48 protein-coding genes, 1 tRNA gene and 4 pseudogenes (2 of these 53 only partly in view) are annotated in these 57,671 nt (G+C 54.7%); 28 read left to right on the top strand and 25 right to left on the bottom strand.

Annotated elements, in window-relative coordinates:
• Both rbsD and GQ39_RS15145 read left to right on the top strand, forming a co-directional pair.
• A protein-coding gene (gene rbsD, locus GQ39_RS15150; protein ID WP_047531171.1) for a D-ribose pyranase crosses the window boundary here: on the top strand, positions 1-97 show its 3' portion. It extends 308 nt beyond the left edge of the window; only the last 97 of its 405 coding nucleotides appear in the window; its start codon lies beyond the left edge, outside the window; it ends in the stop codon at positions 95-97.
• A 43-nt stretch (positions 98-140) separates the two neighbouring features.
• Positions 141-1,169, top strand: a complete 1,029-nt coding sequence (locus GQ39_RS15145) for a nucleoside hydrolase (protein WP_047531170.1) — start codon at positions 141-143, stop codon at positions 1,167-1,169.
• Between the two features lie 3 nt (positions 1,170-1,172).
• Here GQ39_RS15145 and GQ39_RS15140 read toward each other — a convergent pair whose 3' ends face one another.
• Positions 1,173-1,382, bottom strand: a complete 210-nt coding sequence (locus tag GQ39_RS15140) for a hypothetical protein (RefSeq protein WP_047531169.1) — start codon at positions 1,380-1,382, stop codon at positions 1,173-1,175.
• Between the two features lie 132 nt (positions 1,383-1,514).
• Between GQ39_RS15140 and GQ39_RS15135 the strand changes: the two genes are divergently transcribed.
• Together GQ39_RS15135 and GQ39_RS15130 are read left to right on the top strand one after the other, a co-directional pair.
• A complete protein-coding gene (locus GQ39_RS15135; protein WP_047531168.1) occupies positions 1,515-1,820 on the top strand; it encodes a hypothetical protein in 306 nt (101 codons plus the stop codon).
• A 163-nt stretch (positions 1,821-1,983) separates the two neighbouring features.
• Entirely contained in the window at positions 1,984-2,304 is a 321-nt protein-coding gene (locus tag GQ39_RS15130) for an I78 family peptidase inhibitor (RefSeq protein WP_047531166.1), read from the top strand.
• A 69-nt stretch (positions 2,305-2,373) separates the two neighbouring features.
• On the opposite strand, the gene GQ39_RS15125 is transcribed toward GQ39_RS15130, so the two are convergent.
• Together GQ39_RS15125 and GQ39_RS15120 are read right to left on the bottom strand one after the other, a co-directional pair.
• Entirely contained in the window at positions 2,374-2,586 is a 213-nt protein-coding gene (locus GQ39_RS15125; RefSeq protein WP_003179963.1) for a cold-shock protein, read from the bottom strand.
• A gap of 292 nt (positions 2,587-2,878) precedes the next feature.
• Positions 2,879-3,181 carry a hypothetical protein gene (locus GQ39_RS15120; RefSeq protein WP_047531162.1) on the bottom strand — a complete coding sequence of 101 codons (303 nt, stop codon included), beginning with the start codon at positions 3,179-3,181 and terminating at the stop codon, positions 2,879-2,881.
• 376 nt (positions 3,182-3,557) lie between these two features.
• Between GQ39_RS15120 and thrS the strand changes: the two genes are divergently transcribed.
• The 9 genes from thrS to GQ39_RS15075 all read left to right on the top strand — a co-directional run bounded on the left by thrS (position 3,558) and on the right by GQ39_RS15075 (position 11,014).
• The gene (gene thrS, locus GQ39_RS15115) at positions 3,558-5,480 is read left to right on the top strand and encodes a threonine--tRNA ligase (RefSeq protein ID WP_047531159.1); all 1,923 of its coding nucleotides are present in this window, start codon (positions 3,558-3,560) and stop codon (positions 5,478-5,480) included.
• Positions 5,480-6,031 (top strand): translation initiation factor IF-3, encoded by a 552-nt coding sequence (gene infC / locus GQ39_RS15110; RefSeq protein WP_172668659.1) that lies wholly within the window; start codon positions 5,480-5,482, stop codon positions 6,029-6,031. Before thrS ends, infC begins: the two co-directional genes overlap by 1 nt.
• A gap of 60 nt (positions 6,032-6,091) precedes the next feature.
• Positions 6,092-6,286: a 50S ribosomal protein L35 gene (gene rpmI, locus GQ39_RS15105; protein WP_002553160.1), complete on the top strand. Its 195-nt coding sequence runs from the start codon at positions 6,092-6,094 to the stop codon at positions 6,284-6,286.
• Positions 6,287-6,314: 28 nt separating this feature from the next.
• Positions 6,315-6,671: a 50S ribosomal protein L20 gene (rplT, locus tag GQ39_RS15100; RefSeq protein ID WP_007905879.1), complete on the top strand. Its 357-nt coding sequence runs from the start codon at positions 6,315-6,317 to the stop codon at positions 6,669-6,671.
• Between the two features lie 109 nt (positions 6,672-6,780).
• On the top strand, positions 6,781-7,797 hold the full coding sequence (gene pheS, locus GQ39_RS15095) for a phenylalanine--tRNA ligase subunit alpha (RefSeq protein ID WP_047531155.1): 1,017 nt from the start codon (positions 6,781-6,783) through the stop codon (positions 7,795-7,797).
• Positions 7,798-7,823: 26 nt separating this feature from the next.
• Positions 7,824-10,205: a phenylalanine--tRNA ligase subunit beta gene (pheT, locus tag GQ39_RS15090; protein WP_047531154.1), complete on the top strand. Its 2,382-nt coding sequence runs from the start codon at positions 7,824-7,826 to the stop codon at positions 10,203-10,205.
• Between the two features lie 3 nt (positions 10,206-10,208).
• On the top strand, positions 10,209-10,511 hold the full coding sequence (ihfA, locus tag GQ39_RS15085; RefSeq protein ID WP_002553164.1) for an integration host factor subunit alpha: 303 nt from the start codon (positions 10,209-10,211) through the stop codon (positions 10,509-10,511).
• Positions 10,492-10,848, top strand: coding sequence for a MerR family transcriptional regulator (locus GQ39_RS15080; RefSeq protein ID WP_003179985.1), 357 nt, complete (start codon positions 10,492-10,494; stop codon positions 10,846-10,848). The genes ihfA and GQ39_RS15080 overlap by 20 nt, the downstream gene beginning before the upstream one ends.
• Positions 10,849-10,937: 89 nt before the next feature.
• Positions 10,938-11,014: transfer RNA gene (locus tag GQ39_RS15075), tRNA-Pro, on the top strand.
• 131 nt (positions 11,015-11,145) lie between these two features.
• Here GQ39_RS15075 and GQ39_RS15070 read toward each other — a convergent pair.
• Complete coding sequence (locus GQ39_RS15070) at positions 11,146-11,697, bottom strand: restriction endonuclease (RefSeq protein WP_047531118.1); 552 nt, start codon at positions 11,695-11,697, stop codon at positions 11,146-11,148.
• Positions 11,698-11,948: 251 nt separating this feature from the next.
• Between GQ39_RS15070 and GQ39_RS15065 the strand changes: the two genes are divergently transcribed.
• Both GQ39_RS15065 and GQ39_RS15060 read left to right on the top strand, forming a co-directional pair.
• A complete protein-coding gene (locus GQ39_RS15065) occupies positions 11,949-14,261 on the top strand; it encodes an AAA family ATPase (RefSeq protein WP_047531116.1) in 2,313 nt (770 codons plus the stop codon).
• Positions 14,262-14,378: 117 nt separating this feature from the next.
• Positions 14,379-15,293 carry a hypothetical protein gene (locus GQ39_RS15060; protein ID WP_047531114.1) on the top strand — a complete coding sequence of 305 codons (915 nt, stop codon included), beginning with the start codon at positions 14,379-14,381 and terminating at the stop codon, positions 15,291-15,293.
• A gap of 345 nt (positions 15,294-15,638) precedes the next feature.
• Here the strand turns inward: GQ39_RS15060 and GQ39_RS15055 are convergent, their stop codons facing one another.
• From GQ39_RS15055 to GQ39_RS30990, 7 genes and pseudogenes are all read right to left on the bottom strand, one after another.
• Positions 15,639-16,607, bottom strand: a complete 969-nt coding sequence (locus GQ39_RS15055; protein WP_047531112.1) for a hypothetical protein — start codon at positions 16,605-16,607, stop codon at positions 15,639-15,641.
• A gap of 67 nt (positions 16,608-16,674) precedes the next feature.
• Positions 16,675-17,745: a hypothetical protein gene (locus tag GQ39_RS15050; RefSeq protein ID WP_047531110.1), complete on the bottom strand. Its 1,071-nt coding sequence runs from the start codon at positions 17,743-17,745 to the stop codon at positions 16,675-16,677.
• 197 nt (positions 17,746-17,942) lie between these two features.
• A pseudogene (locus GQ39_RS15045) lies at positions 17,943-19,334 on the bottom strand (TrlF family AAA-like ATPase); the annotation flags it as partial.
• 19 nt (positions 19,335-19,353) lie between these two features.
• A protein-coding gene (locus GQ39_RS15040; RefSeq protein WP_134939429.1) for an IS3 family transposase occupies positions 19,354-20,504 on the bottom strand; the annotation gives its coding sequence in 2 pieces (ribosomal slippage) (positions 19,354-20,267 and positions 20,267-20,504; 1,152 coding nt in all).
• A gap of 432 nt (positions 20,505-20,936) precedes the next feature.
• Positions 20,937-21,935 (bottom strand): SphA family protein, encoded by a 999-nt coding sequence (locus GQ39_RS15030; RefSeq protein WP_047531106.1) that lies wholly within the window; start codon positions 21,933-21,935, stop codon positions 20,937-20,939.
• Positions 21,936-22,031: 96 nt separating this feature from the next.
• Positions 22,032-23,027, bottom strand: coding sequence for a hypothetical protein (locus GQ39_RS15025; RefSeq protein ID WP_047531104.1), 996 nt, complete (start codon positions 23,025-23,027; stop codon positions 22,032-22,034).
• Between the two features lie 221 nt (positions 23,028-23,248).
• Positions 23,249-24,544 carry a PucR family transcriptional regulator gene (locus GQ39_RS30990; RefSeq protein WP_052193598.1) on the bottom strand — a complete coding sequence of 432 codons (1,296 nt, stop codon included), beginning with the start codon at positions 24,542-24,544 and terminating at the stop codon, positions 23,249-23,251.
• 306 nt (positions 24,545-24,850) lie between these two features.
• Between GQ39_RS30990 and GQ39_RS15015 the strand changes: the two genes are divergently transcribed.
• Positions 24,851-25,915 (top strand): hypothetical protein, encoded by a 1,065-nt coding sequence (locus tag GQ39_RS15015; RefSeq protein WP_020300876.1) that lies wholly within the window; start codon positions 24,851-24,853, stop codon positions 25,913-25,915.
• Positions 25,916-25,978: 63 nt separating this feature from the next.
• On the opposite strand, the gene GQ39_RS15010 is transcribed toward GQ39_RS15015, so the two are convergent.
• Genes GQ39_RS15010 through GQ39_RS14985 form a run of 6 tightly spaced genes read right to left on the bottom strand, consistent with a single transcriptional unit; the run spans position 25,979 to position 33,107 of the window.
• The gene (locus tag GQ39_RS15010) at positions 25,979-27,460 is read right to left on the bottom strand and encodes an aldehyde dehydrogenase family protein (protein WP_047531102.1); all 1,482 of its coding nucleotides are present in this window, start codon (positions 27,458-27,460) and stop codon (positions 25,979-25,981) included.
• 43 nt (positions 27,461-27,503) lie between these two features.
• Positions 27,504-28,352, bottom strand: coding sequence for a VOC family protein (locus GQ39_RS15005; RefSeq protein WP_047531100.1), 849 nt, complete (start codon positions 28,350-28,352; stop codon positions 27,504-27,506).
• Between the two features lie 14 nt (positions 28,353-28,366).
• The gene (locus GQ39_RS15000; protein ID WP_047531098.1) at positions 28,367-30,022 is read right to left on the bottom strand and encodes a bifunctional 3-(3-hydroxy-phenyl)propionate/3-hydroxycinnamic acid hydroxylase; all 1,656 of its coding nucleotides are present in this window, start codon (positions 30,020-30,022) and stop codon (positions 28,367-28,369) included.
• A gap of 29 nt (positions 30,023-30,051) precedes the next feature.
• Complete coding sequence (locus GQ39_RS14995; RefSeq protein ID WP_047531096.1) at positions 30,052-30,873, bottom strand: IclR family transcriptional regulator; 822 nt, start codon at positions 30,871-30,873, stop codon at positions 30,052-30,054.
• Position 30,874: 1 nt separating this feature from the next.
• Positions 30,875-31,726, bottom strand: a complete 852-nt coding sequence (locus GQ39_RS14990) for a fumarylacetoacetate hydrolase family protein (protein ID WP_020300871.1) — start codon at positions 31,724-31,726, stop codon at positions 30,875-30,877.
• A 19-nt stretch (positions 31,727-31,745) separates the two neighbouring features.
• Positions 31,746-33,107: an MFS transporter gene (locus GQ39_RS14985; RefSeq protein WP_047531094.1), complete on the bottom strand. Its 1,362-nt coding sequence runs from the start codon at positions 33,105-33,107 to the stop codon at positions 31,746-31,748.
• Between the two features lie 216 nt (positions 33,108-33,323).
• Between GQ39_RS14985 and GQ39_RS14980 the strand changes: the two genes are divergently transcribed.
• On the top strand, positions 33,324-35,120 hold the full coding sequence (locus tag GQ39_RS14980) for an FUSC family protein (RefSeq protein ID WP_161793935.1): 1,797 nt from the start codon (positions 33,324-33,326) through the stop codon (positions 35,118-35,120).
• Between the two features lie 18 nt (positions 35,121-35,138).
• A pseudogene (locus GQ39_RS14975) lies at positions 35,139-36,614 on the top strand (aldehyde dehydrogenase family protein).
• A 155-nt stretch (positions 36,615-36,769) separates the two neighbouring features.
• On the opposite strand, the gene GQ39_RS14970 reads toward GQ39_RS14975, so the two are convergent.
• From GQ39_RS14970 to GQ39_RS14960, 3 genes are all read right to left on the bottom strand, one after another.
• The gene (locus tag GQ39_RS14970; RefSeq protein WP_047531090.1) at positions 36,770-38,206 is read right to left on the bottom strand and encodes a carotenoid oxygenase family protein; all 1,437 of its coding nucleotides are present in this window, start codon (positions 38,204-38,206) and stop codon (positions 36,770-36,772) included.
• Positions 38,207-38,442: 236 nt separating this feature from the next.
• Positions 38,443-39,768, bottom strand: coding sequence for an NAD(P)-dependent benzaldehyde dehydrogenase MdlD (gene mdlD, locus GQ39_RS14965; RefSeq protein WP_047531088.1), 1,326 nt, complete (start codon positions 39,766-39,768; stop codon positions 38,443-38,445).
• A gap of 49 nt (positions 39,769-39,817) precedes the next feature.
• Positions 39,818-41,413 carry a GMC family oxidoreductase gene (locus tag GQ39_RS14960; RefSeq protein ID WP_047531086.1) on the bottom strand — a complete coding sequence of 532 codons (1,596 nt, stop codon included), beginning with the start codon at positions 41,411-41,413 and terminating at the stop codon, positions 39,818-39,820.
• Between the two features lie 291 nt (positions 41,414-41,704).
• On the opposite strand from GQ39_RS14960, the gene leuC reads away from it, so the two are divergent.
• Both leuC and leuD read left to right on the top strand, forming a co-directional pair.
• Entirely contained in the window at positions 41,705-43,117 is a 1,413-nt protein-coding gene (leuC, locus tag GQ39_RS14955) for a 3-isopropylmalate dehydratase large subunit (RefSeq protein WP_047531084.1), read from the top strand.
• A 6-nt stretch (positions 43,118-43,123) separates the two neighbouring features.
• On the top strand, positions 43,124-43,768 hold the full coding sequence (gene leuD / locus GQ39_RS14950) for a 3-isopropylmalate dehydratase small subunit (protein ID WP_047531082.1): 645 nt from the start codon (positions 43,124-43,126) through the stop codon (positions 43,766-43,768).
• Positions 43,769-43,782: 14 nt separating this feature from the next.
• On the opposite strand, the gene GQ39_RS14945 is transcribed toward leuD, so the two are convergent.
• Positions 43,783-44,529: an IclR family transcriptional regulator gene (locus tag GQ39_RS14945; protein ID WP_047531080.1), complete on the bottom strand. Its 747-nt coding sequence runs from the start codon at positions 44,527-44,529 to the stop codon at positions 43,783-43,785.
• A gap of 265 nt (positions 44,530-44,794) precedes the next feature.
• Between GQ39_RS14945 and GQ39_RS14940 the strand changes: the two genes are divergently transcribed.
• The 5 genes from GQ39_RS14940 to GQ39_RS14920 all read left to right on the top strand — a co-directional run bounded on the left by GQ39_RS14940 (position 44,795) and on the right by GQ39_RS14920 (position 50,641).
• Positions 44,795-46,183: an MFS transporter gene (locus GQ39_RS14940; RefSeq protein WP_081997922.1), complete on the top strand. Its 1,389-nt coding sequence runs from the start codon at positions 44,795-44,797 to the stop codon at positions 46,181-46,183.
• Positions 46,184-46,201: 18 nt separating this feature from the next.
• Positions 46,202-47,263, top strand: coding sequence for a cupin domain-containing protein (locus GQ39_RS14935; protein ID WP_047531077.1), 1,062 nt, complete (start codon positions 46,202-46,204; stop codon positions 47,261-47,263).
• Positions 47,244-48,101: a fumarylacetoacetate hydrolase family protein gene (locus GQ39_RS14930; protein ID WP_047531075.1), complete on the top strand. Its 858-nt coding sequence runs from the start codon at positions 47,244-47,246 to the stop codon at positions 48,099-48,101. The genes GQ39_RS14935 and GQ39_RS14930 overlap by 20 nt, the downstream gene beginning before the upstream one ends.
• Positions 48,098-49,273 (top strand): 3-hydroxybenzoate 6-monooxygenase, encoded by a 1,176-nt coding sequence (locus GQ39_RS14925; protein WP_020300857.1) that lies wholly within the window; start codon positions 48,098-48,100, stop codon positions 49,271-49,273. Before GQ39_RS14930 ends, GQ39_RS14925 begins: the two co-directional genes overlap by 4 nt.
• Positions 49,274-49,378: 105 nt before the next feature.
• A complete protein-coding gene (locus GQ39_RS14920; RefSeq protein WP_020300856.1) occupies positions 49,379-50,641 on the top strand; it encodes an OprD family porin in 1,263 nt (420 codons plus the stop codon).
• 435 nt (positions 50,642-51,076) lie between these two features.
• On the opposite strand, the gene GQ39_RS33520 is transcribed toward GQ39_RS14920, so the two are convergent.
• The gene (locus tag GQ39_RS33520) at positions 51,077-51,349 is read right to left on the bottom strand and encodes a response regulator transcription factor (RefSeq protein WP_081997921.1); all 273 of its coding nucleotides are present in this window, start codon (positions 51,347-51,349) and stop codon (positions 51,077-51,079) included.
• A gap of 223 nt (positions 51,350-51,572) precedes the next feature.
• Between GQ39_RS33520 and GQ39_RS14910 the strand changes: the two are divergent.
• The 3 genes and pseudogenes from GQ39_RS14910 (at position 51,573) to GQ39_RS14905 (ending at position 54,881) form a co-directional block, all read left to right on the top strand.
• Positions 51,573-52,751: pseudogene (locus tag GQ39_RS14910) on the top strand (IS3 family transposase).
• 228 nt (positions 52,752-52,979) lie between these two features.
• A complete protein-coding gene (locus GQ39_RS33515) occupies positions 52,980-53,165 on the top strand; it encodes an acyl-CoA dehydrogenase C-terminal domain-containing protein (protein ID WP_076961359.1) in 186 nt (61 codons plus the stop codon).
• Between the two features lie 63 nt (positions 53,166-53,228).
• Positions 53,229-54,881, top strand: a complete 1,653-nt coding sequence (locus GQ39_RS14905) for a methyl-accepting chemotaxis protein (RefSeq protein ID WP_020300852.1) — start codon at positions 53,229-53,231, stop codon at positions 54,879-54,881.
• Here GQ39_RS14905 and GQ39_RS14900 read toward each other — a convergent pair.
• From GQ39_RS14900 to GQ39_RS14890, 3 genes and pseudogenes are all read right to left on the bottom strand, one after another.
• Positions 54,869-56,395 (bottom strand): annotated as a pseudogene (locus tag GQ39_RS14900) (DHA2 family efflux MFS transporter permease subunit). The gene GQ39_RS14905 and the pseudogene GQ39_RS14900 sit on opposite strands and share 13 nt — an antisense overlap.
• Positions 56,388-57,569 carry an HlyD family secretion protein gene (locus GQ39_RS14895; RefSeq protein WP_020300850.1) on the bottom strand — a complete coding sequence of 394 codons (1,182 nt, stop codon included), beginning with the start codon at positions 57,567-57,569 and terminating at the stop codon, positions 56,388-56,390. Before GQ39_RS14895 ends, GQ39_RS14900 begins: the two are co-directional and overlap by 8 nt.
• A protein-coding gene (locus GQ39_RS14890) for a MarR family winged helix-turn-helix transcriptional regulator (protein ID WP_047531071.1) crosses the window boundary here: on the bottom strand, positions 57,562-57,671 show its 3' end. 370 nt of this gene lie beyond the right edge of the window; the window shows 110 of its 480 coding nt (coding positions 371-480); the start codon falls outside the window, past its right edge; it ends in the stop codon at positions 57,562-57,564. Before GQ39_RS14890 ends, GQ39_RS14895 begins: the two co-directional genes overlap by 8 nt.

Genomic DNA, 57,671 nt, shown 5'->3' with positions numbered 1-57,671 from the left:
ATTCAAAGTCCTCAGCCGGCAAGCCCGGGCGATTGTTCGTACCGGTGAATGCCAGCCTTACTGCAATATCGTCCTGGTCGCCGGAGTGACGTTCTGAATCGCTTGGTTTCTCTGTTTCTGTCCTGCACAAGGCATGGGTCATGTGTCGCTATACTCGGAAACTGTACCTCTTGCGTCGGAGTCTGTTGCTTTTGTCCCTGATTAACCCAAGCAGCGTTCAGGCTGTGGAAAAGATCGACTTGATCATCGATACCGACCCCGGTGCTGACGACGTGATCGCATTGTTGTTTGCGCTGGCATCGCCGGACGAACTCAATATCCATGCGTTGACCACGGTCGCTGGCAACGTTCGGCTGGACAAGACGTCACGCAACGCACGATTGGCCCGGGAGTGGGCGGGGCGCGAGGACGTGCCGGTCTACGCCGGGGCACCGACACCGCTGCAGCGAACGCCTATCCATGCCGAAGATATTCATGGCAAGGAGGGCCTGTCGGGTGTCCTCGTGTACGAACCGAAGAAAGGTTTGGCCAAGGGCGGTGCGGTCGACTTCCTGATCGACACCCTGAAGGCGGCCAGGCCCCACAGCATCACCATCGCCATGCTGGGGCCGCAGACCAACCTGGCGCTCGCGCTGATCCAGGACCCTGAAATCGTCCAGGGCATCAAGGACGTCGTGATCATGGGCGGTGCGCATTTCAATGGCGGCAACATCACACCTGTCGCGGAATTCAACCTGTTCGCCGATCCACACGCTGCCGAGGTTGTACTCAAAAGTGGCGCAAGGCTGACTTACCTGCCGCTGGATGTGACCCACAAGATCCTCACCAGTGATGCGCGCCTGCAGCAGATCGCGGCGCTGGACAACAATGCCAGCAAACTGGTCGGCGATATTCTGAGTGAGTACATCAAGGGCGACATGGAGTACTTCGGTATCCCGGGTGGCCCCGTGCATGACGCTACGGTCATTGCTTACCTGCTCAAGCCGGAGCTGTTCAGCGGTCGCCATGTCAACGTAGTGGTCGACAGTCGCGAGGGGCCGACCTTCGGTCAAACCATTGTCGACTGGCATAACGGCCTCGGGGCGCCGAAGAATGCGTTCTGGGTGGACCGCGGCGACGCCCAGGGATTCTTCGATCTGCTGACCGAACGCCTGGCCCGCCTGACGTAACTCTTACGAGCGTTCGGAATGTCCGCCGCCCTGATGGGGCGGGTATTTCTCGAAAATCTGTTGGATAAAGGATTGGGCAGCTTCGGTGCCCAGTTCCTTGACCAGTAAATCGATACCGATGATTGCGAGCTCTTCCGGGCTGCCGGGGCTATAAGAGCTGTGGCCCTCTGACCACTTGGCGTTAATGGCGGCGTCGATGCTTACGGTGGTCATTGTGGTGCTCGTGCGGTCGGGAAGGTCTGAGTGTCGAGTTAACCATTTTGCAGGACTTTTGGCACTCCGACTTAGGCATCAATGGAGGGCTATGCGACACTTGGTCTTTAACGACTTTTCAAGGACTGCGCTGTGCAGATCGATTTGAATACGCCTGATGGCTTGACCCTTGAGGCGGTGCGTCAGCTGCTGGCTGCCGCCAGCGATGATGAGCACACCCAGTTGCGAGTGACCAAGGGCGGTATCGCCTATATTTCATCGGGTGTCGTGGGCGGCACCGATATCGACGGGTTGCTGTTTCGCCTGGAGACTTGGGCCAAGGGTTCTGGTTATGTCGGACGGGTCGCGGCCAGTGACGAGGTCTGGGTCATGCAAATCTTCAATGCGCTGAAGCAGAACTGGCCGAAGCCGGCATTCGATTACATCGACGTCTATTGACCCGTTCATATTCAGTCACGATTAAGGCATGAAGGGCAGGGCAATGCTCAGGCAAACTTGCCGTTTGTCTGCGGCGGCGGCCTTGTTGCCAGAACGCTCGATGAACCAAGCGCCGGATTGGCGGTCGCACAAATTTAGGTTAACTATCGAAAAAGGAGGCGTCATGCCTTGGAAGCTCGCGTCATTGGGTGCTCTGTTGGCCGTTGCCACGCTGGCCGGTTGCAGCACTGCCGCTACCGATTCGGCAACTGACCCTGTAACGACGACTGACACAGGTCACAGCCGTTGCGAAGCGAAAGCGGCCGAATTCACCCTGGGCAAAACGGCTTCGGCTGAACTGCTGGAGCAGGCGCGCAAGCGTGCAGGTGCACAGAATGCGCGGTTCCTGTCGCCAAATGACATGGTGACCCTGGAGTATCGCTCCGATCGCCTCAACCTGAGCACCGACGCCAATAAAGTCGTGACTCGCGTGAACTGCGGCTGATCGCCCACTTTTGCGTTATCCATAAAAAACCCCGTCACATGGACGGGGTTTTTTTAGTGCGCCTGGAAATTACTCTGGGCGAACTTGAGCAGCTTGCATACCCTTTTGGCCTTTCTCAGCCACGAAGGAAACGGTTTGGCCTTCTTTCAGGCTTTTGAAACCGTCGCTTTCGATAGCTTTGAAGTGTACGAACAGGTCGTCACCGCCACCTTGAGGAGTGATGAAGCCGAAGCCTTTTTCATCGTTGAACCATTTAACGGTGCCGGTTTGGCGATTAGACATGGTGTATCTCCAAGAAACATATATTTTCAGTAGTACTGTGCTGCTCAGGCCAACTGGGCACACCGGGGTATCATAGTCGAAATGTTCGCTTTGGGAGCCCCCCACGGGTGCTGTTTGCCCTACAGTCGCACATTCTTTGTTGGCTGATATCGCTGAAAGCCCTGATTTAAAAGGCTTTCAGCCGAAAGTAAAGGTGATAAAAAAAGCTGTAAAACCTGCATAAAATGTCCGAAAAAGCGATTTTCAGGGGCTGTTTGCTGGCTGAAAATGCCTTTTTGAAGCTTGAGCGGGCTTATTTTTGCGTCGGATTGGTGGCCTTGCACTTGGCAATCTGGGTAAGGGCCTGCTGTTGCAGTTCATTGCTGGCCTTGTTGTCCATCAGGGCCTGTAGATCTTTGGCGGGGTACGATTTGATTGCATCGGCACCGCAAGCACAGTGGGCCTTGGCCGCAGCGTCGCCGATCCTTTGTGCGGCCGCAGGGACGCACTGAGCCATGTATTTTTCGCGCGCGCCTTTGGGCCATTCAGCGTGGGCGGCCAGCGGCAACAGCAGGACGATGGGTGCGACTACAGCGAATAAACGATTCAGACGCATGCCGAGGATGCTCCTTTGTGGGTCGATGACTTGATGTCCGAGGGGTAAAGCGGGGATCAAGTTCAGCACTCTGGCATAAAAACGTAAGATTTACCCTGTTGGTAAAGCTCTGTACCGCGACGACCATTCATCTGTGCTAGCATGCCTGGCTCGGGCGTTTGCAGGCTCCGGTCGACCTTCAGTCCCGGTCGCGGCAGGCGCACGAATAACCCTGATTTGAATCCCAGTCACTCTGGTTCGGTTTTCCGGTTGGCCGCAAGGCTCCTGCCGCTGTAAGGCAGGCGTTCGTCAGTGAATGGCCTGGATCGGATCTTGTACTGGCTCATCCCAACCCACGTGACCTTTGGTAGGGGTCACCACTAGGAGAGGAGGCGCCATGCCAACTATTACTCTTCCCGACGGCAGTCAACGTTCATTCGATCACCCGGTATCCATCGCCGAGGTCGCAGCATCCATTGGTGCGGGCCTGGCCAAGGCCACGGTGGCCGGTAAGGTCAATGGCAAGCTGGCCGATGCCAGCGACATCATCGACAGCGACGCAACGCTACAAATCATTACGCCAAAGGATGAAGAGGGGCTGGAGATCATTCGCCACTCTTGCGCCCACTTGGTCGGCCACGCGGTCAAGCAGCTGTATCCAACCGCCAAAATGGTGATTGGCCCGGTCATTGACGAAGGCTTCTATTACGACATCGCCTTCGAGCGTCCTTTCACTCCGGACGACCTGGCCGCCATCGAACAGCGCATGCAGCAGCTGATCGAAAAAGATTACGATGTCATCAAGAAAGTCACTCCGCGCGCCGAAGTGATCGAAGTGTTCAAGGCTCGCGGTGAAGACTACAAGCTGCGTCTGGTCGAGGACATGCCAAACGAACAGGCAATGGGCCTGTACTACCACGAAGAATACGTCGACATGTGCCGCGGTCCGCACGTGCCGAACACCCGTTTCCTGAAATCATTCAAGCTGACCAAGTTGTCCGGCGCCTACTGGCGTGGCGATGCCAAGAACGAGCAGTTACAGCGCGTTTACGGCACCGCATGGGCTGACAAAAAACAGCTGGCGGCGTACATCCAGCGTATTGAAGAAGCTGAAAAGCGCGATCACCGCAAGATCGGCAAGCGTCTGGGCCTGTTCCACACCCAGGAAGAAGCGCCAGGCATGGTGTTCTGGCACCCGAACGGCTGGACGCTGTACCAAGTGCTCGAGCAGTACATGCGCAAGGTTCAACGCGACAATGGTTACCTGGAGATCAAGACTCCCCAGGTCGTTGACCGCAGCCTGTGGGAAAAGTCCGGGCACTGGGCCAACTACGCCGACAACATGTTCACCACGCAGTCGGAAAACCGCGACTACGCCATCAAGCCAATGAACTGCCCTTGCCATGTGCAGGTGTTCAATCAGGGCCTGAAGAGCTACCGCGAGTTGCCAATGCGTCTGGCCGAGTTCGGTGCTTGCCACCGTAACGAGCCATCGGGTGCCCTTCACGGCATTATGCGCGTTCGTGCGTTCACTCAGGACGACGCCCACATCTTCTGCACCGAAGAGCAGATGCAGGCCGAATCCGCAGCGTTCATCAAACTGACCATGGACGTTTACGCCGACTTCGGCTTTAAAGATGTCGAGATGAAACTGTCCACTCGTCCGGAAAAGCGCGTCGGTTCCGACGAGTTGTGGGATCGCGCCGAAGCTGCATTGGCTGCAGCCCTTGATAGCGCAGGCTTGCCGTACGATCTGCAGCCCGGTGAAGGTGCGTTCTACGGTCCGAAGATCGAATTCTCTCTGAAAGATTGCCTGGGTCGTGTCTGGCAGTGTGGTACCCTGCAGCTCGATTTTAACCTGCCAGTCCGACTGGGTGCCGAATTCGTCTCCGAAGACAACAGCCGCAAGCATCCGGTGATGTTGCATCGGGCGATCCTGGGTTCCTTCGAGCGTTTCGTCGGAATTCTGATCGAGCACTACGAGGGTGCATTCCCTGCGTGGCTGGCGCCGACTCAGGCAGTGATCATGAATATCACTGATAAACAGGCAGATTTTGCCGCCGAGGTCGAAAAAACTCTCAACGAAAGCGGGTTTCGTGCCAAGTCTGACTTGAGAAATGAAAAGATCGGCTTTAAAATCCGCGAGCATACCTTGCTCAAGGTTCCCTATCTCTTGGTTATCGGAGATCGGGAAGTCGAGATGCAGACTGTCGCTGTGCGTACTCGCGAAGGTGCTGACCTGGGCTCGATGCCCGTCGCCCAGTTTGCTGAGTTCCTCGCGCAAGCGGTTTCCCGGCGTGGTCGCCAAGATTCGGAGTAATTATTATTAAGCGTGAAATGAGACAAGATAAACGAGCTGCACCGAAAGCCCCGATCAACGAGAATATCTCGGCACGCGAGGTTCGGTTAATTGGGGCTGAAGGCGAGCAGCTTGGGATTGTGTCAATTGAAGACGCGCTTCTTAAGGCTGAAGAGGCCAAACTGGATCTGGTGGAAATTTCCGCCGATGCAGTACCCCCTGTTTGCAAACTGATGGACTACGGCAAGTCGATCTTCGAGAAGAAGAAGCAGGTTGCTGCGGCCAAGAAAAACCAGAAGCAGATTCAGGTTAAAGAAATCAAGTTTCGTCCAGGGACGGAGGAAGGGGATTACCAGGTAAAACTGCGCAACCTGGTACGTTTCCTGAGTGACGGGGACAGGGCCAAGGTATCCTTGCGATTCCGCGGCCGTGAGATGGCCCACCAGGAGCTGGGGATGGAACTCCTCAAGCGAGTTGAAGGTGACTTGCTCGAGTACGGTTCGGTCGAACAGCATCCTAAGATGGAAGGACGCCAGCTGATCATGGTCATCGCCCCGAAAAAGAAGAAGTAATCAACAGGGCACGGCAGGCCTTCTGATTATGTTTATCAACTGAATGCGGAGTATCCGAACATGCCAAAAATGAAGACCAAAAGTGGTGCTGCTAAGCGGTTTCTGAAAACTGCTAACGGTATCAAGCACAAGCACGCTTTCAAGAGCCACATCCTGACCAAAATGTCGACCAAGCGTAAGCGTCAACTGCGCGGTAGCAGCTTGCTGCATCCGTCTGACGTGGCAAAAGTCGAGCGCATGCTGCGCCTTCGTTAATTTTAGTCAAGAATAGAGGAAGTAACTCATGGCTCGTGTAAAGCGTGGCGTCATTGCCCGTAAACGTCACAAAAAAATTCTGAAACTTGCTAAAGGCTACTACGGCGCTCGCTCGCGCGTATTCCGTGTTGCCAAGCAAGCGGTAATCAAGGCAGGCCAATACGCCTACCGTGACCGTCGTCAGAAAAAACGTCAGTTCCGCGCTCTGTGGATCGCTCGTATCAACGCTGGTGCTCGTATCAACGGTCTGTCCTACAGCCGTTTCATCGCCGGCCTGAAAAAAGCGTCCATCGAGATCGACCGTAAGGTTCTGGCTGATCTGGCAGTGAACGAAAAAGCGGCGTTTGCTGCGATTGTCGAGAAAGCTAAAGCCACCTTGGCTTAAGTACCCCCGACAGTCACCCGGTCTCATCTCTGTGGGGCCAGGTGTTAAACGTCATAAATAGGGGAAGAGCCTTCAAGCTCTTCCCCTATTTTGTATCTGGAGTCTGTACATGGAAAACCTGGATGCGCTCGTCTCGCAAGCTCTAGAGGCTGTGCAAAGCGCTGAAGATATCAATGCCCTGGAGCAAATCCGGGTTCACTACCTTGGCAAAAAGGGTGAATTGACTCAGGTGATGAAGACCCTGGGGAATTTGCCGGCAGAAGAGCGTCCGCAAGTCGGTGCGCTGATCAACGTTGCCAAGGAGCGTGTCACAGACGTTCTCAATGCGCGCAAGGCATTGTTTGAAGAGGCCGATCTGGCCACCAAACTCGCAGCCGAGTCCATTGACGTGACCTTGCCTGGCCGTGGTCAGACCTCTGGTGGTCTGCATCCGGTTACTCGCACTCTGGAACGCATCGAGCAGTTCTTTACCCATATTGGCTACGGTATTGCCGAAGGCCCTGAGGTCGAAGACGACTACCACAACTTTGAAGCGCTCAACATCCCAGGCCATCACCCGGCCCGGTCGATGCATGACACCTTCTATTTCAATGCCAACATGTTGCTGCGCACCCATACCTCGCCGGTACAGGTCCGCACCATGGAATCCAAGCAGCCGCCGATCCGCATCGTCTGCCCTGGTCGTGTGTATCGAAGCGACTCGGATATCACCCATTCGCCGATGTTCCACCAGGTCGAAGGCCTGCTGGTCGATCGCGACATCAATTTCGCCGACCTCAAAGGCACCATCGAAGAGTTCCTGCGCGTGTTCTTCGAAAAAGAACTGGCCGTGCGATTCCGCCCTTCGTACTTCCCGTTCACCGAGCCATCCGCCGAAGTCGACATGGAATGCGTGATGTGCAGCGGTAAAGGCTGCCGTGTCTGCAAGCAGACAGGCTGGCTGGAAGTGATGGGCTGCGGCATGGTTCATCCGAACGTGCTGCGCATGTCCGGGATCGACCCGGAAGAGTTCTCGGGCTTTGCCTTCGGCATGGGCGTTGAGCGTCTGGCCATGCTGCGTTACGGCGTGAACGACTTGCGTCTGTTCTTCGACAACGACTTGCGGTTCCTCGCGCAATTTCGCTAGTCGTAACGAATTCTTAGGAGAGCAGGATGAAATTCAGTGAACAATGGCTGCGTGGCTGGGTAAGCCCGCAGGTAAGTCGTGACGAGCTGGTTGCTCGTCTGTCGATGGCCGGTCTTGAGGTCGATAGCGTCACGCCGGCCGCCGGTGTATTCAGCGGCGTCATCGTGGGCGAGGTGCTGAGCACCGAACAGCACCCGGACGCCGACAAACTGCGTGTTTGCCAGGTCAGCAATGGTTCGGAGACGTTCCAGGTCGTTTGTGGTGCGCCAAACGTACGCCCGGGCCTGAAGATTCCGTTCGCCACCATCGGTGCCGAGTTGCCGGGCGATTTCAAAATCAAGAAAGCCAAGCTGCGTGGCGTTGAATCCAACGGCATGCTGTGCTCCCAGGCCGAACTGCAAGTCGGAGAAGGCAACGACGGCTTGATGGAATTGCCTGTCGATGCGCCTGTGGGCCAGGACATTCGTGAGTATCTGAACCTGGACGACACCAGCATCGAGGTCGACCTGACCCCGAACCGCGGCGACTGCCTGTCCCTGGCGGGCCTTGCTCGCGAAGTCGGCGCGCTGTACGCCGCCCAGGTCACTCGCCCCGTAGTGGCTGCGGTTCCAGCGGTGCATGATGAAGTGCGCTCGGTTGAAGTGCTGGCACCTGCCGCCTGCCCGCGTTACCTGGGGCGTGTCATCCGTAACGTCGACCTGTCCCGGCCTACGCCGCTGTGGATGGTTGAGCGCCTGCGTCGCTCCGAGGTGCGCAGCATCGACGCTGCTGTCGATATCACCAACTACGTCATGTTGGAGCTGGGTCAACCGCTGCACGCCTTCGACCTCGCCGAAATCAACGGCGGCATCCGCGTGCGGATGGCCGAAGAGGGTGAAAAGCTGGTTCTTCTCGATGGGCAGGAAGTCAGCCTGCGTAGCGATACGCTGGTGATTGCCGACCATACCCGTGCGCTGGCAATTGCCGGTGTCATGGGTGGTGAGCACAGCGGTGTCAACACTGCGACCACTCGCGACATATTCCTGGAAAGCGCGTTCTTCGATCAGATCGCTGTCGCTGGCAAGGCCCGTTCCTATGGCCTGCACACCGACGCGTCGCACCGCTATGAGCGTGGTGTGGACTGGCAACTGGCCCGTGAAGCCATGGAGCGCGCCACTGGCCTGCTGCTGGAAATCACCGGTGGCGAAGCGGGTCCGATCATTGAAACCGTCAGCGAGCAGCACCTGCCGTCGATCGCGCCGGTGACCCTACGTAGCCAACGCATTGCCCAGATGTTGGGGATGGAAATGGATTCGGCCGAAGTCGAGCGTCTGCTCAGTGCTTTAGGCCTGGGAATTACCGCCGACGGAGCAGGGCAGTGGCGCGTAGAAGTGCCAAGCCATCGTTTCGACATCAGCCTGGAAGTCGACCTGATCGAAGAGCTGGCTCGTTTGTACGGCTACAACCGCCTGCCGGTTCGTTACCCGCAAGCGCGTCTGGCGCCGCAAGCCAAGGCTGAAGCCCGTAGCGATCTGCCCGAACTGCGCCGACTGCTGGTAGCTCGTGGTTATCAGGAAGCGATCACCTACAGTTTCATCGATCCGAAACAGTTCGAGTTGTTTAATCCGGGTGTTGAACCGCTGCTGCTGGCCAATCCGATTTCGAACGACATGGCTGCGATGCGTTCGTCCTTGTGGCCTGGCCTGATCAAGGCGCTGCAACACAACCTGAACCGTCAGCAAGATCGTGTACGTCTGTTTGAAAGCGGCCTGCGCTTTGTCGGTCAACTTGAAGGCTTGAAGCAAGAGCCAATGCTCGCGGGTGTGGTTTGCGGTAGCCGACTGCCTGAAGGCTGGGCGCAAGGTCGCGACACGGTGGACTTCTTCGACGTCAAGGCTGACGTGGAAGCGGTGTTGGGCTTTGCCGGTGCGCTGGACGCGTTCACGTTCGTGCCGGGCAAGCACCCAGCATTGCATCCGGGTCAAACTGCGCGTATCGAGCGTGAGGGGCGTTTGGTCGGTTTTGTCGGCGCGATCCACCCTGAATTATCGAAAACGCTTGGGCTGGACCGTCCCGTGTTCGTTTTCGAACTGGTTCTGGCAGAAGTCGCCTCGGGCAAAATGCCTAAATTCCAGGAGTTATCGCGTTTTCCTGAAGTGCGTCGTGACTTGGCATTGATTGCGGACAAAGACGTTGCAGCCGCGGCTGTGCTGGACGTAATCCGTGAAAATGCAGGCGAATGGCTGACAGACCTCAGGCTATTTGACGTGTATCAGGGTAAAGGCATTGATCCTGATAGAAAAAGCCTCGCAGTTGGCTTGACCTGGCAGCATCCATCGCGCACTCTTAATGACGATGAGGTGAATTCTGCGACGCAAAACATCCTCACCTCGCTCGAACAAAGGTTGAACGCCACGTTAAGGAAGTGACGTATGGGGGCTTTGACGAAAGCTGAGATGGCGGAACGTCTGTATGAAGAGCTGGGCCTGAACAAGCGGGAAGCCAAGGAATTGGTCGAACTGTTTTTCGAGGAAATCAGGCACGCTCTTGAAGACAACGAACAAGTCAAGTTGTCCGGTTTCGGCAATTTTGACCTTCGGGACAAACGCCAGCGGCCTGGCCGCAATCCGAAAACGGGAGAAGAAATCCCGATCACGGCTCGCCGTGTGGTCACCTTTCGTCCAGGGCAGAAGTTGAAGGCCCGAGTTGAGGCTTATGCTGGAACCAAGTCATAACGACGAGCTACCCGTCATCCCAGGCAAACGCTACTTCACTATCGGTGAAGTCAGCGAGCTATGTGCGGTAAAACCGCACGTGCTGCGCTATTGGGAGCAGGAGTTTCCTCAACTCAACCCCGTCAAACGCCGCGGAAACCGCCGGTATTATCAGCGCCAGGACGTGCTGATGATCCGGCAAATCCGAGCGCTTCTTTACGATCAAGGATTCACCATCGGCGGCGCACGCCTGCGTTTGTCCGGTGATGAAGCCAAAGACGACACCACGCAATACAAACAAATGATTCGCCAGATGATCGCTGAGCTGGAAGATGTTCTGGTGGTCCTCAAGAAGTAAATTCGTGCTTTTAAATACTTCCAGTTTTCAAAAGCTTGCGATATATTCTTGAGCGTTCCTCGAGATGAGGAACGGGTTTCACGCCTAGTCGGGGCGTAGCGCAGTCCGGTAGCGCACTAGCATGGGGTGCTAGGGGTCGAGTGTTCGAATCACTCCGTCCCGACCATATTTTTCAATGAGTTAGCCCAATCTTTCCAGATTGGGCTTTTTCATGCCTACGAAATTACTCCCACATTTACTCCCACGGAGAATCTGTACCCTCGCAATAAAGAGCACTCGCTAATCCGCCTCATCTCTTCAGCTGAACATCTCGTTGATTTCCGTATCAGCACGGCCCAAGGATTTCATCGAGATGTTGCCTGCTTCGTTTTCACCAACGTGCCAGAGCGAAAATTTCGGAAGGTTGAGCCAGGCCGGACGCTGTGCCGCGACTGGATACGCCGAGCGGGTTTCATAGGTAGCTGCACCGTCGATAATCGAAACCAGCGCAATACCGTGAGCTTTGGCATATTTGATCGCTCCTGATTGAAATCCTGATGTGGTGAACAGCATTCCTTTATGAGCGCCCACAGATCTGACCTTGTCGTGCAGCACTTGAACCAACTCTCGTTCGACTGCGCTACGGTATTTTTTGCACTCAATCAGAACCTTGAATTCGGCGCCTCCAAAGGCTTGGAATTTCGCTAGTACGTCGATCTGGTAGGTTGAGTCGTAGCTCTCCACCTTCGCGTCATGAGTCACCTCTAGCGAGGTCAGCTCACCACCTTGCTTGAGGATCCAGTCCCTGACCAACCGCTCAAATTCAGTGGCTGTGATTTCGAGATAGGAGTTCGCCATTGGTGGAAACATTTGTCGTCCTTAAACTGAGAGATTGCCCGTCCAGCTTGCGGCTATTGGGTAAATTTAGTGCGACGGCGCGCAACTTGAGGTGTTGGGTTGGCATGACAGGAGAGCCATGCCCTCCATAAAAGAAATATAGCCCTATGCCATTCAAACTCACTAGGATGAGTTAAATTCGCCTAGCAAGGTCAGTGGTGCCCCGCGAGCTCTTAGCGCTTGGGGTTCGCTGAAGCGTACGGACAGCTTAGCGGAGTGAGCTCATGCTCGAGAAAATCATAAGCATCGACAACGTCGGGGTTCTGAAAAAAGCAGCTCAGCGACCTGTCGAGCTTCAGAAAGTCAGTCTAATTTATGCCGATAACGCTAGGGGGAAGTCGACGTTGTCGTCTGTGCTACTAGCCTGCTCTACTTTCGATGCCAAGGATGTCTCAGATAGGAAGACTGTCGGGGCGACACTCCCTCAAAAAGTCGCTTTACGGTTCAACCAAGGGGCACCGGGCGGGGCCTTCAACGTCCAGTTTGACGGCAATGCCTGGGCGGGGCAGAAACCCAATTTGCATGTGTTTAACCAAGCTTTCGTTGATCGGAATGTGTATGCCAGCTCAGGTGTGCTTCCGGAGCAGAGGGAGGCGCTGCTAGATCTTGCACTAGGTGACGCAGCAGTAGCACAGCGCACTAAATTTGATGCTGAGACCATTGCCGTGAAGGAGAGCACAGTAACGGTCAACTCTGCGGAGGCAGCTCTTCAAGGCTATCGAGGACAGCTTCCGCTCGCTCAGTACATCAAGCTTGCTTCTATTCCAGATGCGGATGACCTGATTGTTCAAACCGATAAGCTAATAGCCGAAGCTCGAGCCTCTGATCAAATTCGTCGGCGTCCTGAATTCCGGCCAGCGCCGTATCCAGCTTTCAATTTTGACGATATTCCTAGCCTGTTGGAGAGCTCGTTCGAGAGTATCTCCATCACTGCAGAGGAAACAGCGAAAGCTCACTTCGCGAAGCATAATGGAACAGCGACAGAGCGCTGGGCTGCTGAAGGGTTGCAGCACCAACCAGATAATGAATGTCCATTCTGTGGCCAGCCAACTCGGGATCTCGGCCTGCTCAAGGCATTCAAACTCTACTTTGACGGTTCCTATTCGGAGTACCAAAAACGTATCAATCAGCTTCGCCATTTGGTCAAGGAGCGTGTCGGAGAACAGCAACTTGCAAGCTGGCGCGCATGCAATGAGTACAACCAAGGGCTACGCAGCGTCTGGTCTGAGACCTCGCTAATTGATGAAATTCCCGAGCTGGATTTCGAGAAAGCCGCCTCGCTGCTTCAATGTGTTGAGGTGGCGTTGCTCGAAATCGTAGCCGCCAAGGAGGGTAATCCTCTCGATGCTTTGGATTCAAAGCCATTTATGGCTGCCGTCGCTATGCTTAGTGAGCTGAGCGATCAAGCTCGCATCTTCAATGAGCAGATTGGTGAACTCAATGGTCGCATCTTGGCATATAAACAGAGGCTCGCAGCACCTGATATAGCAGCTCTGAGTGAACAAAGGGAAATGCTTACAATCACCAAAAACAGATTCAGTGCTGAGGTGCTGAAATTGATTGATGGGCTGGATGCTGCAAAGACTCAGTTGCGGACTGCAGAGCGTGCGAGGGAAGCTGCACGCACTGAGTTAGACCATTTGATGGCCGCAACATTGCTAACTTTCCAAGATGCGATTAACGGTTGGTTACGAAGCTTTTCAGCGCCTTTTGAAATCGATTCCCTAGGCTCCACTCATCTAGGAGGCGGCCTCCGTTCGGAATACGTGCTCAAGATCAGAGGTGCTCGTGTGGTGATCGGGCCTAAAACTACCGGCGACTTGTCGTTCCATGCAGCATTGAGTGAGGGTGACAAGCGAACGCTCGCTTTCGCTTTCTTCCTTGCACGCCTATTTGCGGATCCGAAGCGAACTGAAACGACAGTCGTCTTGGATGACGTGTTCACCAGTTTGGATAGACACCGACGACACAACACAGTGGAAGCGGTACTAAAAATGGTAGCTGAATGCTCGCAGGTAATCGCCCTTGGGCATGATGCGCACTTCCTCAGGGAGGTGAAACGTCGTGTAGAGCGAAAAAAAATTGCGATTGCCGGCGAATACTCTCTCCATCGCGATGCTGAAGAGTACAGCTACTTGGACAGCTTTGATCTGGATGCATACTGTTCATCGGATTACTACAAGCACTATCAGCTTGTTGAGCGCTTCATCGCAGGGGATCAAACTTGCAGCATGCTTGAAGTGGCGAAGGCTCTGCGCCTGCTGGTAGAAGGGCATCTGCATCGATGCTTTCCGAAGAAGTTCAAGGAAGGCCAGACGGTGGGAGATATGTTGGGCCAGGTCAAAGCTGCTGCGCCCCCGAACCCCCTGGCTTTGCTCCTGCCTTTGCATGCGGATCTAGTGAGTTTTAATGAGTTCGCTGCTGCCTTCCATCACGATACGTCAGGGGGCTACACCAGGGTTGAGATCAATCAGGCAGAGCTACTTCCGTTTGCCAAAGGTGCTCTGGGCTTCATCCAGATGAGGACGTTTCGGTAAGCCTGTTTACGTGAGCGGTGAGCGGTGAGCGGTGGCGCCTCATATTGAGGGTCACCGCAGGGGGGCTTAGTGATGTTATTGTCAGCTAGCTTTTAACATTCATGGAGGAGGGGTACAGTGAAGAAGCATTACTTATTCATCGATGAGTCTGGTGGGAAAGGATATGCAGATAATCGGGAGCGTTTTCCTGGTGAGCTAGGCGTGATCGCAGGGTATCTCATTCCTGATGTATATATAAAGATTTATAGGGATGAAATTGAAGGTTGCCTATCTAATATTGAAAGTTCAGGGAAGATTCATATAGCTGAGATGGAAGATAAGCGTGAAGTTAGGGGCAAGGTATTTGAGACCTTCGGAAGGCTGGCAATACCGTGGATGTATGAGGCGATCTTCGTGGAGGGGTTCTATCAGTCAGAATTCTGCGAAGGTAGAGGTGGCTGTCGGTCGCACACTGAACTATTGCATGCAAAGATCTTCATCGGCTTGATGCTTAAGGTTTTTGCATCTTTACATAAGTTCAAGGAGCTGGGTGTAGAGCTTGTGGTTGTTTCTGATAATCTAGATAAGGGTGTCATAAAAAAACTTTTCAAAGAGCTCGAGGATCACCTAGCTCTGCTCAAGGAGGGTGAGTTAAAACGTCAGTTTAAAGTTTATGATAAGGCTACTGGCGAATTACTTCACTGTACGTCTCGGGCTACAATGGATAATGTTCCTCACTATCCTGGTCTTGATATAAGCATCACGTGCGAAAATTCGTCAATGACATTCGTGTCTGACGTATTAGCTAATAGTGTAAATTATTATCTCATGGAGAAATTCAAGGTTGATCCTCAATTGTTACCAAACTCAAGGCAGGCGATAGCCGATCACCCAATGGTTCGGTCACTTTTGTGGGCGTACGATGCCAATGAGCAAGAAATTTCAAATCTGAGTGACATCCTGTATAGGAGGGAGCAGAAGCATCTATCGCTCTCGAATGCTGATTTATTACCAAGTAATAATCCCTCAACGCTAATTGGCTTTCAAAACTGAGTTTTCTCATGCTTGACGACATAGAAAATCAAGAGCGGAACGAGCCAAACCGAAATCATCCGGGCGTCGATATCGACGCCTTCCGCTAAGCTGCTTTGGTTGAACGTCACAGCGCCGGCATCGGTATTGTAAGGCTAGCGTTCCGCAGCACTGATGAAAACGTGGTTGCTCGAGCCCATCCAGCAAACCTAGCGGGTACTCATGAAAAGTGACTGCCGTTCCGAAATGCCACGTCGTGGACGACGAAATTTGGGCGGTAGCTGGTAGCACAGGTAAGCTCATAATGGAGCTGCCGGCCATGCAATTGACGGGCTGAAGAATGTGACAGGTCATTCTGGGTAGTAATTAACTCTTGGTATCAATGAATTTTTCAAATCTCCAAGCCGCAGATATCCCTTGATGATCTAGTATCGAATAAATGCTTGCGAAAATGGTTTCACCCTCACTAATGTCAAGGGTGCTGATTTGAGCAATATTTTCTTCGGTCAGATCTACGATGACGTACTGGTATGAAGGAATATGACGTAGGGTGGTTTCTTTTGGCGAACTTTCAAGGTCGATTTCTTCGACACGAAAGAAACCCGCTTGCGAGACTTTATCGCCTGGATCGGAAATGGCTATGTCTAGCTTGAGTTCATCTGCCATAAAGTACCGAAGCTTCATGGTGAACTCTTCCTGATTTAACGTATCCCCGAACGAAGTTTTGTAAGTCTGTTGGTGAGCAAAATCCTCAATGATTCGAGTAATAATTTCGCCTGTTTTGTATGATGTGTTCGAGGCAGCGAAAAGTTCTTTGTAGATGGCTTTTAGGCTGTTAATGCAGTTCAGAGCTTCGGTGGCGAGACTATTGTGGTCTCGGATTTTAAAGTCGTCATTGAAGTGTAGGCATTCGTTCCTAATTATTCGTATGGCATCAAAGGCCTTGTGCGTCGTTTCGGATAGCTCGCCTCTATCTTTTAACTTTTGAAGTCGTACATGTTGCGTCAAGCCGGCTAGGTCAGGGTGGTTAATTTTGATAGCATAATATTTGCAGAGGTCTTCACTGGCAATGCCTGTCAATGCGATAGTGCTATAAAACGCTCCAAGTGAGTATGTTAGCTCCGCCTCTTTGATGAGACGAATAAAGTCTCCCGTTTCCTCGACGATGCCGATATTGTTAATCTGCCATTTTCGGTCGGTTATTTTGTCAATCTCACTGTTTACCCATGTTTTAAATGAGTATTTGTAAGCTGATTTATCTCGTTCGATTAAATTCGCAAGCTCATCAGTGTCAGCATCTTTGTAGTCAAACTTAGTGCAGTCAAAATAGCGCATGTAAATTCCTTTTGATGAATCGTGGTGTGGTCGTTGCGGCTACTGATGTAGTCATGCGATTTTTTCATTATTCTTGGTAGCGAGAGCTGTAACCGTCGCAATGATCACACCCGCTGTAGTAGGTGTCCTCCTCAATATGAGTCGACTCATCATTGCAATATTCACAGGTGCCGTAATTGTCAGCAATATCAAAGCATTCAGCACAAAGATATTCATTTTCACTAACTTCTACTACTGACTCATAGCCTTGGCATGCGCCGCAGTTGACAGGGAAAGGATAATGGCCGCCATCTTTCACTGCGAGATAAGCTTCGCCTTCGTCGATAAAACCTGAGATTAAGTCATCTTGATCGAAGGCGTGTTGGCATTGGCTGCATGTGCTGGAAGAATCACCCTGAAATATCACAGGATGACTGCATTCACTACACTCAATTTGTACGCATGTCTGAGTAAATTGGCATACTAGGCATTCGGACTGATAAACTTCTTTAATTCCACCTTGGTGCTCGCTGGCATCAAAGGCGCATGATATGCAGGGCGTATAGATCCATCCTTCTGCCTTGCCCTTGTTTATACGGGGCTTACTGTCATCGTAGATGGCCTCCAGATAAAAAAGGTGGTTTCGTAGTTTTTTATCTAACGCTCCAATTTTTGTTCGCCAAGGTTGGTAGGTTTCTTTCCATTGTTGAAGCATCAAAATGTGTAGGTAATACCAGGAAGTAAGCTGTAGCTTAACTATCTCTTGAATTTTACTGGCCTGTTCTTTTTCATCACCAGTTGAGTGGAAGAAATGAACCATTCGATTGCGATGCTTTGTGATGGCCTTGAAGGCTTCGATCTGCTGCTTGTTTAATCCTGGTGGAATAATTTTGTTTATTCTGTTTATCGAGTCATCGAGAGATACCGATACAAAGCTTCCTGAAAGAAACTCACTGAGGTCAGGGTCTTTTCTCGGGGATACTACTAGGCTCCAATGCTCTTCCAATAATCTCGATTTTAGGATTAGTTCAATTGCAGCGTGAAAATGAATTACTGAATATTTAGGTTTTTTTCTTAGATCGCGTATGGACTGGTTAAGAAAGTCTATAGCGTTATCCATAAGCTGATGTAGTACGATATTCTGGTTTTTGTTTGTCATAGGATAGCCAAGGTTGCCTTTAGTTATTAGTTGTCTCTAGTGATGCTCTCGGGCATCTCAAAATTCTCCAGATTCTTAGTGGGGTATTGGCGGGAGCACTCAACGCACTGGCTCAACGAACGCTGATTTACGATGAGTGATGTTACAAGTTGCCGCCCGATGATATGGAGCATTCCATTGAGCGGCTACTTGACCATTTATCTCGAAAGCCGAACCCTTAGTCGACGAGCGCGCTCCTTGAAGGCAGTTTCTCCCCCCTCAAGAATTTCGCATACGCGCTCTCGGATCAACCTGTCCTCCAGTCCGCCCGATAAGTAGGTAATCGGAGGCAGTTGCCCGTTACCATGTGGGCCACACTCAGCGATGATGATCTGGTCGGCATCCGTATTCACCACCAGGTTGGCGTTATGGGTCACCATAATGACTTGCCGAGTCGACTTGGCGGCCATGAACAAAGGGACGAGATCGTTGTAGATTGACTTGGGGTCAAGGTTCTCTTCTGGCTGGTCAATGATCAGTGGCCGACTGTCATTCGCATCGAGCGAAAGGTAAAGCAGCAACAGTACAATTCCTCTGGTGCCAGGAGAGAGCTTCTGGATTTCAACGCCGTCGTAATTTATGGCGTAACGAACAGAAATGTGGTCGGTACCGTAGAGCCATTGAGCCAGGCGCTTAGTCCACCGTCGATACTCTGCCAGATCCGATGTGGCTACCGGCGCATGCTCAACGAGCTGTTCATGATAGTTCTTAATAAACTCTCTCAGCGCAGCAAGCACGGACTCGTCATCTCCGTAGAGCCAAGGAGCATTCAATGACTCGAGCACTTTCTCGCGCAAGGTACCCCGGCCTCTGAATGGGCCCTTTTTGGAGAGGTTGAGCAACGACTCACCCTCGGCAGACCAGGCCTCAATGTCAACAGTTCGGGCTACCGAAAACGACAGTTTGTTGAGCGTCCCTTGGGCACTATCCAGCCGCTGTTTGATGGGTGAGTAGAGCTCCTGAAGAACTTGCTCCTCAGCCACCAGGGCAGAGAAAACCCGTTTGTATGACTCGCACCTTTCGCTCACCAAAACTTCGAGACGTTGGGAGGCTCCGACATGGTCGGCTAGCTTCTCCCTGCTGGCTCGTAATAGCTCAGTTTCTGTGGTTATTTTTGTTGAAAGCTCCTTGAATCGATTTGCGGTATCTTGGTCAATGCTGACTAGTTGTTGTAGCCGATTAATTTCCGCCTGCAGCAGCGAGAGATTGCATTCTTCAAGCTTGGCACCTTCAGAAATATACTCGCGATGAGGGTCTTCGTTCTGAGTCGGTGGCACTCCTATCCATGCGTCTCTGTTCTTTTGAGCCTTGAGCAACATCTTTGACAGGATGGCTCCGACGTCGCCTTCGTAGTCCCTGAAAAAAGCACTCCACTCATCATTTCCTAGACCACTTTTGGTATGGCGTGCCTGGATGTCTCTAAGATCATTGGGCGCCACGACTTGACGAACATTGTTGACCTCGTCCTGCATGAGAAGAATCTGCTGCTCTTGGGCTTTGTAATACCTCACATAGCCGGCAACCTTTTCTGAGGCGGCAGTTAGTAATTGCTGAATCGCCCCGGATTCTCTAGACACCTTGCAAGCTCATTGCGTAACGCTTTTCAAACTCTACCGGTGACAGCTGATTGTTGAAACCATGGCGGCGTTTTACGTTGTAGAACATCTCGATGTAATCGAACACATCACTACGAGCATCTTCCCGCACGGTATATATTTTTCGCTTGATCCGTTCCCGTTTCAGAAGTTGGAAAAAGCTCTCGGCCACGGCGTTATCATGGCAGTTGCCTCGGCGACTCATACTGGCAACCAAATTGTTCGCTTTCAAAAAGCTGCGCCAATCGGAGCTGCTGTACTGGCTGCCTTGGTCGGAATGAACCATCACCTCTTGCTTCGGTTTACGCCTCCAAACCGCCATCAATAACGCATCAATGGCCAAATCACTGGTCATTTGCGACTTCATTGACCAGCCAACGACCTGACGAGAAAACAGATCTAGCACCACCGCCAAATACAACCAGCCTTCATACGTACGAATGTAGGTGATGTCGGTGACCCAAACCTTGTTGGGTTCCACGACATCGAACTGGCGCTTCAGCAAATTGGGTGAGGCGACCGCTGGCTTACCGCCGTACTTTCCAGGGCGGCGTCTATAACCTGTCTGAGAACGGAGACCTTCAAGACGCATCAGCCTCGCCACACGATGACGACCACAATCCTCACCGACCTCGCGCAGATCGTCATGGATTTTACGATAGCCATAAACGCCTCCGCTCTCCAACCATGAGTGCTTGATCAAACCCAGCAGTCGCTGGTCGTCTTTAGCGCGTGCAGATTGCGGCTCAGACAACCAAGCGTAATAACCGCTGGGATGGACTTTCAGCGTCAAGCATAGCCGTCGAATGGAATAGTCGCCGGCTCGCTGCTTGATAAAGGCGTACCTCAACCGCACTCCTTGGCAAAGTACGCGGCGGCCTTTTTTAATATGTCTCGCTCTTCAGTGACGCGCTTGAGTTCCGCTCGCAGACGACGCAGTTCAGCGTGCTGATCATCATCCTGCTGCCGTTCTTCTTGAGGTTTGCTGTAGCGCTTTATCCAGGCATAGAGGCTATGCGTCGATACGCCGAGACGCGCCGCTACATCAGCGACAGGCAGCTTCTTTTCGGTCACTTGATTGACTGCTTGGATTTTGAATTCTTCGGGATAACGCGGGTTGCTCATGGCACCTCCTAATTGACCTCAGTTTAAGGCAAAGAGGTGTCTACGAAACCCGGGGCGATTCAACTCGCGGCATTGCGGAGTAGGCGAGATAATCGGCGAAACGCGGATCTGAAATTTGTGTAGAATTAAGAATTACTGAGGTAGCACAAGTCATAGGCGATCTCGGTGTGAACGACGGATATGTTCTCGGTAGCGCTAATCTTCAGTGCAGCCGGACAAACGCAAAAGACACACGAACGGCTATTGTGCTCGGTAGGAGTTACCTGCAGATTGCCGTTCAGCTCGTTGAGGCCCACCTTCCATTTGTCGACCCACTTCCATATCCAATATTTATTTCGACGAACGGTTAACTTGGAAGCCAACGCGTCCGTGGCGGTGAAGAGTTGAGCGCCACCTCGACGTATCGCTACATCGAGGATAATGCTCTTGACCTCAAAAGGTGTGCGCGTAACGTACCTGCACGACGTAGTCGTTGCGTGCGCGGTTCTCTACTTCGGTCTCACGATAAGTGTTGAACCAGACACCATCACCATCGCCTACTTTCCAGAACACCCCAGGGCCAATCCCAAGCACTTTTTCGCGAGAGTCGGCGAGGCGGTGACCATTGACCTCATCATCACTTATTTGTTTGAAGTAATACCCATTGAGGCCAACTGAGACGTTGGGTATCACTTCATAGGAGGCAGTAAAGTTAATCCATGCCGCTTTGCCTGCCTGGGTATCACGCACAGGCTGACCTTCGAACAGTTGCACTGAACTGCTGGCTGGGTCCTTGTTTTTAAAGTTTTGCAGATAGTGCAAGCGCCAGCTCACTTCCCAGCGGGGTGCGGGCATCCAGGTCGCCGCCCAGTAAGGATTGATCGAGTAGAAGTTAGATCCTTGGTTGAGGTCCTTGTGTTCATCGTATTTACCGACGGGTAACAACACATCCAGTGCCAGGCGCTGGACGAAAATAGGTCGTCCATGCTCATCGACAATAGGATCGAACTGCACCAGCGGGCCGGTGGTGACGTCGCCAACTCCAGTGGCGTTGTCCTTGAGTTGTGGACCGTTGCTACCAAAGTCACCGTCGAGTGAAACGATCGGCACAATGATGTTCCAGCCCAGGTGTGCGCCCGCGCCAATAGTGTTGGGCGAGTAATAGCTGAGTTGGTTGATCAGGCTGGTGACATTGATCTTCGGGTTATCAAAGTCTTTGATTTCCTTACCCGAGTTATTTCGAATCGAACTGGCGCTGGTGTACTTCAAGTATTGCTGGAACGAAAAGCCGGACAGGCCGGCAAATCCATCGTAAAAACTGGTGCCTCCTAGATTGATCCCGTTCGGCTCCCCAACGCTAGGCGGTGGAGGGCCGTTGGCGGCTACAGTTTCTAGGGACGAGAGAGTGGCGAGGACTAGCAAGGCTGGACAAATTTTTTTTATTGTGTTCATCGTTGTTGGCTCTATTGTTATTTTTTTTGGCGCTATTTGGTAATTCCCAGAGTGCTTTTGCATCAAGCAATCTGGGACCAATGTGCTTTTGGCACATTATTTTTTTGCTTGCGTGGTACCTGGGCTCGCGGCATCAGACGCTGAGGGCTTTGCTCGGAATCGATGGAAAGGGCAACCCGCGACTTTCGCCTGCTCGCTCTGCTGATCTGGTGTTCTAGATGCACCCGCAGAGCGCTTGGCGGCATGCGCCACTTGCCGGCGTTCCGTGAAGGTGTCCTTCGGATCAGGGATCACCTTTTCCCCCATCCACAGAAAACCGGCAGTAAACAAACGCAATGCTTTCCTGGCCAACGGTGAGGGTCGTTTGAGTTCGTAGGCGCGGATCAGATGATCGGGATAAAGACTGATCACCCAGGCAAATACCAGAGAGTGTGAGAACTTTGGAAAATAACGATCGGCGAACTGTTGGATTATTGCTCGCGCCGCCGGTGGGCCCATGTCGTGTTTGGGAACATCCTCACTTTCCCAGCGATCCATGAAGGTCATGATTCCATCAAAGGAATCAGGGAAGCCTGTAATCGCTTCGCCCGTCCCGGCGTTGCGAAAAATGGTTGACATCTGGTGCCAGTATTTAACAGCGGCGAGCTTCTCTTTTTCGCTCATGCCCGCCATACCTACGCGTTGCATCAGGCGATGCATGCCGGCTGCTTCATAGCAAAGCGTGTAGACGTAGGTGTCGTTGCGGCTGAAGCTCTCGCCAAATCGCTGAGCGTAGTGGGAGTGTATTTTGTTTATCGACTCAACGTTTTCGCGGGTCTTGTCGTGGTGTGAACCGTAATGCCACCAAACCTGCATCTTCCAGGATGTGTCATCGGAGCGTCTGAATGAGTTTTTTAGAATTTTCCCGTCACCGTTGTCAATGAGAGGCAACGCGTCCAATTCCCTTACGAAGAAGTGAGGGAAAGTGACGGCGTACACAAGATTCATGATGAAGTCGGTTGGCCGATAAGCCGCAGAGAGTTTCCAGATCTCGTCATAGTCGGTAGCAGGGTCGAGCTGATCAATACGCGCGGCGATCCATTTGCGGGTCATCGGGTTTTCCTCTTATTTTTGTTGTCATCTCACTGGGCGCATGGTCATTGCGCTTCCTGCGGATGGCTTACAAGTTAGAAGAAGTACCGAGCGCAGTCATTAGGCCGGAAAACCAAAATAATGATTGGTTTTGGTATTGCAGTACGGCGGCCCTCAAGCGCTTGAAACGTGCGTTGATGGTCTATCGACTGGGATACATCAATCTCACTGTTTACCTGTTTCTATTCCCTTTCATGCTTGAGGACACGGCCCTCGTACTGGGTGATCAGGTGCAAGGCGCAGCGTATTTCGAGCTCTCGTTGCTTGATAGGGCAACCCAGCAGTAGTTCTATCTGTTGCAGTCTATACACTAGCGTGTTGCGGTGAATACCTAGCGCTTCAGCACCGTGGAGCAAGCTGTTGCCTGACTGCAAGTAAGCGCTGAGTGTTTGGCGGTAGCCGCCGGCTTTCTCTGATTTGTTTGCCAGAGGTCCGAGCACGGAGTCGACATACCACGCGGCCTTTTCAAGATCCTGACCGACCAGGATCGTCAGGACATGGTCAGCCCAGCGCATGACGCCTTTGATTGGGGAAAGGATTGCAACGCTACTGACATCTCTGGCTTGAAGATGGGTACGCCTGAACCCAGCAGGGCCCTTCGCTGGTTCACCCAGTGCACATTGAGTTCCACTTAATTGCCCCAGTGTTTCTTCAAGTCGTTTCAGTTGGGTCGGAGTAGGGGCGCGCGGTGTACTGACCCAAGCCCATGTCAAATGCTGAGTGAAGGAAACTACCAGCGGTGTATCGCCGATGATTGCATCTTGTAAATTGCGTTGTAACTCACCCAAGTCTGAGCTGAGCTTGGTGTTGAGATCAGAAATAATGATACCGACATGGAAATGCTCAAGATCCAGGCCATGATCTTTTTTGATTTGCTTTAGCTCGAATGGTTGAAGCGCGCCCGCATTGCCGATCAACTTTTCCACAAGGGCGCGGCGTCTCGCGATTTGACTTTCCATCAGCACCTGACGCTCGTCCAGGTAGCACAGCACAAAGTGCTCGATGATTTCATCCACCACGCCTGCACCGTTGGTGACTAACCGTTGAACCGTTGAGGGTGCAAAAGTCCTGGACGCCGACGCGGTGAAAAAATGATTGACCCAGATAGTCTGGTTGGCTCGCATGTTTTTGACGATGCTGCTGAACGGTACTTCGCGACGTGCAGCTTGTCGCGCCATTGAAGGGATCAATTTCAGCGTAAAGTGCTCACTGTTTCTCGATAACGAACTCATGAATATATCGAGGATGAGCGTTTCAAGGTTGAGGCGTATCTCTGGCGTCGGCAAGTCAGGCACCGTTTGAAACTCGTCCTGCAAGCGCTTGAGGGAACTGGCGGCCTCCTCAAGCGCCCAGGCCACCGCACCTTCACCCATCTTCAACACAGCATTGGTCAGATGATGCTGACCAATCACCGCCTTGGAAAAAGCTTCCTCGACCGAGCCTTTTGGCTGCAGGTGAGAATAGAGATCAGTAGTCAAACGGTACTCCCTGTGAGTCGTAATGATTATTTATGTACGCATCACGCAGCCGCCCGTGGGGATCCAGCGCACTGTGATTGCAGTATAGCGTCGCGGTGATACTGCAATACCAAAAACGCCGTCGAGCTTGGATGGACAGACCGGAGACTGGCCCGGGGCGAGGCCCTATCGTAAGTGGTGGTGTTTTTAAATCGAGAGCACCCAGACGTTGCGCCATGAGCGCTTCTGTCTGACGACTGAAGGCCGCTGATCAGAGGCCTCTATTTTCGTATTCACTATGTGCACTCAAGCGAAGAGAGGATCTACATGTCTGCCCCTAAAAAGTGGATTCAAGCCAAAATCCAAAGCCTCGACCCAAGCAAGGATTACATTGAAATCTGGCGTTTATCGAACAGCTACGGGCTGAACGACTTCATGCAGAACTTCATCTACGCGTTGACCTTCCCTAATTTTGTCGTCACCGATTGGGGCTCCAGAGCGGTCTGGCGTGAAGACGGTGGCAAAGTCGTTTCACGGTCCACCTCGCGTGTAGAGCAGACCGGCAGCGCCAATGCGCTGTGGTGGTTCTACGGTCCTGAAGACAGCCGCACCATCAAGTCGGTTGAAGGTATTAATAATCTTCATGCGCATTGGGCCAAGCAGTATCCCGGTGCCTTTTCTTATAATGACGATTACGTGTACGTCTGTGCATTCACCGCCATCACAATGCACCGTCTGAAGTTGAAGATGGGCGCCCCGGGCCTCTCCGAGAACGAGAAGATTGCCGCGCACTTGTTCTGGCGTGACATGTGCAAACTCTTCCGTGCTGAAAACGATCAGCCGATCACTGGTTACCCGGATAGTTTCGACGCGCTCGTGGAATTTTGCGAAGCCTTCGAAAATGCTCCAAAACCCAAGCTTGAACGTGGCAATCTCATTATCACGGCGATTCATGAGCAGTTTGTCTTCCGCTTCTTCCCCAAGGAGTTGCATTGGTTTGGCCATCAGTTACTGCGCGCCATGTCATTGACCACCACGCTCGACACCATGCAGGTCGACCGCCCTGACCCCGCCGCGGCCCAGCTTTTGCCGCAACTGGCCGGCTACATGATGGGCATGATGGAAATGAATGCCGACGATCCGACTGAAGCCTATATCGAAGAGCGGATGAACATGTCCAGTGAAGATAAAGCCGAAGTGCGAAAGGGCATCCAGGCGCTGGACAAGCAATTCCCCGAGCATTACGTCGAAACGTACAAGAACGATCCTAAATTTGTCGGTTGCCCTTTTCATGCCGCTTTGGGCGATGGCGTTACACCGCAAAATGCAGCCGACAAACAAAGCATCAAGTCCATAGAGGCTCAGGTAGCGGCTTTGGGCGGCGACGAGTAACGCCAACTCACCTTGTTGCCCTGCATGACAATCAGCCCCGACAGGGGCTGACTGCGTGGTGCATTAAAAAGGGTAGTGGTGACCACCTGGCTGCCAGGTCACCCAGTGTGCGCGAGTGAATTCATCGACGGCATAATGACCGTTGAAACGCCCGAGCCCGGAGTTCTTTTCACCTCCGAAGGGCGCGTTTGGCTGGTCATCGACGGTGATGTCGTTGATGTGCGTCATGCCGGCGACGATGCCACGAGCGAACTGCAACCCGCGCGCCATGTCTTGGGTGAATACCGCACTGGACAACCCATACTCGCTGGCATTCGCAAGTCGCAGGGCGTGCGCTTCATCGTCGGCTATGAGCATTGGTAACAGTGGGCCAAATGTTTCATCTACCGCCAGGGCGTCATCGGCTTTTACGTTGCCGAAAACATGCGGTGGGAGCAACAGACCGTTGGCTGAAGCGCCGAACAGTTTAGTCAGGCCAGCGCTGTGTGCCTGATCAATCTTGCGTAACAGGCCATTCAATTGCGATTGATTGACGACAGGCCCAATCACGGTGTCCGCATCATTAGGGTTACCCACTTTCAGCTTGCTGACCCTCTCCACCACAAGTTCTGCAAACGCCGGGTATAAGGTGCGATCAACAATCACTCGGTTGACGCTCATGCATATCTGCCCTTGATGCAGGAAACGGCCGACCACGGCTGCGTGAGCTGCCACTTCAACGTCGGCATCATTCAGCACCACCAGTGGCGCGTTACCACCGAGTTCAAGAGCAACGCGTTTGATGTGCTTGCCACCCGTGGCGATGCGCCCGACATTGCGCCCCACGTCCGTAGAACCGGTGAACGAGATCAGCCTGGGTACTCGATGTTCCACGAAGGCGTCACCGATTTCCGATCCGGCGCCCACAACAACGTTGATGGTGCCCGCAGGGAAGCCCGCCGCCTCCAGTAGGTAGGCGATCAACAATCCGCCGCTGACAGCGGTATCACTCGCAGGTTTCAGCACTACGGTATTACCTAATGCCAAGGCCGGAATAACGGAGCGCATGCTTAGATAAAGCGGAAAATTCCATGGGCTGATCACCCCCACAACGCCAAGTGGATCACGGAACACAAAGCTCTGTTCGCCGGGCTTGTAGCTGGTCAAGATCCGACCCTCTACTTGCATCGGCATGCTCGCGCATTCTCGGACCAGGTTCAGCGTGCTTTGCCACTCGATGCCAGCCTTGATTCGAGTGCTGCCCGACTCTTTGATGAGCCAGTCGATAATTTCTTCACTGCGCTGCGCAACGATAACGGCAAGTTTTTCAAGCAACATAACCCGTTGGCCGGCGTGTAGCGCAGCCCACTCCAGCTGTGCCTTTTCGGCGGCCAGATAGGCTTCATCCAGATCGGCGACCGAGGCGAGCGGCATGTCCAACAGCAACTCGTTGTTGAAGGGGTTGCGGTTGTCCAGGCGTTTGGTTGAGCGACCTGGCTGCCAGCGGCCGTTAATGTATTGATGACCTTGAATGGCAAATGGAGCGGGTGCGTTCTGGTTGTTCATTTAGGCGACTCGATCAATTTAATGGATTGACTTCCCTGCAAAATCAGGTGCGCATCCAGGCGCGGCCCCAGGAGTTAAGAGTGTGCTCACTCTGCGGCCATACGCCGGCTTCACGGTCTGCTGGCGCCAGTTCAAGTTCGGCCGAGAATTCCAGTCGGTTCCGATCGGCATCGACCACCATGAAAAACAGATTGTTGCCCGGACCATGACGGCCAGGGCCGAAGAAAATGCTGATGCGCTCCTTGGCAAACCGGTCGCCCCAATCACGAATGTCATTCCACTCATTGGTTTCGTAACAATGGTGGTCCCATTCATTCTTCGACCCACGGAAAAAGGCGAGGGAGTGATGCTCGTCGTCGGAGCGCAGGAAACACACCATGAGCTGGCCGGTTTCCTGGTCGACCACGTTGTCGGAAATGGTGAAGCCAACGGTGTTGACGTAAAAGTCGATAATCGTCTCAAGCTCGGTGGTTTGGAACACAACGTGCTGCAACCTCGACGGCATGCCTTGCAGTTCAGCACTTGTATCGGGAAGTACTACGCCGAATATTGTCTGGCGACCCTGTGGATCCCGAATGGCAAACGCGCCTGGCTCAAGTAAAGGCGAGGTCACCGGATCCATCTGGCATTCACGCTCAATCAGGTTCTGACGCAGCGCTTCCAGTTTGGCGTTGGAGTGGAGGTTGAAGGCAGCGGCCAGCAGGCCGCTATGGTCGGCTGGCGAAATGATTGCCGCTCGTTTCGGCCCCCGCATCACCTGGCTGCCATCTGCTTGTGGCGATGCGCGCATGTCCATCATTCGCGTATAAAAATCTACCTGGCGTTGAGGTTCTTTGCTTGCCAGGTGCAGGTAGCACAGTTGAGCAGAGGTCGAAGTCTGGAGGGTCGTCATGGAAAACTCCGCGATCAAAGAGTAACTGGGGAATGGGCGGTATTGGCAGCCGCGACGGCGACTGTCGTAGCCTGTGCAATGCCCAACAAGGACTGAAGAGCCAGAGCTGTTTCTGACTCCTGAGCCTGGTCAAATATGGCGGCGACATAGCGGTCGGGACGTAGCAGCAGGAAGGTGCTGGCCTCGGCAAACAGTGCGCTTAACTCACCGTTGCGATCATGTACGATCGTGAGTCCCGCCAAAGGGGGCGGAAGCGGAGCGTCTTGTGGAATGATCACGATGCGCTTGGCATCCAGGTGGGTCCAGAGCGGGTGCTGCAGTTGATCCATGCGTTGGCTGCGCAGATCGCCATATTGAATCAAGGCAAAGCCCGGGCCGATATGCTCATCCAACAGTTGCGCGCAGCCGTGAGAGTCGAAAAGAGTCGGCTGCGGCAGCATGGTCCCGGCGCGCAGGTTGCCGGCCTTACCTTGGGATAACACCAGGCCCTGGGTAAAACGAGGCTTTGGTTTAAACTTCATTTGCAGAAAGTAATCGCGCAGAGGCGGGATCAGCCCGATCACGCGGAAGGTGCTGGTAATGAGTTTGGCGTGCAAGGCCGAAGCCGGCGCCATGACCACCCCGAGATTCAGCGCCAGCTTGATCAGCGCCCAGGCATGATCGCGGCGTTCGCTTTCATAGGTATCGAGGGCGCTTTTCGCCATTTGTCCCCGGAGTACCGCCACAAGTTTCCAGGCGATGTTATGCGCATCACGCACACCACTGTTCATGCCTTGGCCCGCATAGGGTGGGGTCAGGTGCGCAGCGTCACCGGCGAGAAAAACACGACCTTCCTGCCAGCGAGAGGCAACCCTGGCGTGGAAGGTGTAGACCACTTTGCGCACCAGCGAATAAGCTTTTTCACCCCGGAACGGCCGCAGCAAGTTGCCAAGGCTAGCGTCGCTGAGCATTTGCTCATCAGTCTCGTCGTCTTTGAGCATGAACTCGAAGCGACGTGTCTGATGAGGGCCGGGGACTTCTACGACAGGTCGCTGCGCGTCGCAATACACACGAGTCTGCCAGAACGGGTCATCGTCCTGATCCAGATCCACGACCAACCATCGGGACTTGAAGCTGGAACCCACCATATCGATACCCAGTTGTTTTCGAACCGGGCTTCTGCCGCCATCACAGGCAACCATGTACTGGGCGTGCACCTCAACCGTGTCACCGGCCGCATTTTGTATTCGAGCGAGAACGCCTGAGGCGTTCTGTGTGAAGTCGATCAGTTCATGGCAGAAAAGCGGAGTCAGGCTAGGGAAACGCTCCATACCTTGCATCAGCGTGCGTTCGAACAGGGGTTGCCTGAACGCATTGCGTTTGGGGTAGCCGTATTGCTTGCCGACAGGTTCGACCTTGCCAAAGCAACGTCCCCCTGGCTTGTCGAAGTAGTGAACGCCGTAGCCTTTGACGACGTCAGCCAACACGGCTTCATCCAGCCCGGCTGCCTGCATGGTTCGCAGCGACTCATCGTCGATCGAAACGGCACGCGGTTCAGTCACGGTGCCGGCTTTACGATCAAGAATGGTCGTACGCACGCCGGCCTGTCCGAGGAGGTTGGCCAACGTGAGTCCTGTCGGGCCGGCACCGATAATCAGTACGTCAGTATTCACGGGTGTAAGGGTTGTCATTTTTATTCCCTCGGTGACCGCCGGGCTGGTCAGTCCAGTACTTCTGGTCTGTGCGCCAGCGCGGTCATGAGTTGTGAAAGATTGTCGGCAAGGGCGAGGATTTGCTGGCCTTGCACTTCATCCTGTTCGCTATCGCGTTGCGAGGTCGGGCGCACGCAGCTGATGCTGCCCACCACTTTGCCGTCGCCATCGAATATGGGGGCCGCGAGGCCAAAGACGTCAGCATCGACTTCGCTGGTGCTCAGCACATATCCCTGGCGGCGCAAGCGTTGGAGCGAGCGCCGGAACACCTCCCACGTCTTGCCAAGGTTGCTGGACTCGATGTCACTCGGGTTTTCCAGAAACAGTTGGCTTTGATGCCGTGAGCCCATGTTGGCGAGGATCGCTTTAGAGGTCGCCCCCATGAACAAAGGTCTTGGCGATCCTCGCGAGTAGCTCACTTGGTTGGAAAGGTTGCCGGTTTGATGGATACAGACCACTTGATCCTTGAACAGCCGACACACCAACCAGGCTTGCTCGGCAACCCATTGCGGAAAGGTCGACTCCAGGGAGTGCGCCGCGCGTACCAACGGATCACTGACGCGCAGTTGGCGATCCCAGGTGATGATTCTCGCGCCCAGCGCATAGCGACCGGCCTCCACCTGAAACAGCAAATTGGCCTCGGCCAGTTCGCGTACATAACGGTAGGCAGTGGAGCGTGTGAACCCCAGCGCATTTCCCATCCCGTCGACCGTCCAGATGGGATGGTGCTCGGTGAACAGGTCGAGAATTCGCAGCATCCGCTCCAGGCTGGAGCCTTTGCTGTCTGCCAGGTGCTCGGTGGTGTCTTCGGAATCAAACGGTCTTTGCATGTCAGCTCTCGTCTACAATACTGTTGCGCAGGATACCAATGCGCTCGATTTCGATTTCGACGATATCGCCCGGCTTCATCCAGACTGGTGGCTCGCGGAATGCACCAACGCCGCCGGTGGTGCCGCTGACGATTACGTCTCCAGGGGCCAGTTCAGTGAACGCGGTGCAGTACTCGATCAACTTGCGCACATCGAAAATCATGTCGCTGGTGCGCGTGTGTTGCATCACTTCGCCGTTCAAACGAGTCGTCAGTTCCAGGTCCTGCGGGTCGACGATTTCATCGCTGGTGACCATCCATGGGCCGAATCCACCGGTGGCCGGGAAGTTCTTCCCTGGAACAAACTGGATCGTGTGCTTCTGCCAGTCACGTACGCTGCCGTCGTTGTAGCAGGCATAGCCGGCGACGTAGTCCAAGGCGTCCTCCGGTTTGACGTGGCGAGCGGTCTTGCCGATCACCACGGCCAGTTCACCTTCGAAGTCAAGCTTGTGGGACACGGTTGGGCGAACGATGGGCTGCAGGTGTGCGGTCTGGCTGTCGGCAAAGCGGGTGAAAATCATCGGGTAGGTCGGCATGTCCCGACCAGTCTCGCGCACATGCGTGGCGTAGTTGATCCCGATGCAGAGCACTTTGCCTGGGTTGGCAATGACCGGCAAAAAGGTGATTTCACTCAATGCCAGGCGAGGCAGGTCTTTCAGCGCATCAGCCCCCAGTTCGCTCAGTCGATTGCGCGCGATGGCTTCTTTGAGGTCCGCACCCAGGTGAGACTTGAGTGATTCCAGGTCAATGACGTGGTCACCTTTAACAATGCCGTACGTGGAACGGTTTTGGTAAACGAAGCTTGCGATTTTCATGGGTATGCCTCTGGTTGCATCAATGATGTGTAACAGACTGTGAGGGTGTGGGTTGTTGTTTGCTCGCGGGGTCAAGTCGTAGCAAGGTAATCGCCGTCAGCGCGATGATTCCCGGAACCAACGCTGCGCTGAGGATCTCTGTCAAAACCCAGCCGGCTGCCAACATCAAGCCGCCGCAAACGGGCCCTGTAATGGAACCCACTCGCCCGACGCCAAGTGCCCAGCCGATGCCTGTGGAGCGTATTTCCTGTGGGTACAACTCGGCGGCCAAAGCGTTAAGACCTGCCTGCGCGCCTTGCACCAAAATGCCCAGCAACAACATTGCGGGGAAAAGCGAATAAATCGAAACAGGCAATTGGCTGAGCGCCAGCACGATTGCCAGGTAGCCCATGAATTCGATGGTCAATACGTTGACCGACCCCCAGCGGTTCATCAGCCAGCCTTGTACGACCGAGCCGATCACACCTCCCAGGCTGAAGAGAATGATGGCGCGAATGCCCATGCTCAGCGGTGCATGGGCTGCCACTAACAGCGTCGGGATCCAGCTCATGATGAAGTACAAAATCAGCAAGTTCATGGCATACGGCAGCCAAAGCAGCAGGGTGCGGCGCCACATGCCGGCTGTGAAAAGACGACTCAGGGAGGTAGAGGAGGTTGCCTGTTGGCGTAGTTGGCCAAGACTGGCGGGCAGTTCTGCGAGGTTGGGTGCGAGCCGTTTAATGATAGCGCTGAGGGCAGCACGACTGCCGGGTTGGCGACTGAGGAACTCAACCGACTCTGGAAGCCGCCACACCACAACGCCGGCGACCAGCAACGGCAGCGCGCCACCGATCAGGAAAAGGTTTTCCCACCCCCAGGTAGCGAGCAGTTGGTCGACCGTCAAGCCAGCCAGCATGGCGCCCAGTGGCATGCCACAGAACAGCAGCGTCAAGGCACTGCGCGAGTAACGTCGCGGGCTGTATTCAGAGATCAGCGCCACCAGGTTGGGAATTGCCCCGCCGAGGCCTATGCCGGTCAGAAAGCGCACGACGAGCAACTGCGAGACGTTGTTAACAAATGCGGTCAGTAACGCGAATGTGCCGAACAGCAGGATCGACAACACCAGAATTCTCTTGCGCCCCAAGCGATCCGCCATAGGGGCCAGTAGCAGTGCGCCGAGCATCAAACCAAATAAACCCGCCGCGAACACCGGTGCCAAGGCTTGGGGCGTTACGTTCAAGGTTGATGCCATGGCAGTCACCAGAAAACCGACGATCTGGGTGTCGAATCCGTCTAGCACTGCGACCAGTACGCAGAGGGCGAGCCCCTCCCATTGCAACCGGCTGACAGGGCGGGCGTCAACGACGTCGCAGAGGATATTGCTGGGTGTAGGCGTATGCATGAACTGGCCTCTTATTGTTTTTATTGTCTGGGCAGGCAGGTGCCCTTGACTGAGGCTAAATCTATTACGAAGCAAAAATCCTGTAAAGATAAAATAAACCAAAATCCCAAATAGCAGGAAATATGATATTTTGGTTTCTCGTCGGCATGCACCATGGCAATGAGAGCCGCGTGCGGCTGCGTTTCCCTCATCAGGCTGCGAATCTCAGTTCATCAAATGAATAAGTGGATCACTCAATCATTCGGTCGCTTGATTGGCCGTTTTGGCATGCAGCCCGAGCTTCAGTGGCCTTCTCGGTCAGCACTGATTTTCAGTCTGCACACAACCACGGCAGCTCTCTTGGCGCTGGTCATCGCTCAAATGCTGGACCTGCACCATCCTTGGTGGGCTGCGATGACAGTCTGGCTGGTGGCGCAACCTACGCGAGGCCTCTTGATCGAACGCATCGGCGCGCGGCTGATCGGTACGGTGGTGGGAGCCATGGCAGGTGGACTTTTGCTGACGGTGTTCTTTGATCAGCAGCACTGGCTAATGCTCGTACTGGCAGCCTGGATCGCAGCGTGCGCCGGGTATGGAAACCTGTTTCGACATTTTCGAAATTACGGTTTTGTGCTGGCAGGCTACACCGCAGCGATCGTCGCGCTGTTTGGTATTCAAGACCCCGTGCTCGATGTGGACCTAGCCCTTGGCAGAATCTATTGCACCGTCATCGGCGTGTTGGCCTCAGCTTGTTTTTCATGGCCGTTTACTGGCAAGTCCGCGTCCCTGGAATCCGTGTACAACCGACTCGATGCGCTGATTGTGGCCAGCGTTCGCTACAGCCTCAAAAGGTTGCAGGCAGGCACTGCACACGATGCCAAAAGTTTTAGTGCGCTGTTGCAGGAACTAGCGGCGCTTGATCTGTGCCTGGATGAAATTGCTGCAGGTTCTCGAACAATGCGTTTACGGGTCTTTCGCACTCGCGACACGCTGGGCGCGCTTGTCGATTTACTCGTAAGTAGCCATTTCGATGTTGGCGAAAAACTCCGATTTCCCTCTGACCTGTTGGTAGCAACTCATCCTGAATCGGCAGCTGCAATGGTGCTCGCGGTGATCAATGAGGTCCACAAAAACACTGAAAACCTTGCCGCAGGCACGCTGTTCGTTGAAAAATTACAACGCGTCTTTGCAGCGTTGAATGCTTGTGAAACGCCAGGCAGGGAAGCGTTGCAATCAACTCAACAGCGCGACTGGCACGCAACATGCCTCGCGGGCTCCAGATCCTTGATTGCGATGTCCATCGCCACCGCAATGTGGTGGGGCCTGGGTTGGTCAGACGGTCCAATGATGGTCATGACGGCCGTGTTGTTCGCCTCGCTGTTCTCCAGCCATAGCCACGCCAGTGCGGCGTTAAAAGACGTACTTGTTGGCTCGACCGCTGGAGCCGTTCTTGGCGTGATCTGCCGTTTTTGGCTGTTACCTGAAGTGGGAACAGTGTGGGAGCTGGCCTTGGTTATCGCACCATTTTTGATGATCGGAGCGTTGCTCATGGCTCGACCCGGTACAGCAAAACTGGCCATCGACCTGAACATGACCTTTTTGTTAATCGCTCAACCTGGATTGCAGGTAGACACCTCCCTTGAACATACCCTGTTGCAGATGTTGGCAATTCTGGGCGGGGTGTTCACTGCCGTGCTGACCTACCGATGGTTGGTTCCTTCATCGCCAGGCTCCCAGCGCAAGCGCCTGTGCAAGCGCATTGCGCGGCTCGCACTGAAGATCTCGGATACACCTGCCCCACCTGCTCAGGCACGAATTTATGATCAAGTCAGGGGTCTTCTGACAAGTCTGATCAGCCTCGAAAAAAAGGCCTCTCCACGGCTCATTGCTGCGTTCGAATGCGCAGCGATTGCTCAGCTTTTCGCTCACCACCGAACTGATGAACATCACACCCTTGCACTGCACCAGCAATTGGAAAACCTCGCGACTTCCAGGCTGGCAAGCAAGAAGAATACTGGCGCTGACCTACTTTGAATCAACCGGAGAACACCCATGTCTGACCGCCCAACACCGTGGCAAAACTTTACTGGCCAATACATCGCCGGGGCCTGGCGTTCCGGAAGTACGCGCAAGGTCTTGGAGAACCGCAACCCTTATGACAACGCCCTGCTGACCGAGCTTTCGCTGGGTGATGTTAGCGACCTCGACGACGCCTACCAGGCGGCAGCAACCGCGCAGAAAGCATGGGCGCAGACGTTACCTAATGAGCGCTCAGCCTTGTTCATGCGCGCCGTTAGCGTACTGGAAGCCAGGCACGAAGAAATTGTCGACTGATTGATTCGTGAGTCAGGCAGCACGCGTACCAAAGCCGAAATCGAGTGGTCAGCGGTACGTTCGACCATGATCACGGCCGCGGCCATGCCTTCGAGAGTCGTCGGCCGCATTCTGCCAATCGACACCCCCGACAAAGAAAGCCGCGTTTACCGTAAACCACTGAGTGTGGTCGGGGTTATCAGTCCCTGGAACTGGCCGATGCACCTTTCCAATCGGTCTATCGCACCAGCACTGGCACTCGGTAACGCCGTCGTCGTGAAGCCTGCCGACGATACGCCGGTGACCGGTGGTTTGTTGTTGGCGAAAATTTACGAAGAGGCCGGTTTTCCGCCGAGAGTTTTGAACGTGGTCGTGGGAGACGTGGCTGATTTGGGTGATGCCTTTACCCTGCACCCGATTCCAAAATTCATCTTCTTCACGGGATCGACTCGGGTCGGACGGCACATTGGCGCGTTGGCAGTCACAGGCCCGACGCTCAAGCGAGTCGGGTTGGAGTTGGGTGGGAATGCTCCGTGCGTGGTGCTTGATGACGCGGACCTCGATCTGGCGGTGCACGCCGCCGTTGTGAGGCGCTTCCTGCACCAAGGTCAAATCTGCATGAGCAGTAACCGGATTATCGTCGACGCCTCGTTGCAAAAGGATTTCGTCGAAGCGTTTGTCGAGCGCGTTCGCCAGTTGAAAGTCGGCGATCCTGACCTTGCAGATACAGTCATTGGCCCGCTGATCAACCGTCGCCAGTTGGAGGGCGCAGTGGCTCGGATCGAAGCGGCGAAAGCCGAAAGCATCGAGTTGTTGCTCGGTGGCGCTGCACACGGGCAGGTACTGCCGCCTCATGTGTTCGTCAATGTCGATAACATGAGTGACTTGGCCCAGGCTGAGCAATTTTGTCCTGTAGCGCCGATCATCACTGCGCGTGCCGAGGCACATGCGCTGGAGTTGGCCAACCAGACCGAGTTCGGCTTGTCGTCTGCGGTGTTCACCAAGGATGAAGGTCGGGGCCTGCGTTTCGCTCAACAGATCGAAGCCGGCATGACTCACATCAACGACATCTCGGTCAATGATGATCCGAACAACATGTTTGGCGGCGAGAAAAACAGCGGTATCGGTCGCTTCAAGAGCGAATGGATCATCGCGGAGCTGACCAGCGATCACTGGATCTCGGTGCAACACAAACGTCGCGCTTATCCGTTTTAAGGTCAGGGTTTTAGTGGACTGATCGTATGGCATGAATGCCCCTTGAAAGGGGCGTTCCTTCATACAAAGACTGCCCTGCAGCGATACGTTATTTGCAGGGCAGTCAGTTGTGCGTTGCTGTTGCCAGAACGCTCGGCTAGACCTCTACCGGTGGGTTATGGGATCCAGTTCCCATGAAAACCCAGCGGTATATGATGATCCAGCTTTACCCGTGCCAATGGTGCGCCCGTGAAGTCGCTCGCGTCGTGGATCACCAGTTCGCTTTTGTTTGTCTGGGGATCCCACCAGACGACCAGCAACCAACCATCGTCTTCACTCACCGCATCGGGTTTGGCCACGAATATCGGCTCGGCAGGGGACACGTCCCTGTCACCTTCCAGTGTTTGGTACTCGGTTTTGCCTGAAATAAAATCGTGCTTTATCAGGCAATTGAAATCGTGGCTGTCACTTTTGGGCTGGTGCACACCGGCAAAGTAGCCGTATTGGTGTTTTGCACCCAGGAGTTTTTCATTGATCCTAGGAAATTCGACGGAGAAATTTCCGACCCGTGCTCGTGTCATCTGACCGGCATCGAGATCCAGGGTCCAGCGGTACAGCACGGGAGGTGTGAACGGCGAGCGTCCAGCGTCAGGAAAAGGAAACGGAAAGAAATTCTCGACTTTTATATCATCGACAAACTGGAGGTCACTGACGCAGCCGTCGACGATTATTTTGCCATCTTCCTCGTAGGCGTTGACGAAGTGTGTGGTTTGGTAAGCTTCATCGGTGAACCATTGAGTTGCACCGGTCTGCCGATGGACCACCAGGGTTCGATTGCTCTGCTTTGGGTCAAACGTCCACGCAGATTTGCCTGCAGGAACTCGGTCGGGTGATTCTGGACGCCAGTTGATGGGCCCAAAGAAGAAGACAAAATGATTTTCAGTGAACATGAAGTCGTGAATATAGGCGGGGGCGTCAAGTGTAACGACGTGCTGTTTCAGGATGTTCCCTTGTTTGTCAGCCAGTGCACAGACGAATCGGCGGGTTTCGGGTTCGACCGTATACAATAGTAGTTCATTTTTTGCAGCGTCGGTATGGATATGCGCGGTAACCAGTGCATCAATTGCGCCGTGGAAATCAAAGGTACCAATGGTTTTCAGGGTGTTTCGGTCAAGTTCATAATAGTGTCCACCCGCCTCTTGCAGAGCCAATACGCGTCCGTCGATTTCCACGACATTGACGTTGGCTACTTGCTTGAAAGCAGCCGGCCCCTTTTCAAGCTGTGGTTGAGCTACTTCGTAAGACCCGTAAATACCGTTGTAGAGCGATCTGCCGGCTGCTTCTTCTTCCTTGAAACCATCGGTGCGCACCCATTTATTGCGGTAGTTGACAGCGCCGTTGCTGATATAAAACCCATGAACCATGCCATCTCCGTCGAACCAGTGGTATCGGTCAGGGCGAGCAGGCTCCCAACGCTGGTTGGATCCGGTTCGAAAAAGCACGCCCTCAAGTTCAGGCGGTACAGTACCTTCTATGCGAAGTTCATTGGCGATGATTTCGTTGGAGAGGGGTTGGCGAATACCTTGTAAAAAGGGGCTGCTATTGTTCCACATGATGTATCTCCCGAAGGCTAATAGGGGTGTCTTATTAAGGGTTAATAGATTGCTAGCCTTTGGTGTTATTGCTGTCTCCGGGTTGTGAGTACGAATTCTTATGGAGTGTTGGTACTGAGGTACATGCAGTTGTTTATGTTGAGCTCGTCACGGTTTATGTGGTCGCGCGATCAAGGCAGGATTGCAAAGAATACCTGCCGTTGACCTGCCTCAGGTTCGCGGAGTTGGTGTTTTATTTATACCGGCTTGCCAGACTCAACTATCCGTACAGACTTTTTGTGGGTAAATGCCAGGTAGCTGTATCGGCCGTGATATTCGCCCATCCCTGAACCGCCCACCCCACCGAACGGCAGGTATGGCGAAAACGCGTGCACCAGCACGCCGTTGACCTGAGCATCGCCGGCTTGAATGTGGTCGATGAGGGGGTTGGCATTGGCTATGTGGCCTGTGAACACATACACGGCCAGTGGTTTGGAGTGATGTTGATTGATGAGATCGACTGCGTTATCCACCGAATCAAAAGTCAGCACCGGCAAAATGGGCCCAAACAGCTCTTCGGCCATCAGCGCATCGTCCCATTGCACTTGGTCGACCACGGTGGCGCTGAATACGCGCCGTTCTGGGTCTGCATCGCCGCCGACCAGCACCTTGCCCGCGCTCTTGCTCAACAAGTTTTGAAGACGCGATACTTGTTGGCTCGTGACGACTTTTCCCGTGGAACCGATGTCGGGCAGGTCCTGCTGAATGCGCTGCGTCAGGCGAGTTAGCAGTTCATCCTTGATGCTGCTGTGGACGTACAAGTAATCCGGTGCGATGCAGGTCTGGCCGCTGTTGATGAACTTGCCAAACATCAGCTGCGACACCACCAGATCGACATCGGCATCGGCCAGGGCAATCAAAGGGCACTTGCCGCCTAGTTCCAGGATCACTGGTGTGAGGTGCGCGGCGGCTGCCTGCATCACTATCTTGCCGACGTTAGGGCTGCCCGTGAAAAAGATGAAATCGAACGGCAAGCTCAGCAGGTGAGTATTCTCATCGCGTCCACCCTGAACCACAGCTATGTAGTTGGGAGAGAACGCTTCCTGAATGATTTTCTCGAGGACCAGTGAAGTGTTGGGGGTGGTTTCGGAGGGCTTAAGGATGCAAGTGTTGCCGCCAATGATTGCGCCTATCAGCGGCGTCAGCGTCAGGTTTACGGGGTAGTTAAACGGCCCGATGATGTAAGTAACGCCAAAGGGCTCTTGCGTGACATAGCACTGGGACGGCGCAATCAGGTCTGCGGTGGGTACCGTTTCTGGTGTCGCCCACTCGTCAAGGTGGGCGAGGGCGAAATCGATTTCGTGGAGGACTGCGCCGATCTCCGCGAGGTCCACATCGGCCTTGGGTTTTCCTAAATCTTCGTCCAGTGCGACGTACAGCGCCTCTTTGTGATTGAGCACTGCCTGTTTCAGGCGCTCCAGGCTGTGTTTGCGAAACTCGATGGGGTGGGTTTGGCGGGAGGCGAAATAGGCACGCTGCGACTCGAATACTGCATCGATGGACTCGGAGCTTGGATAGTTCATGGGTTGTCACCTTATCGAATTCAGTGGATGTTTATGAGCGTCACGCAGATCAGCGAAAGTAATCTTCACAGAGCATTTTGGCAGCGTGCAGGGCCAGCGCCTGAGTGGGCGCGTTGGTGTTGCCGCTAGTAATGTTGGGCATGATCGAGGCATCGATGACACGCAGATGCTCCACGCCTTTCACACGCAGGCGACCATCAACGACGGCACCTTCGTCCTTGCCCATGCGACAGGTGCCGACCGGGTGCCACATGGTGGTGGCGACGCGTTTGACCCATTCGCCAATCTGCTCATCGGATTGCACGCTGGGACCCGGTGAGACCTCTTCGTCGATCACCGGCGCTAGCGATTCCTGAGTCAGGACATGGCGCATGGCTTTCACCGACTCAACGGCCACGTTCAAATCGTATTCGTGGCCGATGAAATTTGGGTTGATCAGCGGCATAGAGGTAGGGTCAGCGTCAGCCAAACGTACCCAGCCGCGGCTTTTAGGCTGAAGCACCACTAACTCGAAGGTCACGCCGGGGCGCGTACCGGTAGGGCTCAAGCCGTCTTTGGAAATGATTGGTACGTGATAGCACTGAACGGTAGGGTCGCCCTGTAAGTTCAGGGGATCCCAATAGCTGACCGTCTCGATGCCGCTGCCTGCGGCCGGGCCGTCTTTGGTCAGGATGTAGCGGATCCCTGCCTTCAGCGGCCCAAGGCCCTGGGCAACGCTTTGATAGCCCAAGTTCCCTTTCACATAGGCGCTGAGCGGTACGATAGGGTGGTCATGTAGGTTTTCGCCCACGCCGGGGGAATCGACCATCACCTCAATGCCGAATTCCTGCAACTGGGTCTTGGGGCCTATGCCGGAATGCATGAGAATCTTCGGGCTGTGTACCGCCCCGGCGCTGAGTATGACCTGCTTGCCCTGGATTTGCTGCGTAGTCCCGCCCTGGAGTATTTCGACCCCTACCGCGCGGTGGCTATCGATCAGCACCCGAGTGACCGTTGTGTTCGCCAGCAAGGTGACGCGGCCACTCTCCAGATGACGGCGCAGGTGCGCGACTACGGCACTGCAACGGCGACTGTTCTCGATGTTCGATTGCACCGGTGACACACCGATCTGGCTGGCGCCGTTGTAATCCGGATTGTAGGGCAGGCCGTATTCCTGAAATGCCTTCAGGCAATACTGGTTCAGTTCGTTGATCCCTTTGGGCAGTTGCACGGCCAGATTGCCTTGGGTGCCATGATGTTCATCATGGAACGTGTCGTTTTTTTCTTGCTCGATGAAGGCACGCCACATGCTGGCGTGATTCCAGTCCCCGTCGCCTGCGGTGGCTTCGTCCCACGCATCGAAATCGCGTTTTTGGCCACGCACATACGCCATGGCATTTACCGACGTGCCTCCCCCCAACACCTTGCCGGAGCGAAAGCGTCGCTCAGTACCATGCTGGGCGACGGTGGAATGGGTCCACACGTGTTTATCCTTGGCCAGGATGGTGCCGAAGCCGGCTGGAATGTGGATCAGCGGGTCGGAATCCTTGCCGCCGGCTTCGATCACGGCAATGCTGGCCCGACTGTTCTCGGCCAGATAACTGGCCACCACGCATCCGGCTGCACCACTTCCTACAATCAGCACGTCAAAGCTTTTAGTTGTCATATTTACCCACTGCGGATCGCTCTTGAACGGATGAGTATTGAGGGGGGATAGCGCACTGCCTATCAGACATCGCTATCAAAAGCCGAGATCAGGAATCGTTTAAGCGGGCGCTTTCGCTGTTCAGATTTTACAAATCTGAACAGTACAGTTGGACAACACATAGTACTTTGCCACTCTTTAAAAATCAAAAATAGCGCATTAAGATAAAAGTGCTCTATATTGTCTGAGCAAGCCTGCCTACAATCCGGCCAGGCAGGTCCGTAATGATCGATCTGACAAGAGGAGCCTCCAGTGCCCAAAACGCTGCTGCAAAAACTCTGGGAAACGCACGTCGTACGTCATGACTCGGACGGTTCTGCGATGCTTTACATTGATCTGCAGTTGATCAATGAAGTCACCAGCCCCCAGGCTTTTGAAGGTTTATCGGCAGCGGGGCTGAACCCTTGGCGAAGCGGCACGATCATCGCCACCTCGGACCACAATGTGCCGACTAGGGACTTGGCTCTGGGCATTCAGGATCCGGTAGCGAAAATTCAGGTTCAGACGCTTGAGCGTAACTGCGCTGACCTGAACCTGCGCCACTTTAAAATGGGTGATCAAAGGCAGGGCATTTTGCATGTCATCGCGCCTGAATCTGGCGCCAGTCTTCCGGGAATGACCATCGTCTGTGGCGACTCTCATACCAGTACCCATGGTGCTTTCGCGGCCTTGGCATTTGGCATCGGCACTTCCGAGATCGAGCACGTTCTCGCCACCCAGTGCCTGCGTGTTTCACCCATGGCGGCGATGAAGGTTCAGATCGACGGCGAATTGCAGCCGTTCGTGACCGCAAAAGACTTGGCCCTGAGCTTGATTCGCAAAATCGGTACTGCGGGGGCCACCGGTCATGCAATCGAATTCACCGGCAGCACGGTCAGTAGCATGTCCATGGAAGCGCGGATGACCCTTTGCAATATGGCAATCGAAGCCGGAGCTCGCGTCGGGCTGATCGGTGTAGACGAGACCACACTGGCCTACCTGCACGGCCGACCTCATGCGCCGCGAGACGCAGGCTGGGAGGCCGCCGCTACGTTTTGGCGCACGCTTCACAGCGACCCTGGGGCAATTTTCCAACAGGTGGTGAACCTGGATGCAGCAAAAGTTGCCCCTCAAGTTTCATGGGGAACTTCTCCGCAAATGGTGTGCGATGTTCTAGAAAAGGTGCCCGACCCCGCGGACGAAGTAGACCCCGCTAAACGTCAGGCCTTGGTCAGCGCGCTCGACTATATGGGGATTACAGCGGGCACAGCCATCGTTTCAATCGAGCTCGACAAGATTTTCATAGGCTCCTGCACCAATGCACGCCTCGAGGACCTGCGAGCAGCTGCCCAGGTTGTAGTCGGTCAAAAAGTATCCACGCGTATCAAACAAGCATTGGTGGTGCCGGGATCAGGACAGGTCAAAGCCATGGCTGAAGCCGAGGGCTTGGACAGGATATTCATCGACGCTGGGTTTGAATGGCGCGAGCCCGGTTGTTCGATGTGCTTGGGAATGAACGAGGACCGGCTGCTCCCTGGGGAGCGTTGTGCATCTACGTCCAATCGCAATTTCGAGGGGCGTCAGGGGCAGGGTGGCAGAACTCACCTCGTGAGCCCGGTCACTGCAGCTGCGGCGGCCCTGGCAGGACATTTCGTTGATATAACCGCTGCCCAGATAAGGAGTTGAAAGGCCGTGAAACCATTCAAGCAGTTTTGTGCAGTAGCGGCGCCGCTTGATCGAATCAATGTGGACACGGACGCCATTTTGCCGAAGCAATTCATGAAATTGATCAGCAAATATGGCTATGGCGATTACCTGTTCGATAACTGGCGTTATCTAGACCAAGGCCAACCTGGGGGCGACTGCTCGGTACGACCGCTCAACGAGCAGTTCGTGCTCAACCAGCCCCGGTTCAAATCAGCCCAAATCCTGCTGTGCCGAGATAATTTCGGTTGTGGTTCGAGCCGCGAGCACGCGCCGTGGGCCTTGCGTGATTTCGGGTTCAAAGCGCTGCTCAGCACCAGTTTCGCAGATATTTTTTATGGCAACTGCCTTAAGAACGGCGTGCTGCCCATCGTGTTGACCAAGGATGAAATGGATCACCTGTTCTCACTCGCGGCCCGTGATGCTGCGTTGCAACTTGAGATCAATCTAGCGGACCAAACCGTTTCCCAGCCTGAGGGCGTGATCTACCGTTTCGAGATCGATGCATTCCGCAAAAAATGCGTGATGTTGGGGCTCGATGAAATCAGCCTGACGCTCGCTCAAGCCGACGACGTGCGCTTATACGAAAGCAAGCGACGCGCCACCGAGCCTTGGCTGTTTCCAGAGAGCTGACGGCGTTGTGTATTTCATGATCCAGAAGACGCCAACACCGTCATTTTCTGCGTCATCTCGGCCCCGGCCTTCGCAACAATAGGCGCGAGCAGTGTTCTCACTTCCGGGGAGGCATCGACAACGGGTATCACGATGCTGATGCTGCCGATCACCCGTTTATCGTCAAAAACGGCGGCTGAAATACCCGCAGCGCTATTGCCCAATTCGCCTGAAGTGATGACTACGGACTCGTTTCTCAGCGATCTCAGTGTCTGTTTGACTTGCGCCCAATTGGCCCCAAGGCCAAAGCGCTCGAATTCGCCCGTTACGCCTTCGTAGTAGGGTTTGACCTGGCGCAATGGCAGGTGCGCCAGGATGACCTTTGAGGCTGCGCCTTGGTAAAGGGGCCTTGGGAGGCCGCGCTCATAGCTGATGTCTTGCTTGAAACGGGTGGTGAACTCCTCATGCACGCACATGACGTGCTCTTGGAAGTACCGGCATAAAATCGCGATGCTGCCAGCGGGGGCCGCATTCAGCATGTCACCCATGACCAACCTTGCAGCCTGGATCATCGGATCACCCAACCGCATTTTTCTATCCAACGCGATGATTGCTGGGCCCAGCACGTAGCGCCCCGGGATAAAGGCGCTGATGTATCCGGCACCCGACAGGGTTCGAAAGTAACGGTACGTATGGCTCGCCGATAGTCCTAACTCGATCGCCGCTTCGTCCACAGACCAATCAGATTTGCTGTCTCCACTGAACAATTCGAGCAGGCGCATCAAGCGATCCTGGGAGCTGCCTTTGGGATCTTCTGCGCCTGAGACTTGCATGGCTGACGCGCCGGTTACCTGCTGCTTTATCAACCCTGCCCCCTTAGGAAGGTGTGCTTGACGGAGTCCGTCATGTTACCGCCAAGCTCGACCACGAGGTGAACAAAAACAAAAATAGCGCCATAAGATAAAATCGTTGACATTTTTTTGAAAAAACATAATTATCGTATTACAACAAATAATACAAAACACCTTAAGGTGTGAGGGTTCCATCATGAGCGAGCTAGCGCAGCCATCGTCCCCCGTCCTCGACATCGCCCCTATTCTCGATCACGGAGAGTGGACGTCCTATCAAAAGCGAATTCTCTTCTTGGTCGCCCTCGTCATGGTGTTCGATGGCGTGGACGCGCAGGTGCTCAGCCTGTCGCTGTCCTCCATTTCAGCCGAATGGGGTATCAGCCGCGCAGCCTTTGCACCGGTGCTGGGATTCAGTTTCGTGGCCATGGCACTGGGGACGGCCCTCGGGGGCCTGTTGGGCGACCGCATCGGCAGAAAATGGACCCTCATCGCGTCCAGCGTAACGTTTGGCCTGATGACGTTATTGGGCGCGCTCGCCGATGACATCGTCTTTCTGGGCGTCTGCCGAGTGATTGCATCGTTGGGCATGGGAGCAGCCATGCCTAACGTCACGGCAATGCTGGCTGAGTACACGCCTTTGCGCCGGCGCAGCCTTGCCCTCGCCATCGGGATGAGCGCGTTGCCTTTTGGCGGCATCGTCGTTGGCCTGTTAGGGGCGCAAATTCTTCCTGCCCTTGGCTGGCGCAGTTTTTTCGTGATTGCGGGGTGTGCGCCGTTGATCGTCGCGCTGACGCTGATCATTGGCGTCCCAGAGTCGCTGAGATTTCTGGTGGCGCGCGGCATCAAGCCGGCAGCGTGCCTGAACATCATTCGCCACCTGGGGCATGCAGTGTCATTGACCACCACGTTGGAGGACAGCGGCGAAGCGGCTGCAGTCAAGAAGGCTTCGGTGCGAACGTTAATGGCCAGCGAATATGCTGGCGACACACGGGTGCTGGCGGTCGCTTTCTTTACCGTGATTCTGTCTAGCTACCTCATGTTTACCTGGTCCCCCTCCCTGTTCGTCGAGGCCGGTTACAGCGTCAGTATGTCCAGCGCAAGTATGGCGTTGTTCAGCCTCGGTGGCCTGATTGGAGGGGTGGGTGGCGGCTGGCTGTTCAGTCGCTTCGGTTCGCGCAAAACCATGCTCTGCATGGCGGCGGGGGCGTTGGCCTGCTGCGCTGCGCTGATGGTAACGCCGTTGGAACCTGCAGCGAATTCGCTCCCTATCATCACCGTTAGCCTGCTGCTGCTCGGCCTCTGCGTACCGGGCACACAAGCAATCCTATTCGTGCTGGCGGCGCAGATATTCCCTACCTCAATGCGTGCAAGTGGCGTCGGTTTGCCCGCAGCTTTCGGACGGCTGGGCGCGGTGCTGAGCGCTTTCATCGGCCCCTGGATTCTTGCCAGCACAGGCACTCGGTTCTTCGGTTTTATAGCAGCCATGATGTTGATTCTTTTTGTCGCGCTGACCCTCGTCCGTCGCCACATCGCACGGACCGCAAACCAAGACCGTAGCGATGCACGGCTGAACGAAGTTCGATAGATAGGTAAGGAGATATTTGTGAGTAACAATGCCTTTAGAGATCACATTGCCCACGACAACATGACGCCCCTCTGGGAGGTATTGCGCGGGCTCACCCCGCGCGAGCCCAAGCAGACGGCGGACCCCGTAATCTGGCGCGCCGAAACCATTCGCCAAAATATGAAAATGGCCTGTGAGGTCATCTCCGCCGAAGATGCGGAGCGCCGTGTGCTTGTCCTAGAAAACCCTAAGTTTCAGGGCAAGTCGCAGATAACGTCATCCCTCTATGCGGGTATTCAAATGATCCTGCCCGGGGAGGTCGCTCCCAGTCATCGCCATACGGCGTCTGCGCTAAGACTGATTTTAAGTGGCCAGGGTGGGTTCACTACGGTGCATGGCGAAAAGGTACTAATGAACCCGGGTGACTTTGTCATCACGCCCACGAACGTTTTTCATGACCATGGTGCGCAGGGCACGGAACCTGTGATGTGGCTGGATGGCCTGGATGTGCCTGTTGTGCAAATGCTCAACGCCGGTTTCTCTGCTGATGACCCGAATCTACGTCAGGTCCTGACACGCCCGACAGGCGACTCCAATGCGCGATTCGCCGCTGGCCTGAGACCGGTGGGCGACACCCACGGCGGCCCCGTCAGCCCACTTTTTCACTACCCCTATTCGCGCACGCGTGCAGCGCTTGAACAGTTGTCGCTCGTCGATGAGTGGGACGCGTGCAACGGTTTCAAACTGATGTTTACCAACCCAACGAATGGGCTGTCCCCGATTCGCTCGATGGGTGCCTTTATGCAGATGTTCCCTGCAGGGTTCAAGGGCACGAGCTTTCGTGAAACCGACGGAGCTGTTTGCTGCGTGGTTGAAGGCAGCCTGCGTGTTCAGGTCGGTGACCAAACGTGGACAGCCTGCAAGGACGACGTATTTGTTCTTCCGGGTTGGGCATGGCGCTGTTTTGAGGCGGACGAGCAATGCGTACTGTTCAGCTTTTCCGATCGACCGTTGCAAGAACACCTCGGTTTTTGGCGCAGCGAAATCAATCCGAGCGCAACTACTACACCAGGAGAAAACCATGAAAATTTGTCTGTTTAACGATAACCGTTTGGGCCTGATTGAGGGCGACATTGTCTATGACGTTTCCCAAGCACTGCGTATTTTGTCACCTGCCCGTTATCCGTTTCCGCGCCATGACCTGCTGATCGCTAACCTGGCCGAGCTACGCCCCGAAATCTCGCTTGCCAAGGGAAGCGCAGCGGTCTTCAAGTTAAGCGATGTCGAGCTGCTTAGCCCCGTCGGTAACCCAGGCAAAATTGTGGCTGCGCCTGTCAACTATCAAGCTCACCTTGATGAAGCCATCGCAGACACGGAGACGTTTACACGTGCCAATGTCCGCAAAATTCAGGAGACGGGCCTCTTCCTGAAAGCTACCAGCTCGCTGATCGGTGTCAGTAAACCGATTGTGATTAATCTTCCAGAGCGCCGTACCGATCACGAAATCGAGCTAGTCGCTGTTATTGGCAAGCGTGCCAAGGATGTGAAGGCGAAAGACGCACTGGCCTATGTTGCCGGATACAGCATTGGCCTGGACATCACGATCCGCGGGCCTGAAGAGCGAAGCTTGCGCAAATCGTTGGACACTTACTCGGTGTTGGGGCCATGGCTTGTCACGGCTGATGAGCTCAGCGAACCACAGGGCTTGGAGTTGCTGCTGGAGGTTAATGGTGAGAAACGCCAGCACGCCAATACACGGGATTTGATCATGAACGTGGCAGAGCTGATCGAATTCGCCTCGACCTATTACACACTTGAGCCGGGTGATTTGTTGTACACCGGAACGCCCGAAGGTGTGGGTCCCATTGTTCACGGTGATCAGATCAAAGCACGAATTGAAGGGATTGGTGAAATTGTTGTCGAGGTCGTGTCGTCATGAGCCTACAAGATCCGATTGTAATCATTGGGGGGGGCATTGGCGGTCTGGCAGCAGCGCTGGCACTCTCACATAAGGGCTTCAAAACGCTCTTAATCGAACAGGCCGAAGAGTTTCGCGAAGTCGGTGCGGGGATCCAGGTGGGTCCTAACGGTTTTCGCGTGTTGGAGACGCTCGGCGTTGCTGATCAGGTACGCGAACTGACCGTGTTACCCGATGATTTGATCTTCATGGACAGTGTCAGCGCTGAGGTGGTTACCACCATCCCGACAGGCGCAGCGTTTCGGGAACGTTTCAAGTATCCCTACGCCTTGGTGCATCGTGCGGACCTGCATTCGGTTCTTCTGGCCGCGTGTCGCGAGTCCGCTGATGTCGACTTCAGGATCGCCACAAAAGTGGTGGGCTACGAAGATGATGGCCTGTCCGTGTGCGTGACCACTGACCAAGGTGAAACCATTCGGGGTTGCGCACTGATTGGCGCAGATGGATTGTGGTCGAAAGTCAGAGAGAAAATTGTCGGTGACGGTGCGCCTGTGGTCTCCGGGCACATTGCGTACCGGGCGGTGTTGCCCATTGAGGACGTGCCGCTTGAGTTTCGACGCAACTCGATGATTCTTTGGGGGGGGCCAAAGTCCCACCTGGTCCAGTACCCGCTTCGAGGTGGAAAACTATTCAACCTGGTCGCAGTCTTCCACAGCGACCGCTATGTAGAGGGCTGGAACACCGAGGGAGACCCTGAAGAATTACGCCGTCGGTTTGCCGGCACGTGTGACACCGTACAAACGCTCCTGTCCAAAATTGAAAGCTGGCGGATGTGGGTATTGTGCGATCGTGAACCCGTGAAAAACTGGAGTGAGGGACGTACCACGCTTCTGGGCGATGCCGCGCACCCCATGTTGCAATACCTTGCACAAGGGGCGTGTATGGCGATGGAAGATGGCGTCGTACTCGCACAGGAAATCGAAAAGTGTCAGGGTGATTTTGAGTCAGCTTTTAAGGCATATCAGGCTCGCCGATACCTTCGCACTGGCCGTTGCCAGGTGATGGCACGTGTTCATGGAGAGTTCTACCATGCCGAAGGAGTGGCAGCCGAACTGCGTAACGGTATGCTCGCCGCACGCACCCCTGAACAAGCATATGCCGGTCTCACCTGGTTATATGACGCGATAATTTAGAACTCCCAGTGACGGTCAATTATTCAACGTGCTCACGTTGCCGGGTTGATCGTCGCTTTCTGCTGTACGCAATGATCATTCTATAAAAATAAAAAGGGTGAAATCATGTACTACAAAAATTGCGGCCCGCTCGTGTGGCCGGCGTTACTGTGTTTTTGTACGCCAGGCTTGGCATGGGCTGAGGAATCCGATTTTTTCAAAGATTCGACCGCTACACTTCAGGCCAGAAACTACTACTTTCAACGTAACTATTTAGATATTCGCGGGGCCGAGAAACCCAAGGCAGAAGAGTGGGCTCAAGGCTTCATTCTTAATTTCAAATCAGGTTATACCCCAGGCGCGGTCGGCTTTGGTATTGATGCGATTGCCACTCTGGGCCTCAAGCTTGATAGTGGCCCTGGACGGGTAGGGACGGGCTTGCTGCCTATTAAGGATAGCGGGGCTCCTGCCGACGATTACAGTCGCGTAGGGCCAACCTTAAAAGCCAGGTTTTCTAAAACCGAACTGAGGCTGGGTGAACTTCAACCAGACATTCCCGTCTTGCCCTTCAGCGATATTCGTTTGCTTCCACCTTCCTATCAGGGGGCCTCCTTTTCGAGCAGCGAACTTACTGGGCTGACCCTTCAAGGCGGGCGAATCAAATCGACTAGTCTACGAAATGAAGCCGGTGACGAAAAGTTGATCGCGATGTTGGGCTATATTCCGCAACGCACAGCGTCCAGTGATGCCTTCAATTATATGGGCGGTGACTATAGTTTTAATGAGTCACGTACCACTGTCAGTGGTTGGTACGCCCAACTGGAGGACATTTACCGACAGAGTTATGTTGGCATTAAGCATAAGCAGTTAGTAGGGCGTTGGTCGGTGACCGGTACGTTGGCACAGTATGATGCTGTGGAAGATGGTGATCATTTAATAGGGGCGGTCGATAATCGGGCTTTGTATGGCACCCTTGGGGTGGCAAGGTCCGGGCATGCTGTGACCGTAGGGTACCAAAGAATGTACGGTAACACCGCGTTCCCCCGGGTGTTCGCCAATATAGCGCCCTTGGCCAATGAACTACCTACTTATGACTTCTCATCACAAAACGAAGTGTCTTATCAGGTGCGTTACGACTATGACTTCGCTGCGGCGGGTGTACCGGGCCTCCTATTTTCGACTAGATACGTTGTGGGGAACAATGTTGAGACAGGGCGCGGCTATGAGGGTAAGGATAGCGAACGCGATATCGATATGTCTTATGTTTTCCAGAGCGGGCCTGTCAAGGGATTGGGTATCAGGCTTCGCGATGCCGTAGCGCGGTCTAATTACAGAACTGATATTGACGAGTATCGCGTCGTTCTCAGTTATACCTGGAAGCTGCTATAGCCTTGCGCTCTTACCAACCCTGCGCGCCAATGGCCAAATATGTCGTCCGTCAATTGATCTTAATCTGTTCATCTGCGTGCTGATCGTGGGCTATTGCTACCTCAGTCGCTCATAGCGTTGGCGCTGATTGAAAACTGATCAGCCTTTACTGGGTCAGTTTTCGGTCAGCGGCAACACCATCGGAACAGCTCGCGTCCATGTGGTAGCGGGACACCATTGGTGCGTGGATAGCCGGCACGCGCCGGCAAGTCTCTTGTTTCAATTACACATCGCTATACCAACCGGGCTAACCCGATTCAGGAGCGGAACCTCAACCTGGAACTAAGACTATTGCGTCAAGGACAGCCGGCCACCCCCGTCGTCAGGGGGAGGCGTGGATCGAGACAGGGGGGCTGTGAGAGCGGGGATTGGAAGAAAGGGGCCAAAGGCCTGGCGTTAGCCAGTCAACTCGAGAATACCCAACATGTAGGTGCGATCCACGACATGCTTGCGAGTACTCGCCTGGAATTTTCCAAAGAGGTTTTTCAAGTGCCATTTCACGGTTTCTCCAGCGACATTCAACGCCTGGGCAATCTGCTTGTTCGACAGGTTGCGAGCGAGCAGTTGCAAGACTGCTCGCTCCTTGGGTGTGAGCAGGCGGCTGGGTGAAGCAGAGCTTGGAGGGGGCTCCGGGCGCACAACCGGACCTGAGTGAAGCGAGGCCTGCATGGCCGGCCTGGTCGTTTCGCTTGCGATCTTTTGCAACCACTTGACCAGTGCGGGATGGGTGTTCTGAACAATGCGCTGCAGTCTATGTCACGCTCGTTGGCGTAGTAGTGGTGCAATTGGGGACACCAGGCAGCGTCGATTTTGTCGTTACGTGAAGGGTGTAGTGGTCTAATTTCCCCGGACACCCCGATAGGTGGAAAATACACCTATTGAGGAGTTCTCCATGACCGACAAACGCAAAGTATTCGACGACAGCTTCAAGCTGGAAGTTGTAAAGATGATCAAGGACCAGGGCCTGAGTGTTTCACAGGTTTGTCGTGATCTTGATATTGGTGATACGGCCGTTCGACGCTGGGTACAACAGTATGAGGCCGAGAAGTTGGGGCAAGCCGGGATCGGCAAGCCGCTGACCTCTGAGCAACAGCGTATTCGCCAGTTGGAGCAAGAAAACCGTCAGCTCAAGATGGATAACGATGTATTAAAAAAAGCCACCGCCTTCTTTGCCCGCGAGCTGAAGTAACGTACCGCTTGGTTCGCCAGCTGCAACAGAAGGCTTGTTCGGTGGCGTATGTGTGCCGTTTGTTGGGGGTTAGTCGATCCGGCTTCTACGAGGCCAACAAGCGCGCTGGGGCTCCTGCATCGATCTGGCCCGTTGCTCTGCAACTCAAGGCGTCGTTTGCTGAAAGTGGCGGCTGTTATGGCAGTCGCCCATTGCGTAAAGCGTTACGCGCAAAGGGTATGCAAGTAGGCATTTACAAGATTCGCCGCATGATGCGCGTCAACAGCCTGCGTTCGGCCTGGAAGCGTAAATTTGTGCACACCACCGACAGCAAACATGACCTGCCGATTGCTGAAAATGTATTGAACCGCCAATTTGAACCCGAGGCGGCGAACAAGGCCTGGGTAGCAGACATTACCTACATCCGAACCCGCAGTGGCTGGTTGTATCTGGCTGTGGTGCTGGACTTGTTCTCACGCAAGGTAGTGGGCAGGTCAATGGCGCCGAACATGCCCGCTGAACTGGTGTGCAGTGCAATGCAGCTGGCGGTTGCTCAACGTCAACCGCCACCCGGCTTGATCGCCCACTCGGATCGCGGCAGCCAGTACGCGAGTGCGAGCTACAGAGCGCTACTGGCAAGAAGTGACATGCAGCAAAGCATGAGCCGTAAAGGTAACTGCTGGGATACGCAGTGATGGAGCGCTTCTTTCTGAGCTTGAAAATGGAGCGGGTATGGCGACGTGATTACGCCAACCATGCCGAGGCGATACGCGACATCACTGAGTACATCGTTGGGTTTACAACAACGAACGGCTGCACTCGAAACTGGGATATCTGCCACCGACCGTTTACGAACGGGCGATGGCGTCAAAATCACCTATCGAGGTGTCCGGAATTAGTTGACCACTACAGGGTGCGGGTTCCTCCCTGCTTGCCCGGTGACTCCGCATTTAGCGGAATTCCCGGCCTTCATTGAAAAACTTTCCCTCGCCTGAATAGGTAAGCACTTGCTGGAAGCCTCACATGGACGTTCGCTTACGGCTGAGCAGGTCGCCGCAGGCTCGATGAAGCCGCAGGGCTGCGGCATTCATCGGTACTTGCGGCGGAATTAATCAAGGCACTGGCGATTCTGTGGGGGGCGGTATCGAACCTGACCTTGGTCTTTGCAATGCCGCTGCTTACCTGGGCCTGTTCGTTCCAGTGCTGGTTGGCTGGCTTTGGTTACGCCAGGCGTTAGTTGCAGGGCGGAGGCAAGGCACGATGGCGGGACATCAAACTTTTAATATTGTTCTGATAATAGAATTAAATACTGTATAAAGAATAATGCAGGATAAATTGCCTGCCTATTCACGCCCTATAAAAACAAAAACGGTAACCAACATGTCATTTCTGAAAGGCTTCTCAATCGGCGCCAAGCTCCTCGTGCTGCCCGGGTTATTTGTGCTCGCTCTACTGGTTGTCTCGGGTCTGGCCTACCGCGGGCTGGCTAAGCAACAAGCGGTAATCGAGGAAATCGACCAGTTGCGTTTCCAGCAATATCGGCAAGTGTTAGAAACCTCGGCCGCCTCGCAGGCGGCGATGGTCGGCGCATATGCCACAGGCGCGCGCATCCTTGAATCCAGTGGGCAAGCTTCCGCGGAAGACCTTGAGTCATATCTTGAAGATATGCAGGCCAGTGTTGACGACATGCGTGCCGGGCTGGACAAGGTGGCTCGTGAAACTCGCCTGGGCGAAGAAGAGAGAGCGCTCTATCAAGCGGTGCAGGAGCAGGCCGCAGTGGTCGGCGAGGGGCTTGCCGAATTCAAGCGCACTGCTTTGAGTGACCAGATACAGGCTGCCTCGCTGCTGGGTCGGGTGCGTGCCGACAACAATGGCCTGCAAGGTCAATTCAACCGGCTGTTGGGCCTACAAGCCGAGCTGACCTCTGGCGCCTTCGCTGAGGCGGGCGCAACACAACAGCAGGTCTCACGGATGCTCGTCGCGGTGCTGCTGGGTGGCAGCTTACTGGCTGTGTTAGTCAGTCTTTTGTTGCGTGCGCAAATCATCCGGCCCATTCGGGAAATCGAGAGGGCTTCGATCGAGTTGCGCGATGGCGACCTGACCCGACGCGTGCGGGTCATGGGTCGAGACGAGATTGCCCACACGGCTCAGGCATTCAACGAACTCATTGATAGCTTCCAGCAGGCAATGCGCAAGGTAGCCGGAGTCGCGGCATCGGTCGGCGCCTCGGCAGAGGAGCTGGTGGGCGCTTCGGCGCGTGTGGCGCAAAGCTCTACGGCGCAGGCCGGTGCGGTGGGCGCGGTGTCGATGACCATCGAGCAGATGAGCGACGGGATTGCGGCAATCTCCAGTCATGCTGAAAGCCTGCGCAGCTGCGCCGAAGCCAGTTTGCGCGGTGCGCAGGATGGACACTTGGCCTTGTCGCGACTGCTCGAGAAAATCGACAGCGTGCGCCATGCATTCTCCGCCATCCGTGGCTCGGTGGGCGATTTTGTCGAAAGCACTACTGCGATCACCGCCAGCATCGGTCAGGTCAAGGACCTTTCCGCGCAGACCAGCATGCTGGCGCTCAATGCGGCGATCGAGGCGGCACGGGCTGGCGAGAGTGGACGCGGCTTCAGCGTGGTGGCGGACGAAGTGCGTAATCTGGCACAACGCTCTGCGCTGGCAGCCAACTCGATCAACCAGTTGACGGTAAAGCTCGAGAGCCAGTCCGAGGTGGTCGACGAAGCCCTGCGCGCCGGCACGGTGGCATTGGACGACAGCGGCCGACTGCTGAGTGAGTTGGAAAGTACCCTGCAACAGGCAGCGGAACTGGTCGGCGACTCCACGCGTGGGGTGGACCGGATTGCCGATGCGGTGAGCGTGCAGAACGAGGGTGGGCGGGGCATCGTTGCCAACGTCGAGCACATCGCACGCATGGCCGGCGAGGGCGATGCGATCACTCATCAGGTGTCCGGAGCTGTGGTGTCTTTGCGCGAACTGTCCGATGAGCTGAATGTAGCAGTGGGACGTTTTCGCTACGAGGCCTGATTTGCTTGAGACTTCGGTGTCCTGAATATCAGCAGCAGGGGTATGACTCCAATGGATAACCACATCAGCAGCTTGAAGTCATCCAGGTAGGCCACCCAGCTGGCCTGCACAGTGATCATGCCATCCAGCGCCGCACGCCCGCCGGCGGTTAATGGATTGAGTTGGTTGTTTACAGGCCAGGCATCGAACAGGCGGTTGAACGGCGTAACGTATGCGCCGATTTCGGCATGATTGATCTGAGTGTTTTGAGCCAGCAGCACCGTAACGATCGAGATGCCAACGCTTGAGCCGACATTGCGTGACAGGTTGTACAGACCAGTGGCTTCGCCACGCAAATGCGGCGCTAGGGTGGTAAAGGCGATGGTGGTCAGTGGGACGAACAACAGACCCAGGCTCGCGCCCTGAATAAAGCCGACGTACACGATGGTGTTGATGGACACTGCCGGCGTCCAGCCGGTCATCATGTACATCGACCAGGCGGACAGCAACAAACCGCAAAACAGTATCCAGCGAATATCCACTTTGCCGATGATCTTCCCGGCAAGGAACATGCTAAGCATGGTCCCCAGTCCGCGTGGCCCCATGACCATGCCGGCGGTGAGCACCGGGTAACCCATCAGGGTTTGCAGGTAGGGTGTCATCAGCGCCAATGACGCTAAATAGGTAATGCCGATGATGAAGATAAACACGACCGCCACCGAGTAATTGCGGTCCTTGAACAGTTTCAGACTGATAAAGGGCTTGTCGTGGGTGAAGGTGTGGACGATGAAAATGTACGAAGCGATGGCGGCCACCAGCGCCTCCAGGATGATTTCTCCTGAATCGAACCAGCCCAGCTGTTCACCGCGGTCGAGGAACAATTGAATCGACAGGATCGCCACGCTGAGCGAGCCAAAGCCTAGCCAGTCCAAACGGGCGGTTCTGTCGGCCGGGGTTTCCTGAATGAAGCGCATCATGCCGACAAAGGCCAGCAATCCGATAGGCAAGTTGATGAAGAACACCCAGCGCCAGCTGAGGTGTTCTGTTAGCCAGCCGCCGATCATCGGACCCAGCACCGGACCAACCATCACCGACACGCCGAACAAGGCCACTGCCGAGCCACGGTCTTTCTGCGGGTAAATATCCAGCAGAATGCCTTGCGATAACGGCACCAATGCTGCCCCTGCCAGCCCTTGCAGTAAACGGAACAGGATGATTTCTTCCAGGGACCGGGCAATGCCACAGAGCACCGACGCCAATACAAAACCGAAGATCGATCACAGCAATACGCGCTTGCGACCGAAGCGTCGGGCAAGGAATGCCGAGGGCGGCGTCATGATGGCGGTGGCGACGATGTAGGAAGTCAGTACCCAGTTAATCTGGTCGGCACTGGCCGACACACTGCCCTGCATATAGGGTAGGGCGACGTTGGCGATGGTGGTGTCCAAGGCTTGCATGACCACTGCCAGCACCACACACAGCGTAATCAGTACTCGTAGCGGCGAAGGTGGCAGCGGCCCAGTTACTTCACTCATGATGGCGGGCGAGCAGGTTGGCCAGCGGTTTCGGCAGACCACGGGCGGTTCCGGTATCGATCTCTACCAAGGCACTCATGCCGTGGCGCAGCGCGGGTTTGCCTACGGCATCGTCGATACGGATCTTCACCGGAATACGCTGCACAACCTTCACCCAATTGCCCGTGGTGTTCTGTGCCGGCAGTAGCGAAAAGCTGGAGCTGGAAGCCGGGCTGATGCTTTCCACGGTGCCGTGCCAGGTCACGCCGGGATAAGTGTCTACCTCAATGGTTGCGTCCTGGCCGACGTGAGCGTTGGTCAGCTCGGTTTCTTTCGGCGAGGCAGCCACCCATAGGTGTTCGCTGGACACCAGGCTAAAGCCTGATTGTGGGGGTTGCAGGTAGGCGCCCACTTGCAACGAGTCCACGTTGGTCACCACGCCGTCGAACGGGGCGGTCACCACCGAGTTACGCAGGTTGCGTTCGGCTTCATTGAGCGCTGCTTGTGCTTGTAAGTAGGAGGGATGTTGCTCGAGAGGCCTGTCCAGCCGTCCTCCCAGTTGGGCTAATGCCGCAGCAGCCTGGGACTTGGCTACCAAAACCTGCTGGCGGGTATTGTCGAGGTCCTGATGGGCGTCGTCGTAGATTGTCTTGGAGACGGCGGCAACGCTGACAAGTTTTTCCAGCCGTTGGAAATTGGTCTGGTAGTAGGGCAGCCTGGCTTCAGCCTGGGCGATTTCGGCCAGTGACTGGTTGTAGCTGGCCTTGAGGTAAAGGATCTGGTTGCGCGCGCCTTCCAGTTGCGCGCTGGCACTGGCCAAGGCGATTTCAAAGGGTTCTGGCTTCAAGCGAAATAACACTTGGCCCTTGCTCACGACTTGGTTGTCACTGACCTCAATGGCCGCCACGATCCCGGCCACATCGGTCGAAACGCCCACCCGTTCGGCCTGAACGTAGGCGTTGTCGGTACTGACCACTTGGCCACCCAACACATACCAAGCGCCACAGGCCACGACGACAATCGGCGCCAGCAAAAACAGGCCGACGCGCCAGCGTTGCCGTGGAGCGCCGGAGGATTCTGGCCCATGACGATCAAGGGTGGGAGCTTCAGGCGCCTGCGCTTCAGGTTTCGCCAGTGGGTCGAGTGGACGGGCTTCTGCCTGCACCGCATGACGCTGCAATGTGGACTCAGCCATGCGTCACCTCGTCTGCCGCGCAGTTAGTGGGCTCATCCACCGGCTGGCTGCAAGCCGTCAGCAAGTGTTCACGCATGCGTTCGAGGTACTGCAGCAATTGAT

This window comes from Pseudomonas sp. 11/12A (assembly GCF_000800055.1).
Taxonomy (GTDB): domain Bacteria; phylum Pseudomonadota; class Gammaproteobacteria; order Pseudomonadales; family Pseudomonadaceae; genus Aquipseudomonas; species Aquipseudomonas mohnii.
This window is presented reverse-complemented; position numbering and strand designations above follow the sequence as displayed.

Excerpts from the sequence above, each read along its gene's own strand:
- GQ39_RS33520 (WP_081997921.1), bottom strand. The coding sequence starts at position 51,349 with ATGCAGGCCTCGCTTCACTCAGGTCCGGTTGTGCGCCCGGAGCCCCCT.
- thrS (WP_047531159.1), top strand. The coding sequence starts at position 3,558 with ATGCCAACTATTACTCTTCCCGACGGCAGTCAACGTTCATTCGATCAC.
- pheT (WP_047531154.1), top strand. The coding sequence starts at position 7,824 with ATGAAATTCAGTGAACAATGGCTGCGTGGCTGGGTAAGCCCGCAGGTA.
- GQ39_RS14995 (WP_047531096.1), bottom strand. The coding sequence starts at position 30,873 with ATGCAAAGACCGTTTGATTCCGAAGACACCACCGAGCACCTGGCAGAC.
- GQ39_RS15140 (WP_047531169.1), bottom strand. The coding sequence starts at position 1,382 with ATGACCACCGTAAGCATCGACGCCGCCATTAACGCCAAGTGGTCAGAG.
- GQ39_RS15000 (WP_047531098.1), bottom strand. The coding sequence starts at position 30,022 with ATGACAACCCTTACACCCGTGAATACTGACGTACTGATTATCGGTGCC.
- GQ39_RS15070 (WP_047531118.1), bottom strand. The coding sequence starts at position 11,697 with ATGTTTCCACCAATGGCGAACTCCTATCTCGAAATCACAGCCACTGAA.
- GQ39_RS14945 (WP_047531080.1), bottom strand. The coding sequence starts at position 44,529 with ATGCGCCTGCTCGAATTGTTCAGTGGAGACAGCAAATCTGATTGGTCT.
- GQ39_RS15010 (WP_047531102.1), bottom strand. The coding sequence starts at position 27,460 with ATGAACAACCAGAACGCACCCGCTCCATTTGCCATTCAAGGTCATCAA.
- rpmI (WP_002553160.1), top strand. The coding sequence starts at position 6,092 with ATGCCAAAAATGAAGACCAAAAGTGGTGCTGCTAAGCGGTTTCTGAAA.
- GQ39_RS14985 (WP_047531094.1), bottom strand. The coding sequence starts at position 33,107 with ATGCATACGCCTACACCCAGCAATATCCTCTGCGACGTCGTTGACGCC.
- GQ39_RS15005 (WP_047531100.1), bottom strand. The coding sequence starts at position 28,352 with ATGACGACCCTCCAGACTTCGACCTCTGCTCAACTGTGCTACCTGCAC.
- GQ39_RS15025 (WP_047531104.1), bottom strand. The coding sequence starts at position 23,027 with ATGACCCGCAAATGGATCGCCGCGCGTATTGATCAGCTCGACCCTGCT.
- GQ39_RS15130 (WP_047531166.1), top strand. The coding sequence starts at position 1,984 with ATGCCTTGGAAGCTCGCGTCATTGGGTGCTCTGTTGGCCGTTGCCACG.
- mdlD (WP_047531088.1), bottom strand. The coding sequence starts at position 39,768 with ATGAACTATCCAAGCTCCGAGTCCATCGATGCAGTATTCGAGTCGCAG.
- GQ39_RS14905 (WP_020300852.1), top strand. The coding sequence starts at position 53,229 with ATGTCATTTCTGAAAGGCTTCTCAATCGGCGCCAAGCTCCTCGTGCTG.
- GQ39_RS14970 (WP_047531090.1), bottom strand. The coding sequence starts at position 38,206 with ATGTGGAACAATAGCAGCCCCTTTTTACAAGGTATTCGCCAACCCCTC.
- GQ39_RS15125 (WP_003179963.1), bottom strand. The coding sequence starts at position 2,586 with ATGTCTAATCGCCAAACCGGCACCGTTAAATGGTTCAACGATGAAAAA.
- GQ39_RS14920 (WP_020300856.1), top strand. The coding sequence starts at position 49,379 with ATGTACTACAAAAATTGCGGCCCGCTCGTGTGGCCGGCGTTACTGTGT.
- ihfA (WP_002553164.1), top strand. The coding sequence starts at position 10,209 with ATGGGGGCTTTGACGAAAGCTGAGATGGCGGAACGTCTGTATGAAGAG.
- GQ39_RS15145 (WP_047531170.1), top strand. The coding sequence starts at position 141 with ATGTGTCGCTATACTCGGAAACTGTACCTCTTGCGTCGGAGTCTGTTG.
- pheS (WP_047531155.1), top strand. The coding sequence starts at position 6,781 with ATGGAAAACCTGGATGCGCTCGTCTCGCAAGCTCTAGAGGCTGTGCAA.
- GQ39_RS14980 (WP_161793935.1), top strand. The coding sequence starts at position 33,324 with ATGAATAAGTGGATCACTCAATCATTCGGTCGCTTGATTGGCCGTTTT.
- GQ39_RS14895 (WP_020300850.1), bottom strand. The coding sequence starts at position 57,569 with ATGGCTGAGTCCACATTGCAGCGTCATGCGGTGCAGGCAGAAGCCCGT.
- GQ39_RS15050 (WP_047531110.1), bottom strand. The coding sequence starts at position 17,745 with ATGACAAACAAAAACCAGAATATCGTACTACATCAGCTTATGGATAAC.
- GQ39_RS15120 (WP_047531162.1), bottom strand. The coding sequence starts at position 3,181 with ATGCGTCTGAATCGTTTATTCGCTGTAGTCGCACCCATCGTCCTGCTG.
- GQ39_RS15030 (WP_047531106.1), bottom strand. The coding sequence starts at position 21,935 with ATGAACACAATAAAAAAAATTTGTCCAGCCTTGCTAGTCCTCGCCACT.
- rplT (WP_007905879.1), top strand. The coding sequence starts at position 6,315 with ATGGCTCGTGTAAAGCGTGGCGTCATTGCCCGTAAACGTCACAAAAAA.
- GQ39_RS14940 (WP_081997922.1), top strand. The coding sequence starts at position 44,795 with ATGAGCGAGCTAGCGCAGCCATCGTCCCCCGTCCTCGACATCGCCCCT.
- GQ39_RS15055 (WP_047531112.1), bottom strand. The coding sequence starts at position 16,607 with ATGCGCTATTTTGACTGCACTAAGTTTGACTACAAAGATGCTGACACT.
- GQ39_RS14925 (WP_020300857.1), top strand. The coding sequence starts at position 48,098 with ATGAGCCTACAAGATCCGATTGTAATCATTGGGGGGGGCATTGGCGGT.
- GQ39_RS14960 (WP_047531086.1), bottom strand. The coding sequence starts at position 41,413 with ATGACAACTAAAAGCTTTGACGTGCTGATTGTAGGAAGTGGTGCAGCC.
- GQ39_RS14930 (WP_047531075.1), top strand. The coding sequence starts at position 47,244 with ATGAAAATTTGTCTGTTTAACGATAACCGTTTGGGCCTGATTGAGGGC.
- GQ39_RS15015 (WP_020300876.1), top strand. The coding sequence starts at position 24,851 with ATGTCTGCCCCTAAAAAGTGGATTCAAGCCAAAATCCAAAGCCTCGAC.
- GQ39_RS15065 (WP_047531116.1), top strand. The coding sequence starts at position 11,949 with ATGCTCGAGAAAATCATAAGCATCGACAACGTCGGGGTTCTGAAAAAA.
- GQ39_RS14990 (WP_020300871.1), bottom strand. The coding sequence starts at position 31,726 with ATGAAAATCGCAAGCTTCGTTTACCAAAACCGTTCCACGTACGGCATT.
- GQ39_RS15080 (WP_003179985.1), top strand. The coding sequence starts at position 10,492 with ATGCTGGAACCAAGTCATAACGACGAGCTACCCGTCATCCCAGGCAAA.